The sequence below is a fragment of the Streptomyces sp. NPDC058758 genome, from assembly GCF_042746075.1.
GTDB lineage: Bacteria > Actinomycetota > Actinomycetes > Streptomycetales > Streptomycetaceae > Streptomyces.
In genome coordinates, this window is the sequence record NZ_JBHYPS010000005.1 from 1 (window position 1) to 54,961 (window position 54,961).

The window sequence follows — 54,961 nt, forward strand, 5'->3', positions numbered from 1 at the left end:
CCCTTCCGGCTTTCCTTTCTTTTTTTTTCCCGTGCGTGGGGGGCCGCCCCCGCGCGGGGGGGGTGGGGGGCCCCCCCCCACGTCCTGCGGAGGCGTGCCTCAGACGGTCAGCGCCTGCTTGACCTGGGCCAGGCTCGGGTTCGTCATGACCGACTCGGTGCCGGAGGGGGCGACGACCAGGACCGTCGGAACGGTCTGGTTCCCGCCGTTGGCCTGCTCGACGAAGGCGGCCGACGCGGGGTCCTGCTCGATGTTGATCTCGGTGTACGCGATGCCCTCGCGGTCCATCTGGCCCTTCAGCCGGCGGCAGTAGCCGCACCACTCGGTGCTGTACATCGTCACGGTGCCCTGCATGGCCAGGCGCTCCTCTGGGGTCGGGGGTCGGTACCGAAGGAAGAACGTACGCCACCGCCCCGGCCATTCCCGCCCGCCGGGTGACCTGCGCCGCGTCCGGGACCGCGCGGTGTGACGGTACGACGGTACGACCGTGCGACGGTAAGGCCACGGCCCCGGGCCTGTGGACGACGCGCCGCACCACCCCGCCCGACCTGGCAGCATGGCGGAGTGACAGCAGCAACGCACTCCCCTCTCTTCCCGCAGGTCCCGGAGACCGCCGACGCGGTGCTCGACGGGCTCGACCCGGAGCAGCGCGAGGTCGCCCTGGCCCTGCACGGCCCGGTGTGCGTCCTCGCCGGCGCGGGGACGGGCAAGACGCGGGCGATCACCCACCGGATCGCCTACGGGGTGCGGGCGGGCGTGCTGCCGCCCGCGAGCGTGCTCGCCGTCACCTTCACCAACCGCGCCGCGGGCGAGATGCGCGGCCGGCTGCGCCAGCTCGGCGCGGGCGGGGTGCAGGCCCGCACCTTCCACTCCGCCGCCCTCCGGCAGCTCCAGTTCTTCTGGCCGAAAGCGATCGGTGGCCCGCTGCCCCGGCTCGTCGAGCGCAAGGCCCAGCTCGTCGCCGAGGCCGCCGCCCGCTGCCGGCTCCGGCTCGACCGGAACGAGCTGCGGGACGTCACCGCGGAGATCGAATGGGCCAAGGTCACCCAGACCGTGCCCGCCGACTACCCGGCCGCCGCCGCCCGCTCCCGCCGCGACGTCCCCCGGGACCCGGCCGAGATCGGCCAGCTCTACGCGATGTACGAGCAGCTCAAGGGCGAGCGCTCGGTGATCGACTTCGAGGACGTGCTGCTCCTCACCGTCGGCATCCTCCAGGACCGGGAGGACATCGCCGAGCAGATCCGCCGCCAGTACCAGCACTTCGTCGTCGACGAGTACCAGGACGTCTCCCCGCTCCAGCAGCGGCTCCTGGAGCTGTGGCTGGGGGAGCGGGACAGCCTCTGCGTGGTCGGCGACGCCAGCCAGACGATCTACTCCTTCACCGGCGCCACCCCCGACCACCTGCTCGACTTCCGCACCCGCCACCCGCACGCGACCGTGGTCAAGCTGGTCCGCGACTACCGCTCCACCCCCCAGGTCGTCCACCTCGCCAACGGCCTGCTGAACCAGGCGTCCGGCCGGGCCGCCGACCACCGCCTGGAGCTGATCTCCCAGCGCGAGGCCGGCCCCGAGCCCGTCCACACCGAGTACGGCGACGAGCCCGCCGAGGCCGAGGGCACCGCACGCCGGGTCCGCGACCTGATCGCCGCCGGCGTCCCGGCCGGCGAGATCGCCGTCCTCTACCGGATCAACGCCCAGTCGGAGGTCTACGAGCAGGCCCTCGCCGACGCCGGCGTCCCCTACCAGCTGCGCGGCGCCGAGCGCTTCTTCGAGCGCCAGGAGGTGCGCGAGACGCTCGCGGCCCTGCGCGGCGCCGCCCGCTTCGGGGCGAACGACTCCCTCCTCGACGGCGCCGACGACCTCCCCGCCCAGGTGCGGGCGGTGCTTTCCGGCCAGGGCTGGTCCAGCGTGCCGCCGGCCGGTTCCGGCGCCGTCCGGGACCGCTGGGAGTCGCTGGCCGCGCTCGCCCGGCTCGCCGACGACTTCGCCGCCGCCCGCCCCGGCGTCACCCTCGCCGACCTCGTCGCCGAGCTGGACGAGCGGATGGCCGCCCAGCACGCCCCCACCGTCCAGGGCGTCACCCTCGCCTCCCTGCACGCCGCCAAGGGCCTGGAGTGGGACGCCGTCTTCCTGGTCGGCCTCACCGACGGCATGCTGCCGATCACCTACGCCAGGACGGACGAGCAGATCGAGGAGGAGCGCCGGCTGCTCTACGTGGGCGTCACCCGCGCCCGTGTCCACCTCACGCTCTCCTGGGCGCTCTCCCGCTCCCCGGGCGGCCGCGCCTCCCGCGTCCCCAGCCGCTTCCTCAAGGGCCTGCGCCCCGGCTCCGGCGGCCGGCCCGGCGGCCACGGCGCGGCCGGCGGCATCGAGCGGGGCGGCCCGGGCAGCCCGTCCGGCACGGGCCCCCGCCGCCGCCCGCGCGGTCCCGTCCGCTGCCGGGTCTGCGGCACCACCCTCACCGAGGCCGGCGCCATGAAGCTGCTCCGTTGCGAGGACTGTCCCTCCGAGATGGACGAGGGCCTGTACGAGCGGCTGCACGCCTGGCGCGAGGAGCGCGCCCGGGCGCTCGGCCAGCCCGCCTATTGCGTCTTCACCGAGAAGACGCTCATGGCCATCGCCGAACGGGTCCCCGCCACCGGCGGCGAGCTCGCCATGATCGCCGGGGTCGGCGCCCGGAAGCTGGACCGCTTCGGAGCCGATGTCCTGAGCATCTGCGCAGGTGAAGAGGGTGTGACGGGTGCAGGGGACGACTGATCGAAACTCGTGGGAAAAATAGTTTGCGCCCGCCCCGTCAAGCCCCATAGGTTCTTAACCACGCAACAGCGGCTTCTTGAGAAGCCCTGTCTCGTGCTGTACTTGTCCAAATGAACATCGAGAGCCCGGCTCACACCCGAGCTCTCCGAGACGCCGAGAGGAGGCGATTCCAGTGATCAGCAACATCAACACCAGCACCATCGTCAGCACCGCCAAAATGACCGATCGCTCGGTCGTCTCCGCCTGCTCGCTCGGCCTCTCCGCCTTTGCGTTCCTTGGCAGCGGTCTGCCCGTCACCGGTCTGTCCGGCCGCGGCATGTCCGTCATCGAGCGCGATGAGCGACCGACCAAGGCACGGGTGGCTGAAGAGACCAAGGCCGGAATCACGGCCTATGGCTTCGCGGCGGCCGGTGCCGGCAAGCAGCAGACGACGCAGCACCACACGATGTGGGCCTTCCGTGGGCTCGAACCCTGGAGTGATCCAGCCTGACCTGATCAGGCCGGCGCCTTCAGGGCCGCGGAACCCCACCCGGGATCCGCGGCCCTTCTGTTTGTCCCCGAACGGGGACGACGGAGCGAGGGGGCCTCGGGACAAGAAAACCCGGTACCAGCCGAAGACCCGGCCGACCGGCCGGAAACGACCAGACGAGGAAAGACACCCGTGCAACTCGAAGCGCACGCCCCGTCCGTACCGCCTTCCGAAACGATCCCCCCGTCCGGCCTCACGGAGGACCACGCCTTGACCCCCCTGACATCGCTCACCGCGCTCGACGACGCCATCGAGAACCTCGGCGTCCCGGTTCCCTGCCGGGCCTACGACCCGGAGGTCTTCTTCGCCGAGTCCCCGGCCGACGTCGAGTACGCCAAGTCCCTCTGCAAGACCTGCCCGCTGGTCGCGGCCTGTCTCGCCGGCGCCAAGGAGCGCCGTGAGCCCTGGGGTGTCTGGGGCGGCGAGCTCTTCGTCCAGGGCGTGGTCGTCGCCCGCAAGCGGCCCCGCGGCCGCCCGCGCAAGAACCCGGTCGCGGCATGACCGCCCTCACCTGGGAGGCACCCCACAAGGCCCCCAGGCGCACCGGAACGATCGACCACCCCCTCACGCACGATCCCCAGAAGCAGGCCCCGATGACCACGCCCGCCACCGAGCCCACCGGCTCCGCTACCCCCGTCTTCTCCACCGCCGGCGCCCCCGCGCCGCGTCAGAACAGGACCCGTGACATGCAACTCATCCCAGAAGCCCTGGCCCGTGCCCATATGCACGAGCGCCGGCGTGAGGCCGACGCGGAACGTCAGGCCGCGCGCCTGATCGCCGCCCGGCGCATGCAGCGCCGCGCCGAGCGCGTCTCGCTGCGCGCCCGCCGCGCCCTCGCCATGGCCGTCATGCACTGACGCCCCACCAGGCGTCCCCGCGGGGGCCGGTCCGAACGGACCGGCCCCCGCGGTGCGTTGCCCCGCCGCGGCCGCCCCGCCGGGCTATCGTCACGAGGATGAACGAGCCCCGCGCCGCGGAGGAGCCCGTGGCCTGCGCACGCTGCGGCAGGACCGCCGACACCCTCCCGATCACCTGGACCTGCTCCGTCGAGAACGGGCGCCGCGCGTACTTCTGCGAGGAGTGCGCCCGCGCCCACATCCGGGCCATCGAGGGCCGCCTCGACTCCTCCTGGTGGTGACGAGCCGGCCACCCGCTAGGGCGCCGGCTCGAACCCGGGCAGCCAGGACGACAGCTCGTCCCGCAGCCGGACCGTCGCGTTCAGCTGGCACAGCACGCCGATCGTGGACAGCGTCACCCGGTGGATCAGCAGATACGCCGGCGGCAGGTTCAGCTGCCGCCCCAGCTGGTGCGCCGGGGAGCGGGGGTCGGCGATCCGGGCCGCCTGCGTCCGCATCCAGCCCCGGGTGAAGACGAAGGACTCCGCCGCCGCCGGCTCGATGATCGGCAGCAGGTAGTCCAGCACCTCCTCCGGATCGAGGGCCACCGACTCCTTCACGAAGCCCTCCGACCGCAGCAGCGCGTACACCGGCTCCGCCTCACCGGCCAGCGCCATCCGCAGACAGGTCCCGATCATCTCCGGAAGGCCGCCCGGCAGCCGGTCCACCGTGCCGAAGTCCAGCACCCCGAGCCGCCACCCCGCCGGATCGTCCGCCCCGTCGCCGGACGGCAGCAGCCGGAAGTTCCCCGGATGCGGATCGGCGTGCAGCAGTCCCGTCCGCGCCGGACCCGAGAACAGGAACCGGGCCAGCAGCTGCCCCGCCCGGTCCCGCTGCTCCCGGTCGCCCTCCGCGATCACCTCGGAGAGCGGGATCCCGTCCATCCACTCCGTCACCAGGACCTGCTCCGCCTGGTGCACCACCCCCGGCACCACCACGTCCGGATCGTCCGCGAAGACCTCCGCGTGCTCCCGCTGGGCCCGCGCCTCCAGGGCGTAGTCCAGCTCCTCCGACACCCGCTCGCGCAGCTCCGCGACGAGCGGCTTCACCTCGATCCCCGGCAGCAGCGGCCCGAGGAGCCGGGCGAACCGGCCGAGCTGCGCCAGGTCCGCCAGCAGAGCCTCCCCGGCGCCCGGGTACTGCACCTTCACCGCGACCTCGCGCCCGTCGTGCCACACCGCCCGGTGCACCTGCCCGATCGACGCGGCCGCCGCCGGCTTGTCCTCGAACTCCAGGAACAGCTCCCGCCACCCCTCCCCGAGCCGCTCCTCCAGGACCCCGTGCACCGTCCGCACCGGCATCGGCGGCGCCGCCTCCTGAAGCTTCGTCAGGGCCGCCCGGTAGGGGCCGGCGACCTCCTCCGGCAGCGCCGACTCGAAGACCGACAGCGCCTGGCCGAACTTCATGGCCCCGCCCTTGAGTTCGCCGAGCACCTTGAACAGCTGCTCCGCCGTGCGCTCCTGGAGCTCGCGGGCCACGAACTCGGCCGACTTGCCCCCGATCCGCTTGCCCAGGCCCCACGTCGCGCGCCCCGCGAAGCCCAGCGGCAACGCGGCCAACTTGGCGGTCCGGGTGACCGCCTTCCGGGGAAGATCAGACATGCGCCCCTCCAATTCCCAGACTGCCCTGTCGTGCGGGGCGGCGCCCCGTCGTCGTGAACCGCGCCTCCTCGCCAGCCGAGACGCCCACCCCCACCCTGCCGCGCGCGGCCCCGCAGGGACAGGCCGGGTGCGGCACCAGCCGCTCGGACCGCCACCCCAGCGACGGCATCGCCGCCTCCCACCGGGTCCCCGTGCTCGCCGGCAACTCCCCGTCCAGAAAGGCCAGCGCGTGCGCGGCGGCGAGCCCCGCCACCGCCGTCGCCAGCGCCACGTCACAGGCCGGCAGCGGATGCGGGGCGCCCGAGCGCCACTGCGCGAGCAGCCGCGGCCACGCCGGGTCCCGGTCCGTCGCCTCCTCCTGGAGACACCGCGCGCACGCCGTCCCGCCCGGCAGCACCAGCGGCCCCACCACCCCCGTCGCCTCCAGCACCCCCGCGTACAGGTGGGGCACCCCTGCCGCCATCCACGGCTCCGCCACCACGGGATCCGGCACCCGCGCCCCCAGTCCGTCCCGGTCCGTCACCACCACGAGTGACACCGCCTCCCCGCCGCCCCCGTCACCCGGCGACGCCCGCCTGCCCGCCCGCCGCGCGGCCACCGGGCCGCGGGTCCAGCGCCCCACCAGCCGGCGCGCCGCCGCCACCCGCCGCTCGCCGACCGCCTCGGCGGGCAGCCCGCCCGGTGCCGTCTCCCAGGGCTCGACCCGCCCCCCGTCGACCACCTCCACGCCGCCCACGCCCCCCGCCGCGAGCAGCGCCGCCACCATCGCGCCCACCCGCCCGGCGCCCCGCACCCGCACCCGCCGCTCCCGCCGGGCCGCGAGGGCCGCCAGCGCCCGGTCCGGCTCCGCGCACACCACCGACAGCGCGGCCAGGTCCGCCCGCAGCGGATCCAGCGCCGCGTCCACCGCCCCCGCCTCGGGCCCCGCCCGGCCCGGCCGTCCGGCGGCGGCCTCCACGAGCAGCCCCGCCGCGCCGAGCCGTCCGAGCAGCGCGTCGAGTCGTCCCTCCGGCAGCCCCAGCGCCGCCGCCTCCCGCCGCAGCGAGGCCGTCCCTCGCGTCCCGTCCATCAGCCCGAGCAGCCGGCCCGTCGCCGCGTCCACCGGATCCAGCACCACCGCGTGCGCCGGCGTCACCCCGTACTGCGCGCAGGTCAGACTCCGCCACGCCCGGCGCAGTGCCGGCTTCACCATCGGATGCATCCCCGCCCCGCCTTCCTCGCCCGATTCCGCGGACCACGGGAACCAGACTGCCCACCGCCGTGGAACGGCGCCGAGAGTTGTCCACAGGCACGCCCGAAAGTCATATAGGTCATACGAAGGAGATTCCGTTGCGCCCGCCGGGTACCGTCGAAGGCGTGCCAGTCGAGATCCGCAGGAGCGCCCGCCGCACCCGTTCCGTCTCCGCCTACCGCGAGGGGGACCGCACGATCGTCCTCATCCCGGCCCGGATGTCGGAGGCCGAGGAGCGCCGCTGGGTCGGCGTGATGCTGGAGAAGCTCGACGCCAAGGACCGGGACAAGGAGCGCCGCGCCACCCGCGGCGACGCCGAGCTGGCCGAGCGGGCCGCCCGCCTCTCCGCCCAGTACCTCGACGGGAGGGCCCGGCCCGATTCTGTGCGCTGGGTCACCAATCAGAACAGCCGCTGGGGCTCCTGCACCCCCGCCGAGGGCACCGTCCGGCTCTCCCACCGCCTCCAGGGGATGCCCGAGTACGTCGTCGACTACGTCCTGCTGCACGAGCTCGCCCACCTCCTCGTCCCCGGCCACGGACCGGCCTTCTGGCGGCTCTTGGAGGCCTATCCGCGCACCGAGCGGGCCCGCGGGTACCTCGAAGGAGTGGTCGCCGCGGACCGCCTTCCGCACCCGCCGGGCGGAGACCCCGCGGCCTGACGTCCGATTTCCCGATTCCGTACCGGATCGGGCCTCCCCTGTCTCAATGTCGGCCCCAGCGGTTAGCCTGGCGCGAGTCATTCGCCATCGGGATGGGGGACGGTCGTTACGCATGGCCAGGGAATTCCAACGCGGCCACAAGGCCAAGATCAGTGATCTGACCGCGGGCACCGATCTGTACGTGGGCGTGCAGATCGCGGCTCCCGGGCTCACCTTCGACATCAGCTGCTTCGGGCTCGACGCCGACGAGCGCCTCTCGGACGACCGCTACTTCGTCTTCTTCAACCAGCCGAAGTCGCCCGAGGAGTCCATCCAGCTGCTCGGGGCGCAGTCCGGCGACACCGAGTCGTTCCGCGTCACCCTCGACCGGATCCCCCCGCAGATCCACAAGCTCTCCTTCACCGCCACCATCGACGGCGACGGCCAGATGTCGCAGGTCGGCCCCGGCTGGATCCGGATCGTCGCGGGCGGCGAGGAGGTCGCCCGCTACGCCTTCACCGGTGCGGAGTTCTCCACCGAGCGCGCGGTCATGCTCGGCGACTTCTACCTGAAGGACGTGTGGCGGTTCGCCGCCGTCGGCCAGGGCTTCGACGGAGGCCTGGAAGCGCTGCTGCGGAACTTCGGCGGCGAGGTCCTGGAGGAGGAGCCCGCAGCCCCCCAGCAGGCCGCCCCCCAGCAGGCCGCCCCCGCCTTCGGCGCCCCCGCCCAGGCCGCGGCCCCGCCGGCCTTCGCCGCCCCCGCCGCCCCGGCCCCCGCCCCCGGCTACGGCGCCCCGCAGCCCGGCTACGGCGCGCAGCCGCCCACGCCGCCGCCGGCCCCGCAGCCCGTGCACACCCAGCCCACGATGGTCGCGCCGCTCGCCCCCGCCCCGGTGCCGCCGCCGGCTCCGGCCCCCGCCGCCCCCGGCCCGTACGGCCAGCCGCCCCAGGCCCCCTACGGGCAGATCCCGGGCCAGACCCCGCCGCCGGGCACCCCCTACGGCCAGCCGCCGCAGGCCCCGTACGGCCAGCAGCCGGGCTACGGCCAGCCGGCCCCCTACGGGCAGCAGCCCGGGATGCCGCCGGGCATGCCCCCGCAGGGCGTCCCCCAGGGCGTGCCCGCGGCCGGCGCCGGACTCGCCGCCGCGCTCGCCCCGTACAAGGAGACCGCCAACGGCGCCCGCTGGACCCCGCAGAACCAGCAGCTCATGCGGGTCGACCTGGCCATGGGCGGCACCCCCGTCCTCGCCCGCCAGGGCTCCATGGTCATGTACCAGGGCAAGGTCGACTTCTCCTACAAGGGCGCCGGCTTCGCCGGCCGCATCGTGGGCAACGCCACCGGCCAGGAGATGCAGCTGATGCGCTGCACCGGCCGCGGCCAGGTCTTCCTCGCCGAGAACGGCGCCCACCTCCACCCGATCGAGCTCCAGGGCGACGCCATCTGCGTCTCCGCGGAGAACGTGCTCGCCTTCGACGAGTCCCTCCAGTACGAGGTCCGCCGCATCGAGGGCCACGGCATCCCCGGCGGCGCCCTGTTCACCATGCAGTTCCAGGGCACCGGCACCGTGATCGTCAAGACCCACGGCGTCCCCGTGGTCCTGCCCGTCACCCCGACGACCTTCGCCGACTGCAACGCGGTCGTCGCCTGGTCGGCCGCCTCCCAGGTGATCCTCTCCAGCCAGGTCCGGCTCCGGCGCAACGCCTACCCCGGCCACAGCGGGGAGACCGTGAACCTCCAGTTCCGGGGCGCCCCCGGCAACTTCATCGTCGTCCAGCCGTACGAGGTCTGAGGGAGCCCGACACCATGAACCAGCAGCTCGCGGGCTATGCCCCGACCCCCATCGCGGCCCGCATGGAGAACCACGGCCGCACCATGCTCAAGGTCGCCATGGCCACCGGCCAGGACCTCTACGCCCGGGCCGGCTCGATGGTCGCCTACGAGGGCTTCATCAGCTACGAGCCCAACCCGCCCGCCGTCCGCCAGGTCGCCAGGGAATGGGCCACCGGCGAGGGCGCGCCGATCATGAAGTGCACCGGCGACGGCCTGCTGTACCTCGCCGACTACGGCGCCGACGTCGTCGTGATCAACCTCCAGAACGACGCCATCTCGGTCAACGGCTCCAACCTCCTCGCCTTCGACGCCCACCTCCAGTGGGGCGTCGAGCGGGTCAAGGGCCTCGCCAAGTTCGCGGGTCAGGGCCTGTTCAACGTGGGGATCGCCGGCACCGGCTGGGTCGCGCTCACCTCGCGCGGCACCCCGATCGTCGTCGACTGCGGCCGCGGCGAGGACGAGACGTACGTCGACCCCGACGCGCTCGTCGCCTGGTCGCCGGCGCTCAAGGTCAAGGGCAAGCGCAGCTTCAAGGCGTCCTCCCTCATCGGGCGGGGCAGCGGCGAGGCATACCAGATGGCCTTCTCGGGCCAGGGCATCGTCGTCGTACAGCCGAGCGAGGACAGCAGCGACCGCCTGCGGGTCCGGGGCTGAGGGGGAGCGAGAACACATCATGCAGAGCCCGCTTTTCAACCACGCCGAGCAGCAGAGCCAGGAGCGGTACGTCATCCAGAACCCGCAGCTGCTGCGGGTGAGCCTCACCGGCCACGACGACGTCCTCGCCCGCAAGGGCGCCATGGTCGCCTACCAGGGCCTCGTCGACTTCGACGGCGAGTACCAGTCCAGCTCCCAGCGCCAGGCCCGCGCCCGCACCGGCGAGGGCCTCGACCTGATGCGCTGCTCCGGCCAGGGCACGGTCTACTTCGCCAACCTCGCCCAGTACATCCACGTCATCGAGGTCGAGCAGGAGGGCCTCACCGTGGACAGCTCCTACGTGCTGGCCCTCGACACGAGCCTGCACACCGAGGTCATCGCCGTCGACAGCCAGTACGGGGTCTCCGGCACCGGCAAGTACCAGCTGAACATCACCGGCCGCGGCAAGGTCGCCCTCATGACCTCCGGTCAGCCGCTGATGCTCCAGGTCACCCCCGACAAGTACGTGAGCGCCGACGCGGACGCGATCGTCGCCTGGTCCACCTCGCTGCGGGTCCAGATGCAGGCCCAGACGCACAACAGCAGCGTCCGCAGCCGCCGCGGCAACACCGGCGAGGGCTGGGAGCTCAGCTTCCTCGGCCAGGGCTTCGCCCTGGTCCAGCCCAGCGAGATCATGCCCCCGCAGAACGCGGTGATCGGCCAGGGCGCCGCCGCCCAGTTCGGCGTCGGCCAGCACGGCGCCCACGGCCAGAACCAGAACAACGCCTGGAACTGACCGGACGCCGACCGGCACGCACGCGAAGAGGCCCCCGGCAGACCGGGGGCCTCTTCGCGCGTCCGCTCACAGCCGGGCCAGCGTGCCCTCCAGCAGCCGCACCACCGAGGTGTCCGCGACCCCGGCCACCTCGTCGTACGCGTACCACCTCAGGTCCAGCGACTCCTCGCTGATCTGCGCGACCGCGTCCGCCGGGGCCAGCGCCGCGTACTGCACGTCGAGGTGCCAGTGGCAGGGCGCCGGGATCGGATGCCGGTCCAGCCGCACCGGGCCGCCGGGCAGCAGCGTCAGACCCGTGATCCCCGACTCCTCGGCGGCCTCGCGCAGCGCCGCCGCCTCGACCGTCGGATCGCCCTCCTCGCAGTGGCCGCCCATCTGGAGCCACATGCCGAGCTTCTTGTGGAGGGTGAGCAGCACCCGCCCGCGCGCGGGGTCGATCACCAGCGCGCTGCTGGTGAGGTGGCCCGCCCCGCACGGCTTGTACATGCCGTCCGGGTGGGCCGCCAGGTGCTCCAGGTAGACCTCGCGCAGTTCCGGCTGGCCCTCGTACCCCTTGAGGACGAGGACCGCGTCGTCGTACAGGCTCACTTCTCCGAGTCCCCGTCCCCGTCGCCGCCCTCGGGCTCGTCCCCGCGGCCGGGTCCGTCGCCCCGGGCCGCCTCGCCGAGCATCTTGTCCAGCTCGGAGAAGTCCAGGTGCTCGCGGTGCACGAAGCCGTCCGGGTCGTCCAGGTCGGTCGCCGTCGGCAGCATGTCGGGGTGCTCCCACAGGCCGTCGCGGCCGTCGACGCCCCGCGCGTCGGTGAGCGAGGCCCACAGCCGGGAGGCGTCCCGCAGCCGGCGCGGACGCAGCTCCAGACCGATCAGGGTGGCGAAGGTCTGCTCGGCCGGACCGCCGGTGGCCCGGCGCCGCCGCAGCGTCTCGCGGAGCGCGTCCGCCGAGGTCAGCCGGGTCTTGGCGGCCTCGTGGACCACCGCGTCCACCCAGCCCTCGACCAGCGCGAGCGCCGTCTCCAGGCGGGCCAGCGCCGCCTTCTGCTCGGGCGTGTCCTGCGGCTGGAACATGCCGGACTGGAGCGCTTCCTGGAGCTGCTCGGGGTGGGTCGGGTCGAGCTGGGAGACGGCCTCCTCCAGCTTCGAGGTGTCGACCTTGATCCCGCGCGCGTACGCCTCGACCGCGCCGAACAGGTGCGCCCGCAGCCACGGCACGTGCGCGAAGAGGCGCTGGTGGGCGGCCTCGCGCAGGGCCAGGTAGAGCCGCACCTCGTCGGAGGGAACGCTCAGGTCCTTGCCGAAGGACGCCACGTTCAGCGGGAGCAGCGCGGCCCGGGAGGCCGGGCCGAGCGGCAGGCCGACGTCGGTCGAGCCGACGACCTCGCCCGCGAGCGCACCGACGGCCTGCCCGATCTGCTGGCCGAACATGGCGCCGCCCATCGACCGCATCATGCCGATCAGCGGGCCCGCCATGGCCTGCATCTCCTGCGGCAGCACGTCGCCCATGGCCGTGCCGACCCGCTCGGCGACCGGGTCCACCAGCTCCTTCCACGCCGGGAGGGTCGCCTCGACCCACTCGGCGCGGCTCCACGCCACCGCGACGTTCGCCCCGGAGGGCAGCGAGGTGGCCTGGTCGAGCCAGAGGTCGGCGAGGCGGACCGCCTCCTCGACCGCGGACTTCTCGGCCGGGCCCACGCTGGCGTCCTTGACGCCGTCGGCGGTGCCCTGGGCGACCACCTGCCGGGCGATCTGCTTGGCCATGTCCCAGTTCACGGGACCGCCCTCGTAGCTGAGCATCTGGCCGAGCTGCTGGAAGGCCGCGCCCAGGTCCGTCGGGTTCATCGACCCGAACATCGCGGCGAACGGATTGTCCGCGCCGCCCTGGCCGCCGCCCAGGCCGGGGATGCCGCCGAATCCGAACGGGTTCGCCCCGAACGGATTGCCGCCGCCCTGACCGCCGGACCCCTGGCCACCTCCGGCGGGGTCCTTCTTCTTGCCTTCGTCGCCGTCCTCCGGCTCCTCCGGCGGAAGGCCGAATCCGAATGGGGTGTCACTCACAGGTTTCCTCGGCTCCTAGGGCCGCCGGCCTCTGCCGGCGGCGACTGCCCGCTGCACAACACCAGCGTAGACATCCGGGTCGGATATGGGCTCAAGTCTCCGCCGGGCCGTGCCCTGCGGCAGGATGGACGCCACCTGGTACGTACGCGTCATCCCCGTACGTACTGAAGACAACCACTGGAGTCGGTCGGTGAGTTCCCCAGATCCGCAGGTTCGCGGAGCGCGAAACACCTCAACCCGGTCCGCTGCGCGCGGCCCCGTCGTCGCGGTCACCGGCGCCGCCACGGGCGTCGGAGCCCTGCTGACCAGGCGTCTCGCCGATTCGGAGGAGGTCCGGCAGGTCATCGCCCTCGACGAGCGGCGGGGCGAGGTGCCGGAGGCGACCTGGCACGTCCTCGACGTACGGGATCCGGCCATCGCGGAGAAGCTGCGCGGCGCCGACGTCGTCGTGCACCTCGCCGTCGACCTGGACCTGGAGACCGACCCCGCCGCCCGGACGGCCTACAACGTGCGCGGCACCCAGACGGTCCTCACGGCCGCCGCCGCGGCCGGCGTCCACCGGGTGGTCCTGTGCACCTCGACGATGGTCTACGGCGCCCTGCCCGACAACGACATCCCGCTCTCCGAGGACGCCGAGCTGCGGGCCACCGCCGAGGCCACGGGCGTCGGCGACCTCCTGGAGATCGAGCGGCTCGGCCGCCGCGGCTCCCGCGCGCACCCCGGCCTCAACGTGACCGTGGTCCGCCCGGCCGTCCTCGTCGGCGGTACGGACACGGCGCTGACCCGCTACTTCGAGTCGCCCCGGCTGCTCGTCGTCGCCGGCTCCCGCCCCACCTGGCAGTTCTGCCACGTGGACGACCTGGTCAGCGCGCTGGAGTACGCGGCCCTGGAGAAGGTCGACGGAGAGTTCGCGGTCGGCTGCGAGGGCTGGCTGGAGCAGGAGGAGGTCGAGGAGCTGTCGGGTATCCGCCGGATGGAGCTGCCCTCCGCGGTCGCCCTCGGCGCCGCCGCGCGGCTGCACCGGATCGGCCTCACGCCCTCCCCGGCCGGGGACCTCGCCTACACCATGCACCCCTGGGTGGTGAGCGTGGGACGCCTCCACGACGCGGGCTGGCGCCCGAAGTGGACCAACGAGGAGGTCCTGGCGGCGCTCCTGGAGGAGGTCCAGGGCCGGCACACGGTCGCGGGCCGCCGGCTGGGCCGCAAGGACGCCACGGCGGCGGGCGCGGCGGGCGCCACGGTGGCCCTCCTGGGCACCGCGGCCCTGGTGCGGCAGATGCGGAAGCGGCGCGGCCTGTAGGACCCTCCTACGGAGGGTCCCGGTCCACCGGTCGAAAACGCTATTCCGGGATGTCGGAGGCGTGCGGCACCATGGACCGCATGACGACCACGCACGACCACCCCGGTGAGCAGGCCGCGGACGACCCGATCAAGCTGCTCGCGATCCGCGACACCCCGCTCTCGGTCGACGAGGTCTTCCGGGCCGTCGGCGACGACGCCGCGGGCGGCACGACCCTGTTCGTCGGCACCGTGCGCAACCACGACGGCGGCGCCGACGTCGACGCGCTGGGCTACTCCTGCCACCCCAGCGCCGAGGCCGAGCTGCGCCGGGTCGCCGAGAAGGTCGTCGCGAACTACCCGGTCCGCGCCCTGGCCGCCGTCCACCGTGTCGGCGACCTGTCGGTCGGCGACCTCGCGGTCGTCGTCGCCGTCTCCTGCCCCCACCGCGGCGAGGCCTTCGAGGCCTGCCGCAAGCTGATCGACGACCTCAAGCACGAGGTCCCCATCTGGAAGCACCAGACCTTCTCGGACGGCACCGAGGAGTGGGTGGGGGCCTGCTGAGCCCCCTTTCGGGTGGCAAGGCGACGCGCCGACGCGCCGTAGTCGAACGCCCGATTTGCGTAACCGGCCCCCAGGCCCGAGCGTTGGTGGCACAGATGAATAATCTGCTGATCAACTCACTGGGGATGGGAGGTCGGGATGGCAGCGCTGGCCTGGTTGCTGATTCCGCTTTTCGCAGTCGTCGGCGCGGCGATATGGGGAAGCTGGGTCCAGAGGAACAAGACCATAGGTGACGTGGCCGAGCTCGCCGGCTACGCCCGCTTCCGGGACGCCATGGAACGTTCCCACCCCACCGCGCCCGGTTCCGCTCCGTTCCACCCGGTCCACGAGGCCGCTCCCGCGGAGTCCTGACGGCCCGCAGGAGGCCGCCCCGGACGCGTCCCGTACGGACCCGCCCCGGGGGTGCGCGCACAGGCGAGTCCCGTACTGTCGTTCCATGCCACGCCGCACCGCGACGATGCTCGCCTCCACCCTGGTCCTGATCTGCCTGCTGATCGCCGGCGTCCTGATCCCGGTGCCGTACTCGGAGATGAGCCCCGGCCCCACGGTCAACACGCTCGGCGAGGCCCGCGGCGAGCCGGTGCTCCAGATCTCCGGCCGCAAGACCTACCCGACCGACGGCCACCTCAACATGACCACGGTCAGGGTCACCAGCGCGGACTACAAGATGAACGCCGTCGAGGCGGTCTTCGGCTGGCTGACCCACGACAACGTGGTGGTGCCGCACGACACCCTCTACCCGGACGGGAAGACCGAGGAGGAGTCGAGCCAGGAGAACGCGGAGGAGTTCAGCCAGTCGCAGGAGAGCGCCAAGGTGGCCGCCCTCGACGAGCTGGGCATCCCGTTCACCACCCGGGTCGTCGTCGCCTCCGTGGTGAAGGACTCCCCGGCGGAGGGCACCCTCCACGCCGGGGACGTGATCAAGGCCGTCGACGGGGTGGAGGTCGTCAAGCCGGCCGACGTCGCCGCGCAGGTGACCAAGCGGAAGCCGGGCCAGAAGGTCGAGTTCACCATCGTCCCGGCGAAGGAGGCGGCCGCCGCCGAGAAGGCGCACAAGGAGGCCACCACCACCCGGAAGGTGGTCCTCACCACCGCGAAGTCCGAGGAGGGCGACCGGGCGATCGTCGGCATCCAGGCCGGCACCGACCACGTCTTCCCGTTCACCATCGACATCAAGCTGGCCGACGTCGGCGGCCCCAGCGCCGGCCTGATGTTCGCACTCGGCATCGTCGACAAGCTGACCCCGGAGAGCCTCACCGGCGGCAAGTTCGTCGCGGGCACCGGCACCATCGACGACGACGGCAAGGTCGGCCCGATCGGCGGCATCCAGATGAAGCTGGTCGGCGCGCGGAACGCCGGCGCCGAGTACTTCCTCACCCCGGCGGAGAACTGCGCCACGGCGGCCGGCGACACCCCCGACGGGCTCACCCTCGTCAAGGTCGACACCATCGCCGACGCGACGGCGTCGCTGGAGAAGCTCCGCAAGGGCGACACCGCGGACCTGCCGAGCTGCTCGAAGGGCTGACCCCCCGCCGGTACGGGGCCCCGCGCGGGGCCCCGCACCCGTACCGCTCAGCCCTCGAAGGTCGCGGCCAGCGCCTCGGCGAGCCCCGGCACCAGGTCCGGGCCGGTCAGCACCTCGGTCGGCGAGTCCTTCTCGCGCAGCCGGATCGCCGCCTCCCGGGCGCCGGTCCGCAGCACGGCCACCGTCATCCGGACCTCCTGGCGGTCCGGGTGGCCGGCCACCCACTTGTTCAGCTTGGCGCCGCTCAGGTCCTTGGGGACCTGGGCCTCCGCCGACGGCGGCAGCATCAGCCGCTCCACCGTCAGGGCGCAGCCGGCGACCCCCTCCGGCCAGGCGATCGTGCCGAGGAACTCGTCGAGCGGCTTGCCCCTGGGGATCTCCTCCTGCTCGATCGGGGTGTAGGCGGTGGCGTCCTCGCCGAGCTTCAGCGAGGGGGCCTGGGCGCGCAGCCGGGCGGTGTCGACCAGGGCGAAGAGGCGGGCGGGCCGGTCCCAGCCGAGACCCGAGGCGTACTCGTCGATCTCGAGCACCGCACGGGTGAGGGGACTGGAGGCCATCGGCGGGCCCGAGGGGGAAACGTTGGACATGAGCAATATCCTGCCTCCTCTTCCCTCCGGGACGGGAACTAGGTAAAGCGTCGGTAAGTTGCATCTGTGGGCCCTACGATCGCGGGGCCCGCTTTCCGACGCATCAACACCGAGGGGCGCACGTTGGCTTTCCAGATGCCGGACCGTGGCGGAAGCCCGTCCGGGCCAAGGGTCAGAGTCGGCCGGCCGTCCCGGCGGGCCCGCACCCTGCTGATGACACTGGGCGTGCTCGCCGTCCTGGCCATGGCGTTCGTGATGTTCGCCGGGTTCTGGACGGACTGGCTCTGGTACCGCTCGGTCCACTACTCGTCCGTGTTCACCACCACCCTGTGGACCAAGATCGGCTTGTTCGCGGTCTTCGGCCTGCTCATGGCCCTGGCCGTCGGCCTCAACATCTGGCTGGCGTACCGCCTGCGGCCGCCGCTGAGCGCGATGTCGCTGGAGCAGCAGAGCCTCGACCGGTACCGGATGGGCGTCGCCCCCTTCAAGAAGTGGGTGCTGCTCGCGGTCACCGCCCTGGTGGGCCTGATCGCCGGCGCCTCCGCCTCCGGCCAGTGGCGCACCTGGCTCATGTGGGTCAACGGGGTGAAGTTCGGCGAGAAGGACGTCCAGTTCGGCAAGGACGTCTCCTTCTACGCCTTCGACCTGCCCTGGTACCGCTTCCTGCTCGCCTTCGGCTTCGCCGCCGTGGTCCTCTCCCTGATCGCCGCGGCGATCACCCACTACCTGTACGGCGGACTGCGCGTCACCAGCCCTGGTGCCCGCGCCACCGCGGCCGCCACCGGCCACCTCTCGGTGCTGCTCGGCGTCTTCGTGGCGCTGAAGGCCGTGGCGTACTGGCTCGACCGGTACGGCCTGGCGGTGAAGTCCAGCGACTTCAAGGCCACCGGCAACTGGACGGGCCTGCGGTACGTCGACGCCAACGCCTACCTGCCGGCCAAGACGATCCTCTTCTGCATCGCGGTCATCTGCGCCGTGCTGTTCTTCGCCACGCTGTGGCGCCGCACCTGGCAGCTGCCGGTCATCGGCTTCGGCCTGATGGTGCTCTCCGCCGTGCTGATCGGCGGCCTGTACCCGGCGATCGTGCAGAAGTTCCAGGTCCAGCCGAACGAGCAGGCCAAGGAAGCCCCGTACATCCAGAACAACATCGATGCGACCCGCAAGGCGTACGCGATCGACGAGACCAAGCTGGAGAACTACTCGGGCAAGTCGACGGTCAAGGCCAAGGACAAGCTGCGCGCGGACGCCGACACGGCGGCCGCCTACCGCGTCCTCGACCCGAACATCGTCTCGCCGACCTTCCAGCAGCTGGAGCAGAAGCGGAAGTACTACCAGTTCCCGACGACGCTCGACGTGGACCGCTACCAGGGCCAGGACGTCGTCATCGGTCTGCGCGAGCTGAACATCCGCGGCATCCCGAAGCGGAACTGGATCAACGACCACTTCACCTACACCCACGGCTACGGCGCCATCATGGCCCGCGGCACCCAGACCGACGCCAACGGCTCCCCGGTCTTCACCGAGTCGGGCCTGCCGACCACCGGTGAGCTCGGCAAGTACGAGCAGCGGATCTACTACGGCGAGAAGACCGACCAGTACTCGATCGTGGGCGGCCCCCAGAAGGAGCTGGACTACGAGGAGAACGGCGAGAAGACCACCAGCTACGCCGGCAAGAGCGGCGTCAGCCTGGAGAGCGCCTTCAACCGCGCGGCCTACGCGGTGGCCTTCAGCGAGCCGCAGATCCTCTACTCCGGGGCCATCGGCGACGGCTCGCGGATCCTCTACAACCGCACGCCCAAGCAGCGCGTCGAGGCCGTCGCCCCCTGGCTGACCATCGACGGCGACGCCTACCCGGCGGTCGTCGACGGCAGGATCCAGTGGATCGTCGACGCCTACACGACCAGCAACGGCTACCCGTACGCCTCGCGGACCACGCTCGGCGACACCACGGCCGACTCGCTGACCGTCGGCAACCAGCAGCGCGCGGTCGTCGCCCAGCAGAACCAGGTCAACTACATCCGCAACTCGGTCAAGGCCACCGTCGACGCCTACGACGGCACGGTCACCCTCTACCAGTGGGACACCGAGGACCCGGTCCTCAAGACCTGGATGAAGGCCTTCCCCGACACGGTGAAGCCCAAGTCCGAGGTGAAGGGCGACCTGCTGGAGCACCTGCGCTACCCGCAGGACATGTTCAAGGTCCAGCGCGAGCTGCTGACCCGCTACCACGTCACCGACCCGGCCCAGTTCTACAGCGGCTCGGACGCCTGGCAGGTGCCGGACGACCCGACCAACAAGGACAACGTGGCCGTGCCGCCGTACTACCTGAGCATGAAGATGCCCGGCGACGCGGAGCAGCGCTTCTCGCTGACCACGACCTTCACCCCGAACGGACGGCCCAACCTGGGCGGCTTCATGGCGGTCGACGCCGACGCCACCAGCAAGGAGTACGGCCGGCTGAGACTGCTCCGGGTCACCGAGGACGTGCCGGGCCCGGCGCAGGTGCAGAGCAAGCTCAACGGTCTGCCCGACGTGGCCACCTTCGTCCGCGACATGAAGGGCGCCGACTCGGACATCCAGTACGGCAACCTGCTCACCGTGCCGCTCGACGGCGGGTTCCTGTACGTCGAGCCGGTCTACGCCCAGGGGCGGAACGCGCTCTACCCGCTCCTGAAGAAGGTCGCGGTCTCCTACGTGGACGCCGACCAGCCGGACGGCGACACCACCAAGGACACCACGGTGTTCGAGAACAACCTCACGGACGCCCTCAACGCGGTCTTCGGGGTGGACGGCACGACCCCGCCGACCACGCCGCCGGGCACCGAGCAGCCGCCGACCACCCCGCAGCCGCCGGCCTCGGCGGACGCGGCGCTGAAGCAGGCCATCGCCGACGCCCAGAAGGCGTACGACGCGGGCGAGGCGGCCCTCGCCAAGGGCGACTGGGCGGCCTACGGCAAGGCCCAGGAGGACCTCCAGGCCGCGCTCCAGAAGGCGGCCGAGGCGGGCGCCAAGATCCAGCCGCAGGGGGGTTCCGGCAGCTGACCTGCGGGCTTCACCCCGCGTCGTGATAGTGTTACTTCACCGACGCGGGGTGGAGCAGCTCGGTAGCTCGCTGGGCTCATAACCCAGAGGTCGCAGGTTCAAATCCTGTCCCCGCTACTGACACGAGGGCTCGGATCCATAAGGATCCGGGCCCTCGTCGCGTGTCGTGGTGACGGGGGGCACCGAAGAGCGGTACGGAAGGGGCGAGTTGAGGCGTGACGTGTTTGACTTGTCTCTCTGTGGGCATGTCGACAAAACGCCTGAGGTGACCTCAAGGGCTGCGGTATACCGGGTGTGCGCGGGTTGCGGGTGGTGCGACGATGGTATTTATGGGGGACAGGGCAACTCTGTTGGAGACAGGGCGGTTTGTGCAGCGGCATGCCAGAAATGCCGCGGACGAGATCATCGAGGCCGTGCCGGCCGTCGATGCGGCCGTCGACACCACCGCCAGGACCGGGGCCGTCCCGGACGCGGGCCCGGACACCGAGACCGAGTCCGACGCCGAGACCGAGGGCCGGCACCGCAGGGCCGCCGAGCGCGGTGACACCGACGCCATGAGCGCCCTCGGGGCGCTCCTGCTCCGCCGCGGCGACCTCGACGGCGCCGAGCCCTTCCTGCGCGCCGCCACCGCCGAGGGCGACCGGGCCGCCGCCAACAACCTCGGCGTCCTCCTCCACCAGCGCGGCTACCCCGACGAGGCCGCCGGCTGGTGGCGGGTCGCCGCCGTCGCCGGCTCCGCCCCGGCCGCCCACGCCCTGGGCCGCCACCACCGCGAGCGCGGCGACGAGCCCGCCGCCGAGTACTGGCTGCGCCAGGCCGCCGAACAGGGTCACGCCCTGGGCGCCTACGCCCTCGCCGACCTCCTGGAGCACCGCAGCGACGTCGGCGCCGAGCGCTGGCTGCGCGCCGCCGCCGAGCAGGGCCACCGCGAGGCCGCCTACCGCCTCGCCCTCGCCCTGGAGCGGCGCGCCACCGAGACCCTCCGCGGCCCGCACGCCTACGGCCCCACCGCCGCCGCGGGCCGCGCGGGGCACGCGTACGACACGGCCGGCCGGCTCCGCGCCGCCGACCCGCTCCGCGCGGGCGAGCGGCCGCCCGCCGCCGCGCCGCGCCCCGAGGCCGCCCCGCCCCGGACCGGGGACGCCGCCGCCGGGCCGCTCGGCGAGGCCGAGCAGTGGTTCCGGCAGGCGGCCGCCCGGGGACACCGCCGGGCCGCGCTGCACCTCGGAGCCATCCTGGAACAGCGCGGCGAGCTGAAGGAGGCCGGCCGCTGGTACCTCAGCTCCGCCAAGGAGGGCGAGGCCAAGGCCGCCTGCGCCCTCGGCTTCCTGCTGCGCGACGCCGGGGACGAGGAGTCCGCCGCCGTCTGGTGGCTGCGCGCCGCCCAGGACGGCGACGGCAACGCCGCCAACGCGCTGGGCGCGCTGCACGCCGCCCGCGGCGAGCAGCAGACCGCCGAGCGCTGGTACCGCGCCGCCATGGACGCCGGGGACGTCAACGGCGCCTACAACCTCGGCCTGCTCTGCGCCGCCCAGGACCGCCTCCCGCAGGCCGAGCAGTGGTACCGCCGCGCCGCCTACGCGGGCCACCGCGAGGCCGCCAACGCGCTCGCCGTGCTGCTCCTCCAGGCCGGCGACGCGGACGGCGCCGAACCGTGGTTCTCCAAGGCCGCCGAGGCCGGCTCCGTGGACGCCGCCTTCAACCTGGGCATCATCCACGCGGGCCGCGACGAGGACCGCTCCGCGCTCGCCTGGTACGAGCGGGCCGCCGCCGCCGGGCACACCGAGGCCGCCCTCCAGGTCGGCATCGCCGCCCTGCGCGACGGCGACGAGCAGACCGCCGAGCGGCACCTGCGCTGCGCCGCGGGCGGCGGCAGCCCCGAGGCCGCCTTCCGGCTCGCCACGCTCCTCGACGCCCGCCGCCCCGACCCCGGCCCCGTGGTCCTCGGCGCGCCCGTGGACCAGAAGACCGAGTGCGAGGAGTGGTACGAGCGGGCCGCCCAGCAGGGGCACCGGCGCGCCCAGGTCCGGGTCGGCATGCTCGCCGCCGGCCGGGGCGACCTCGCCGGCGCCGCCCGCTGGTACCGCGAGGCCGCCGAGGCCGGCAGCCGCAACGGCGCCTTCAACCTCGGCCTGCTCCTCGCCCGCGAGGGCAGCGAGCGCGAGGCCGCCCTCTGGTGGACCCGGGCCGCCCGGGCCGGGCACGGCCGCGCCGCGCTCCGGCTCGCGCTGCTCGCTGCCCGCCGGGGCGAGCTGTCCGAGGGCCGCAAGTGGTGCGCCCGCGCCGTGGAGCTCGGCCCCGCCGAGGTCGCCGAGCGGGCGGCGCGGCTCAGCGAGGCGCTCCACCAGGAGCTCACGGCCTAGAAGCGATTTGCTCCTGTCCCACGGGTCCCGTAAGGTTGGGTTCACCGACGCGGGGTGGAGCAGCTCGGTAGCTCGCTGGGCTCATAACCCAGAGGTCGCAGGTTCAAATCCTGTCCCCGCTACTCAGTAGCCCGAAGGCCCGGATCCGGAAGCGGATCCGGGCCTTCGGCGTTCCCGGGCGTCGCGGTACGGGAAAGGGCGCCCCCGCGGGGGCGCCCTCGGTTCGGTCGGCTACGCCGCGGCCGCGCAGTTCGGGCAGAGGCCCCGGTAGGTGACCTCGACGTTCGAGATCGTGAAGCCGAAGCGCTCCCCGGCCGGCAGGTCCCGCAGCGGGTCGCCCGCCGGGTGGACGTCGCGGATCGCGCCGCAGCCCGCGCAGACCAGGTGCTGGTGCGGCCGGTGGGCGTTGGGGTCGTAGCGCTTGGCGCGGCCGTCGGTGGCGACCTCGATGACCTCGCCGAGCGTCACCATCTCGCCCAGCGTGTTGTAGACGGTCGCGCGGGAGATCTCGGGCAGGCGCTCGACGGCGCGGGCGTGCACCTCGTCGGCGGTGAGGTGCACGTGGTCGCCGTCGAGGACCTCGGCGACGACGCGGCGCTGCGCGGTCATCCGCCAGCCGCGTCCGCGCAGTCGTTCCAACAGGTCGCTCATGAGGGCCAGGGTAACAGCGGGCGCAAACGGGGCGGAGCGGGCTTCCGGCCCGTGGACCCGTCCGTGGGATCGCTCGTGGAGCCGTCCGTGGGGCCGCCCGGGGCCGTCCGCGCGGATCGACCGGAGGGGGCCCGGAGGGGGTCAGTCCGCCACGCTGTGGGCCGGGAGCCAGCAGCGGATGATGTCGCGGACCGAGACCATGCCGACCGGCCCGAGGCCGTCGAGGACGACCAGGTGGCGGAAGCCGCCGCGGGTCATCGCCCCGGCCGCCTCCTCCAGGGTCCAGCCGGGCGCGGCGAAGACCACCTCGTGGGTGGTGTGGGAGCCGGCCGTCTCGCGGTCGGGATCCTCGTCCCGCCCGAGGGAGTTCAGGATGTCGCGCTCGGTGAGGATCCCGATCCCGGTGTCGCCGTCGAGGACGACGGCCGCGCCGACCCGGCGGGCCGACATCAGCCGGGCGGCCTGCCGGAGGGTGTGGGCGGGTCCGACGGTGAGGACCACCGTGCTCATGGCGTCACGGACGAGCATGGATGGAGCCACCTCCTCGGCGAACCGCCCGCGCAGGGCGGTTCACAAATGCACAAGTGGGGGGCTCTCAGAGTCGCACCGGGGGAGGGGGCCGACAAGGGGGCGCGCGAGGCGCCCCCGGGGGCGGGCGGGGGCGCGTTCAGGCGCCCGGGGCCTCCTCGTACCCCAGGTGTCCCAGCAGCGCCTCGTGCAGCAGGCCGTTGGAGGCCGCCGCGTTCCCGCTGTGCGGGCCGGGCCGTCCGTCCAGGCCCGTGTACGAGCCGCCGGCCTCCTGCACCACGACCGCCACCGCCGCCATGTCCCACAGCGACAGCTCCGGCTCCGCGCACAGGTCCACCGAGCCCTCGGCGACCATCATGTAGGGCCAGAAGTCGCCGTACGCCCGGGTCCGCCAGCACGCGCGCGTGAGGTCCAGGAACGCGTCGAGCCGGCCGCGCTCCTCCCAGCCGCTCAGCGAGGAGTACGCGAACGAGGCGTCGGCCAGCGAGGCCACCCGGGACACCCCGATCCGGGTCCCCGACCCGAGGCCGGCCCCGGTGAAGGCGCCCAGCCCCTTCGCCGCCCACCAGCGGCGGCCGAGCGCGGGCGCCGACACCACGCCCACCACCGGCTGGAAGCCGGTCTCGTCCTCCTCCATCAGCGCGATCAGGGTCGCCCACACCGGGACGCCGCGCACGTAGTTCTTGGTGCCGTCGATCGGGTCGATCACCCAGCGGCGCGGGCCGGTGCCCTCGACGCCGTACTCCTCGCCCAGGATCGCGTCGGCGGGCCGCTCCTTCTGGAGCCCCGCCCGGATCAGCTCCTCGGCGGCCCGGTCCGCCTCGCTCACCGGGGTCATGTCCGGCTTCGTCTCGACCTTGAGGTCGAGCGCCCGGAAGCGGGCCATGGTGGCCGCGTCGGCGGCATCCGCGAGGGCATGGGCAAGACGCAGGTCATCGTGGTAATCGGCCATGCCCGGCACTCTAGCGCCGCCCGGAACCCGCCCGGTGAACCGTCTCACCCGCCCCCGGTGAACGTCTCGTGCGCCCCGGCGGAACGCGCGCCCCCGCGCTCTTGACAGCGCCCCCGCGCCTGCCGACGCTGGGGGGCCACCGTCCGGCCCCGGAGGCGCCCATGCCGACCGCCCGCGAGGCCCTCCTCGACGCCGCCCGCGCCGCCCTGGCCCGCCACCCCTGGTCCGCCGTCCGGATGGCCGACCTCGCCGCCGCCGCCCGGGTCTCCCGGCAGACCCTCTACAACGAGTTCGGCAGCAAGGAGGGACTGGCCCGCGCCCTCGTCCGCCAGGAGGCCGACGCCTACCTCGACGGCGTCCGCCGGCTGCTCGCCGCCCCCGAACCGTCCGCGCGCACCCTCGCGGCCGTCGCCGAGTGGACCGTCGCCCGGGCCGGCGACCGCCCGATACTGCGCGCGCTGCTCACCGGCGCCTGGACCGAGGGCCTGCCCCGGCCCCGGCCGGCCCGGCCCGGCGCCCCGCCCGCCCCCGTACCCGCGCAGCGCAGGGCCGACGGGGGACCGCCGGCACCGGGGGAGCTGCTTGCCACGACCGCGCTCTGCGCGGGGGAGCGGTGGGCGGCCGGCTGCGAGCTGGCCCTGCGGCTCGCCGTCAGCCACGTGGTGGCCCCGGCGCTGCCGCCGGAGGGTCAGTGGGCGGAGCCGGACAGCTGGAGGCCGATGACCCCGGCGATGACGAGGCTGATCGAGACGATCTTGAGCGTGGAGACCACGTCGCCGAGGAAGAGCATGCCGTAGATGGCGGTGCCGGCCGCGCCGATCCCCGTCCACACCGCGTACGCCGGCCCCACGTCCAGCTTCCGCAGGGCGAGCGTCAGCAGCCCGAAGCTGCCCAGGGCGAAGCAGGCGAAGGCGATCGTCGGCCAGAGCCGGGTGAACCCGTGGGAGAGCTTCAGGCAGACCGCGAAGCCCGTCTCCAGGATCCCCGCGACCACCACCAGCAGCCACGCCATCGTCCCGCCTCCCACCCGGTCGGATTCCTCGCACTTGTGCGGATATGTCCTTACCGGTCTGGAGGCGGGCGTAAACACCCCCGGGCGGCCGTCAGTCGCCCTCGCGGCGCTCCCGGGTGGCGAGCAGCCGCCGCAGCGAGAACAGCCGCGCCGGGTCCGCGTGCCCCTCCGCCACCCAGGCGTCCAGGGCGCACTCCGGCTCGTCGTGGCTGCACGCGCGCGGGCAGTTCTCGGTGCCCGGCTCCAGGTCGGGGAAGGCGTGGATGACCCGGGCGGGATCGACGTGGTGCAGGCCGAAGGAGCGCACGCCCGGGGTGTCGATGACCCAGCCCTCGGCCCCGTCCAGCGGCAGCGCGAGCGCCGAGGTGGTGGTGTGCCGGCCGCGGCCGGTCACCGCGTTCACATGGCCGGTGATCCGCCGCTTCTCCTCCGGCACCAGCGCGTTGACCAGCGTCGTCTTGCCGACGCCGGAGTGGCCGACGAAGGCGGTGACCCGCCCGGCCAGGTGCTCCCGCACCCGGTCCGCGGCCCCGCCGTCGTACAGCTCCTCGCGGTTCACCACGACGTGCGGGATGTCGAGGGCGCCGTAGAGCTCCAGGAGCTGCTCCGGGGGCGCCAGGTCCGACTTGGTCATCACCAGGAAGGGCTCCAGGCCGCCGTCGTACGCGGCCACCAGGCAGCGGTCGATCAGCCGGGGGCGCGGCTCCGGGTCGGCGAGCGCGGTGACAATGGCGAGCTGGTCGGCGTTGGCGACGACCACCCGCTCGTACGGGTCGTCGTCGTCGGCCGTGCGGCGCAGCAGCGACTCCCGCTCGCCGATCCGCACGATCCGGGCCAGCGTGTCCTTCTCGCCGGAGAGGTCGCCCACCAGGGAGACCCGGTCGCCGACGACGGCCGCCTTGCGGCCCAGCTCGCGGGCCTTCATCGCCATCACGGTCCGGTCCTCGACCAGGCAGGTCAGCCGGCCGCGGTCCACGGTGAGGACCATGCCCTCGACGGCGTCCTCGTGCTTGGGCCGGATCGAGGTCCGGGGCCGGGTGCCCTTGCGGTTGGGCCGCTGGCGGATGTCGTCCTCGTCGGTGTGCTTGCCGTAGCGCCGCATGGTTCAGGCTCCGAGCATTTCGGTCCACATCCCCGGGAAGTCCGGCAAGGTCTTGGCCGTCGTCGCCACGTCCTCGATCTCCACGCCCTCCACGGCGAGGCCGATGATCGCGCCCGCCGTCGCCATCCGGTGGTCGTGGTACGTGTGGAAGACGCCGCCGCGGAGCGGGCGCGGGCGGATGTGGAGGCCGTCCTCGGTCTCGGTGACGTCCCCGCCCAGGCCGTTGATCTCCCGGGTGAGCGCCGCGAGCCGGTCGGTCTCGTGGAGCCGCAGGTGGGCCACGCCGCGCAGGGTGGAGGGGGAGTCGGCGAGGGCGGCCACGGCCGCGATGCCGGGGGTCAGCTCGCCGACCTCACCCAGGTCCACGTCGATGCCGTGGATCCGGCCGGTGCCGGTGAAGGTGAGGCCGGCGTCGGTGAGCTCGCAGGCGCCGCCCATCTCGGTGAAGATCCGGCGCAGCTCGTCACCCGGCTGGGTGGTGCGGGCCGGCCAGTCCGGGACAGTCACCCGGCCGCCGGTGACCAGCGCGGCCGCCAGGAACGGCTGCGCGTTCGACAGGTCGGGCTCGACGACCAGGTCGCGGCCGCGCAGCGCCGACGGGGTCACCCGCCACACGTCCGGCTCGCCGCCGTGCTCCGGCTCGTCGACCTTCGCGCCCACCGCGCGGAGCATGTCGACCGTCATCCGGATGTGCGGCATCGACGGCAGCCGGCCGCCCACGTGCCGGACCTCGACGCCCTGGTTGAAGCGGGCGCCGGAGAGCAGCAGGGCGCTGACGAACTGGGAGGACGAGGAGGCGTCGATCTCGACCGTCCCGCCCTCCAGGCCGCCGGAGCCGTGCACGGTCATCGGGAGGGCGCCCCGGCCCTCGTCGTCGATCCGGGCGCCGAGCGCGCGCAGCGCGTCGATCACGCCGTGCAGCGGACGCTCGTGGGAGCGGGGGTCGCCGTCGAAGCGGACCGGGCCGTCGGCGAGGGCGGCGACCGGCGGCAGGAAGCGCATGACCGTGCCCGCGTTGCCGACGTCGACCGCGGCGTCGCCGCGCAGCGGGGCCGGGAGGACCCGCCACGCCTCGCCGGTGCCGTCCGGGCCCACGCCCTCCTCGATCCGCACCCCCAGGGTGCGCAGGCCCTCGGCCATCAGGAGGGTGTCGCGGGAGCGGAGCGGGCGCCGCACCCAGCCGGGCTCGGCGGCGAGCGCGGCGAGCACCAGGGCGCGGTTGGTGACCGACTTCGAGCCGGGCACGGTCACGGTCGCGTCCACGGGGCCGCTCGCGTACGGGGCGGGCCAGAGGTCCGGGCCGGCGGGGGCGGCGGAGTGCGACGGATCGGGGTGCGCGGGGGAAGCTGCGGTCATGCCCTCACTGTACGGGGGTGTCACAGCCCCAGAAGCCAGGTGGCGCCGCCGATCAGGCAGCAGAGGGACACCGTGTGGAAGAAGGCCAGCCACACCCCCGCGGGCACGTGGGTGAGCCGCGAGAGCTGGTCGGCGTCCGAGTCGGGGGCCCCGCCGTGCCGGCGCTTCGACTGGAGCTCGAAGACCGGCCGGACCCCGCCCAGGAGCAGGAACCACACCACCGCGTACGCGAAGACGGCCTGCACCTGAGGGGAGGTCAGCCAGGACACCAGGACGAAGAGCGTGCCGGTGAGGACGACGCTGAGGATCCCGTACGCGTTGCGGACCATCACCAGCATCGCGAGCAGCAGGGCGCTCGCCGCCCACAGCAGCACGGTGACCCGGCCCGCGCCGAGCAGTGCCGCCCCGCCGAGGCCGAGCAGCGGGGCCGCCGTGTAGCCGGCGGCCAGGGTGAGGACGACGCCGAGGCCGGTCGGGCGGCCCCGGGTGACGGTGACGCCGCTGGTGTCGGAGTGCAGCCGGATCGCCTGCAGGCGGCGGCGGGCGGCGAGCGCGACCAGGGCGTGGCCGCCCTCGTGGGCGATGGTGATCGCGTTCCGCGCGAGCAGCCAGAGGCGGCGGGGCACGGTGACGGCGAGCGCGGCGACGCCGGTGGCGATCACCAGCCACTCGGCCGGGGCGGCCTGCGGGGCGAAGAGGTCCATCCTTCGGTCCGCTCCTCTCGGGCTCGGGGATCGTGGCAGTGTGGCACGTATGTGCGGACGTTTTGCGGCCGGCCGGCGCCCCGAGGAACTCGTCGAGACCTTCGGGATCGAGAAGTGGGAGCCGACGGAGACCCTGGAGCAGGACTGGAACGTGGCCCCCACCAAGGAGGTCCACGTCGTTCTCGAACGCCCTCTGAAGGACGCGGAGAGCCGGCGGCCGGTTCGCCAGCTGCGCGCCCTGAGATGGGGACTGGTCCCGTCCTGGTCGAAGTCGCCGGAGGGTGCGGCCCGGATGATCAACGCCAGGGCCGAGACCCTGCACGAGAAGCCCTCCTTCCGGAGCGCCTTCCGGTCCCGCCGCTGCATCCTGCCCGCCGACGGCTATTACGAGTGGGTGACCGGCGCCGCCGAGCGCGACCTGGAGGTCGAGGGGAAGCGGAAGCGGGCCCGCAAGCAGCCCTACTTCGTGACCCCGGCCGACGGCTCGGTCATGGCCCTGGCGGGCCTGTACGAGTTCTGGCGCGACCCCGCTCTGCCGCCCGAGCACCCGGCCGCCTGGTGGGCCACCTGCTCGGTGGTCACCACGGAGGCGGAGACCGCCCCGCTCGGCGTCGCGCCCGCCGAGGGCCCCGGCACGCTCGCGGAGATCCACCCCCGGATGCCGCTGATGCTCACCGAGGACCGCTGGGACGCCTGGCTGGACCCGGCCACCACCGGCCCCGACGAGCTGCGGGCCCTGCTCGCCCCGCCGCCGGAGGGCCTGATGCGGGCCTTCCCGGTCGCCACCGCCGTCAGCAACGTCCGCAACAACGGCCCCGAGCTGCTCGCCGAGCTGGCCGGACCCGAGGTCGGCACGCTGTTCTGAAGGCCGTCCGCGCGGACCCGGGACGGCAGGATGGGGGCGTGACGAAGACCGAGACCGTGCCCACCGACGCCGGTGAGGCCCGCATCACCTGGCACCCCGCCCCGAAGGCCCGCCGCGTCCTCGCCCTCGGCCACGGGGCGGGCGGCGGCATCGAGGCCCGCGACCTGGCCGCCCTCGCCGCCGCCCTGCCCGCCCGCGGCGTCACCGTCGCCCTGGTCGAGCAGCCCTGGCGGGTCGCGGGCAGGAAGGTCGCGCCCGCGCCGAGGACCCTCGACACCGGGTGGCGCGGCCTGTGGCCCGCCCTCGCGGCGCCCGGGCTCCCGGTCGTCGCCGGCGGCCGCAGCGCCGGCGCCCGGGTCGCCTGCCGGACCGGCGCGGAGCTCGGCGCCGCCGCCGTCCTCGCGCTGAGCTTCCCGCTCCACCCGCCGGGCAGGCCGGAGAGCTCCCGCGCCGCCGAACTGCTCGGCACCGGACTGCCCACGCTCGTCGTCCAGGGCGGCAACGACCCCTTCGGCAAGCCGGCCGAGTTCCCGCCCGGAGGCGCGTACGCACTGGCGGAGATCCCGTACGGCGACCACGGCTTCGCCGTCCCCAAGCGGGCGCCGGTGGACCAGGAGGAGGCCGTCGGACGGATCGTCGGGAGCGTCGCCGACTGGCTCGCCGCCCTGCGCTGAACCCCACCGGGACCCCGGGAATGCCGGGGCGGGGGCCGCTGTTGTGGAGAGCGTCGGTGTGAGAAGCGAGAGAGGGAGTCCGTCGCATGGGTTCGACCATCTGCCCGGAGCGGGCCAGGTCCGCGGAGCTCGACTGGACCGTGCTGCCCGCCCCCAAGGCCGCCCCGGTTCGGGCGGCGGGCGGAGCCGTTCCTCGTCTATCCTCCGAGACGAGCGGGTCCGGCACCGGCCCCGTCACCGCGCTGGAGGAGGTGGGTCCGGTCACTGGGACCGACACAGGGACCGACGACGGCCCCGAGGAGACGACCGAGGAGCGCAACGCGCGCTTCGAGCGGGACGCCCTCGGCTTCCTCGACCAGATGTACTCGGCCGCGCTGCGGATGACGCGCAACCCGGCGGACGCCGAGGACCTGGTGCAGGAGACCTACGCGAAGGCGTACGGCTCCTTCCACCAGTTCCGCGAGGGCACCAACCTCAAGGCGTGGCTGTACCGCATCCTCACCAACACCTTCATCAACTCGTACCGCAAGAAGCAGCGCGAACCCCAGCGCAGCGCCGCCGAGGAGATCGAGGACTGGCAGCTCGCCCGCGCCGAGTCGCACATGTCGACCGGTCTGCGCTCCGCCGAGTCGCAGGCGCTCGACCACCTCCCCGACTCGGACGTGAAGGCCGCCCTCCAGGCGATCCCCGAGGAGTTCCGCATCGCGGTGTACCTCGCCGACGTCGAGGGCTTTGCCTACAAGGAGATCGCGGACATCATGGGGACCCCCATCGGTACGGTGATGTCCCGCCTGCACCGGGGCCGCCGCCAGCTCCGCGGCATGCTCGAGGACTATGCCCGCGAGCGAGGCCTCGTCCCCGCCGGCGCCGGAGAGTCGTCCAAGGATCTGAAAGGCGCGGACTCATGAGCTGCGGAGACCCGCACGAGACGGATTGCTCGGAAGTCCTGGACCATCTCTACGAGTTCCTCGACCGGGAGATGCCCGACGGTGAGTGCACCAAGTTCGAGGTGCACTTCGAGGAGTGCTCCCCGTGCCTGGAGAAGTACGGCCTGGAGCAGGCGGTGAAGAAGCTCGTCAAGCGCTGCTGCGGCAGCGACGACGTCCCCACCGACCTGCGCGCCAAGGTGATGGGCCGGATCGACCTGATCCGCGCCGGGCACCTGGTGCCCGAGCAGGACGTGGTCGCCCCGCAGGCCCCGGAGGCGTCGGCCGCCCAGGCGGGCCCGGCCGGTCCCGCCGCTCCGGCCTCGCAGACCCCGGCCACCCAGGAGTGATCGCACGGGTGTGCGGGACATCGCCCGCGCATCCGTCAGCTTGTATCACCCGATGGTAGGAATCGACGGCGGCCCGCCGTGAGCGGCCGCCGTCCTCGCTAGCGTGACCGCGTGACGGTCGTGAAGCCCCTCCCGCGAACGGCCCGCGCGTACATCGTCTGCGCCGCCCTCGGCGCCGGAGCGTGCGCCCTGCCCGCGCTCCTCCCCCCGTCGCCCACCCCCTGGGCGACGGCCGGACTCCTCGCCACCCTGTACGCGCTCTGCGAGCTGCCCGGCCGCTGCCGCCTCCTCGGCCGCGCCCTCGGCGGCTCCGTCCCCCCGGGCACCGGCTCCTTCTACCCGGTCCTCCTCACCGCCGCCCTGCTGCTGCCCCCGGCCGCCGCCGCGCTCACCGCCCTGCCCGGCGGCCTCCTCGCCCGCGTCGAGGAACCCCCCGCCGGCTGGCGCCGCACCTGGCGCGCCGCCGCCCCCGCCCTCGCCACTTGGGCCGCCGCCCGCACCGCCGCCGCCCTCGACGGCCGCGCCGCCCTCGCCGCCCCGGACTTCCCCGCCGCGCTCCTGCCCGCCCTCGCCGCCGCCCTCGCCTTCTGCCTGGTCCTCACCGCCCTCGACGGCGGCGTCCGCGCCACCGCCGACGGCCTCCCGCTCCGCGCCGCCTGGCGCGGACTCCTCGGCCGCGCCCTCGCCCCCCACCTCGTCCACGGCCTCGCCGGACTCATGATGGGCGTCCTCTGGCGCAGCCCCCACGGCCCCGCCGCCGCCCTCCTCGTGCTGCTCCCCATGTACCTCTCCTGCTGGGTCTTCGCCCAGTACCACCACGAGCGCGCCGCCCACCAGGCCACCATCCGCGCCCTCGTCCAGGCCGTCGACATCAAGGACAGCTACACCCGCGGCCACAGCGAACGCGTCGGCCGCGCCTCCGTCCTGATCGCCCGTGAACTCGGCATGGCCGGCGACCGGCTCGACGTCGTCCGCTTCGCCGGCATCCTCCACGACGTCGGCAAGCTCGGCGTCCCCACCCGAGTCCTGCGCAAGGACGGCCCGCTCACCCCCGAGGAGCGCCGGATCATCGAACTCCACCCCGAGTACGGCCACGAGATGATCCGCGGCATCGGCTTCCTCGGCGAGGCCCGCGACGCCGTCCTCCACCACCACGAGCGCATCGACGGCAGCGGCTACCCCTACGGGCTGCGCGGCGAGGAGATCCCCGAGTGCGCCCGGGTCGTCGCCGTCGCCGACGCCTTCGACGCCATGACCTCCACCCGCTCCTACAGCCGCGCCCGTCCCGTCCCCACCGCCCTCGCCGAACTGGAGCGGTGCGCGGGCAGCCAGTTCGACCCCCGGATGGTCGCCGCGCTCGTCCGCGCCCTCGCCCGCCACGGCTGGCAGACCGCCGTCACCGCCGACGAACCCGGTCCGCAGGTCCCCGCGCCCCGCGCCCCCGGCCCGCTCGCCGCCAGAACCGGGGAGCCCGCATGAGACCGGGTGCCGTCACCACCGGCGCGGTCCGCGCCGCCGCCCTCCTCCTCGGCGGGGCCGCTCTCGCCGCCACCCTCTGGCACGGGCTCGCCGAACCCGGCAACGCCCTCGCCTTCGGCACCCTCATCGCGCTCGGCGAGCTGGCCCGCCGGGGCGCCCACCCCGGCGAACGGGAGCCCGCCCCGCTCGCCGCCGCCGGAGCCCTCGCCTACGCCCTGCTCGGCCACGACGCCGGAACCGCCACCACCCACGGCGTCCTCCAGACCGTCGCCGTCGTCTGCGCCGGCGGGCTCGCCGGGATCGTCCCCCACACGGCCCGCGGCCGGGGCCCCGACCCCGACCACCTCGCCCGCCGGGTCCTCACCGTCGGCTTCGCCGCCCTCTGCTTCCAGCCGCTCTACAACGCCGGCGCCGTCACCGGCCACCTCGGCGCCGGCGCCCCCTACGTCCTCTTCCTGCTCCTCGTCCTCGTCCTCACCGGCCTCTGCGACGCCGTCCTCGCCGCCCTGCTGCTCCGCGCCCGCACCGCGTACCCGTACGGCCCCCTCCTCCGCGACGAACTGCGCGCCCTCCTCGGCATCGGCTCCGCCGTCTGCGCCACCGGCGTCGTCATGGCCCTCGGCGTCTCCGCCGCCGGACTCTGGGCGCTGCCCGTCCTCGCCGTGCCCCTGCTGCTCACCCAGGTGTCGTACCGGCGCTACGCGGCCGTCCGCACCGTCAACCGGCAGACCATCGCCTCCCTCGCCCGGGCGACCGAGATCGCCGGCTGCACCCCGCCCGGCCACGCCCGCAGGGTCGCCGCCCTCTCCACCGCCGTCGGCCGCGAGCTGGGCCTCGGCGGCGCCGAGCTGACCGTCCTGGAGTACGCGGCGCTCATGCACGACATCGGACAGCTCTCCCTCGTCGACCCCGTCGCCGGCGGCGCCACCGCGCTCCTGCCCGCCGAGGAGCAGCGCCGGATCGCCCTCCTCGGCGGCGAGGTGGTCCGGCTGACGGGCGTTCCCGCGGCCGTCGCCCACGTCGTCGAGCGGCAGTCCGACCCGTACCGCGAGCAGCCCACGGCGGCCCGGATCGTCCGCGCCGTGAACGCCTACGACGACCTGGCGGGGGAGGGCGCGGGCGCCGCCCTGGAGGCCCTGGAGACCCTCCGGCTCGGCACCGCCCGGGACTACCACCCGGAGGTCGTCGCCTGTCTGGCCCGAGTCCTGGCCCGCGGCACGGTCCCGGGGGTGACCTCGGTCCCCACGGGGTAACCCATGGGTAATGAGCGCGCGTCCGACCCGGCATGGTTGGATGCGAACAAGAGGGTGAAGCGACCGGCAGGCGGGAATCGTGAGGATCTTCGGGAAGGTACGGCATCGGCCCTCCGCCTCGTGGCGGCAGGCCACCGACCGGGCGTTCACGCTGATCGGCGACGGACGGTACGAGGACGCGGGCGCGCTGCTCACCCGGGCGGCCGATCTGGAGCCCTGGCTCTCCGAGTCCTGGTTCAACCTGGCGCTGCTGCACAAGTTCCGGCACGACTGGGAGCAGGCCCGCGCCGCCGGACTGCGCGCCGTGGCCCTGCTCGACAAGGAGACCGGCGCCCCCGACTGGTGGAACGTCGGCATCGCCGCCACCGCGCTCCAGGACTGGCCGCTGGCCCGCCGCGCCTGGCAGGCCTACGGCCTGAAGGTCCCCGGCGCCTCCTCCGCCACCGGTGAGCCGGCCGGCATGGAGCTGGGCAGCGCCGCCGTGCGGCTCTCGCCGGAGGGCGAGGCCGAGGTGGTGTGGGGCCGCAGGCTCGACCCGGCCCGCATCGAGGTCCTCTCCATCCCCCTGCCGTCCTCCGGACGGCGCTGGGGCGAGGTCGTCCTCCACGACGGCGTGCCGAACGGCGAGCGCACCACCAGCGCCGGCCCCTCCTACCCGGTCTTCGACGAGATCGAGCTGTGGGCGCCGTCGCCCGTCCCCACCTGGGTGGTCCTCCTGGAGGCCGCCACCGAGGACGACCGGGACGCCCTGGAGCAGCTCGCCGCCGAGGCGGGCTTCGCCGCCGAGGACTGGTCCTCGTCGGTACGGCTCCTGTGCCGGGCCTGCTCCGAGTCGACCATGCCCAGCGCCGAGGGCGAGGGCGACCACGTCGACCCGCACGACCACAGCGAGCCCGGCCACCCCGGACCGCTCGGCCACCGCTCGCCCGGCGAGCTGTGGGTCCCCGAGCGCGAGTGCGGCATCGCCGCCCCGGCGGACCTGGTGCGCGGGCTCCTCGACGGCTGGGTCGCGGACAGCCCGGACAGCCGCGAATGGCGCGATCTCGAAGAGGTCTGCTGAGCCTTCCGCCCCGGCCCCGTAGGCTGTCCCCGACGGAATCGGGTTTTCAGGAAGGCGCGGCGGCACATGGCGCAGCAGGAGTCGGGCGAGCGGATCTTCACGGGCTACGCCCTGGACGACGACGGCTACATCGTGGACACGGAGCAGTGCGAGGAGCGTGAGCTCGCGCACCGCGAGCGGGGCACCTCCCGGCCCATCACGGTCGTCGGCAACCCGGTGCTGCACCACGAGTGCGAGGACGTCACCGAGTTCGGCCCCGAACTGGCCGCCCTGGTCGACGACATGTTCGCCAGCCAGAAGACCGCCGAGGGCGTCGGCCTCGCCGCCAACCAGATCGGCGTCGGCCTCAAGGTCTTCGTCTACGACTGCCCCGACGACGAGGGCGTCCGCCACACCGGCCACGTGGTCAACCCGGTGCTCCAGGAGCTGCCGGCCGACCGCCGCCACCTCGACGACTCCAACGAGGGCTGCCTCTCGGTCCCCACCGCCTACGCGGAGCTGGCCCGCCCGGACTTCGCCGAGGTCCACGGCCAGGACCTCCTCGGCAACCCCATCAAGGTCCGCGGCACCGGCTACTTCGCCCGCTGCCTCCAGCACGAGACGGACCACCTCTACGGCTTCCTCTACATCGACAAGCTCTCCAAGCGCGACCGCAAGGACGCCCTGCGCCAGATGGAAGAGGGCACCCCGCGCTACCCGGTCGTCCCCAACGACTGACGCGCCCCGCACGCACGCCGAAGGGCCCCGCGCTCCACGAGCGCGGGGCCCTCTCGCGTGTCCGGACGGACTAGAAGTCCTCGTCCAGGTCGACCGTGCCCTCGACCGCCACCTGGTAGGCGGACGGGCGGCGCTCGAAGAAGTTGGTCAGTTCCTGGACGCCCTGGAGCTCCATGAAGCCGAAGGGGTTCTCGGAGCCGTAGACCGGCGGGAAGCCGAGGCGGACCAGGCGCTGGTCGGCGACGCACTGGAGGTACGCGCGCATCGACTCGGTGTTCATGCCCGGCAGACCGTCGCCGCACAGGTCGCGGCCGAACTGGAGCTCCGCCTCGACGGCCTCCTTCAGCATGTCCGTGACCTGCTGCCGGAGGGCGTCGTCGAAGAGCTCCGGCTCCTCCTTGCGGACCGTGTCCACGACCTCGAAGGCGAAGTTCATGTGCATGGTCTCGTCGCGGAACACCCAGTTGGTGCCGGTCGCCAGGCCGTGCAGCAGGCCGCGGGAGCGGAACCAGTAGACGTACGCGAAGGCGCCGTAGAAGAAGAGGCCCTCGATGCAGGCGGCGAAGCAGATCAGGTTGAGCAGGAAGCGACGGCGGTCCGCCTGCGTCTCCAGGCGGTCGATCTTCTCCACCGAGTCCATCCACGTGAAGCAGAACTGCGCCTTCTCGCGGATGGAGGGGATGTTCTCGACGGCGGCGAACGCGGCCGCCCGGTCGTCCGGGTCGGGGAGGTAGGTGTCCAGGAGGGTCAGGTAGAACTGGACGTGGACGGCCTCCTCGAAGAGCTGGCGGCTCAGGTAGAGCCGCGCCTCCGGGGAGTTGATGTGCTTGTAGAGCGTCAGCACCAGGTTGTTGGCCACGATCGAGTCGCCCGTCGCGAAGAACGCGACCAGCCGGCCGATCATGTGCTGCTCGCCGGGGGTGAGCCTGGCGAGGTCGGCGACGTCCGAGTGGAGGTCGACCTCCTCGACGGTCCAGGTGTTCTTGATGGCGTCCCGGTAGCGCTCGTAGAAGTCCGGGTAGCGCATCGGGCGGAGGGTGAGCTCGAAGCCCGGGTCGAGGAGGTTCTTGTTCTCGGTGGAGCTCATTACTGGCAGGCCTCGCAGGACTCGGGGTTTTCCAGGGAGCAGGCGATCGCGTCGGCGTCGGTGGCCGCCTGCTGGACGGGGAGGGGGGCGGCGGCCGTCGTCGACGCCCGGGCCGCGCGGGCGATCCGGGTCGCCGGGCGGGAGCGCAGGTAGTACGTCGTCTTCAGGCCCTGCTTCCAGGCGTACGCGTACATCGACGACAGCTTGCCGATCGTCGGCGTCTCCATGAACAGGTTCAGCGACTGCGACTGGTCCAGGAAGGGGGTGCGGGCGGCCGCCATGTCGATGAGGCCGCGCTGCGGGATCTCCCAGGCCGTGCGGTACAGCTCGCGCACCTCGGCGGGGACCCAGCCGAAGCCGGCCACCGAGCCGTTGGCGTCGCGCAGCGCCTCGCGGGTCTGCGCGTCCCACACGCCGAGCCGCTTCAGCTCGTCGACCAGGTACGAGTTGACCTGGAGGAACTCGCCGGAGAGCGTCTCGCGCTTGAAGAGGTTGGAGACCTGCGGCTCGATGCACTCGTAGACGCCGGCGATCGAGGCGATCGTCGCGGTCGGCGCGATGGCGAGGAGGAGGCTGTTGCGCATGCCGGTCGACGCGATCCGCTCGCGCAGCGCCGCCCAGCGCTCCGGCCAGTTCAGCTCGACGCCGTAGTGGTCGGGGTGCAGCACGCCCCGGGCGGTACGGGTCTGCTCCCAGGCCGGCAGCGGGCCGCTGCGCTCGGCGAGGTCGGCGGACGCCTCGTACGCGGCGAGCATGATCCGCTCGGCGATCCGGGTGGAGAGCGCCCGCGCCTCAGCCGAGTCGAAGGGCAGCCGCAGCTTGAAGAAGACGTCCTGGAGGCCCATCGCGCCCAGGCCCACCGGCCGCCACTTCGCGTTGGAGCGGCCGGCCTGCTCGGTCGGGTAGAAGTTGATGTCGACGACCCGGTCGAGGAAGGTGACGGCGGTGCGGACGGTCGCGTCGAGCCGCTCCCAGTCGATGTCGCCGTCGGCCACGAACGCGCCGAGGTTGACCGAGCCGAGGTTGCAGACGGCGGTCTCGCCGTCGTTCGTGACCTCGATGATCTCGGTGCACAGGTTGGAGGAGTGGACGACCGTGCCGGGCTCGGCGGTCTGGTTGGCCGTGCGGTTCGAGGCGTCCTTGAAGGTCATCCAGCCGTTGCCGGTCTGCGCCAGCGTCCGCATCATCCGGCCGTACAGGTCGCGGGCCGGCATGGTCCGGCGGGCCAGGCCCTTCGCCTCGGCGGCGCGGTAGGCCGCGTCGAACTCCTCGCCCCACAGGTCGACCAGCTCGGGCACGTCGGCGGGGGAGAAGAGCGACCACTCGGCGTCGGCGTCGACCCGGCGCATGAACTCGTCCGGGATCCAGTGGGCGAGGTTCAGGTTGTGGGTGCGGCGGGCGTCCTCGCCGGTGTTGTCGCGGAGCTCCAGGAACTCCTCGATGTCCGCGTGCCAGGTCTCCAGGTAGACGGCGGCGGCGCCCTTGCGGCGGCCGCCCTGGTTCACGGCGGCGACCGAGGCGTCCAGCGTCTTGAGGAATGGCACGATGCCGTTGGAGTGCCCGTTGGTGCCGCGGATCAGCGAACCGCGCGAGCGGATCCGGGAGTACGACAGGCCGATGCCGCCCGCGTGCTTCGACAGCCGCGCCACCTGGTGGTAGCGGTCGTAGATCGAGTCCAGCTCGTCCTGCGGGGAGTCCAGCAGGTAGCAGGAGGACATCTGCGGGTGGCGGGTGCCGGAGTTGAAGAGCGTGGGGGAGGAGGGCAGGTAGTCGAGCCGGCTCATCAGCCCGTACAGCGCCGCGACCTCGTCGAGCGCGCGCGTCGAGTCGTCCTCGGCGAGGCCGGCGGCGACGCGGAGCATGAAGTGCTGCGGGGTCTCGATCACCTTGCGGGTGATCGGGTGGCGCAGCAGGTAGCGGGAGTAGAGCGTCCGCAGGCCGAAGTAGCCGAAGCGGTCGTCGGCGGCCGGGTCGACCAGCGCGTCGAGCCGGTCCGCGTGCAGGGCCGTGAAGGCCGCGGTGCGGTCGGCGATCAGGCCCTCGCGGTGGCCGGTGGCGACGGAGGCGGAGAAGGAGACCGCGCCCTGCGAGACCGCCTCGTCGGCGATGGTCAGGGTCAGGAGGCGGGCGGCGAGCCGGGAGTAGGCGGGGTCCTCGGAGATGAGCCCGGCCGCGGCCTCGGTGGCCAGTTCGCGCAGCTCCGCCTCGTCCGAACCGGCGTGCCGGCCGCGCAGCGCGGCGGCGGCGACCCGTCCGGGGTCGGTGTCGGTGAGGTCGGCGGTGAGGTCGGTCAGGGTCCGCAGCAGTACGGTCCCGGGGCCGTCGCTCTCGCTCGCGGCGGCCTCGGCGGCTGACGGACCCGCAGGCGCGATGGTCACGTGGGGGCTCTCCCTCGCTCGGCCCGGGGCCACGGCGGGGGAGGGGGCGGACGGACAGCCGCACGCGCGGATGCGTCCGCGTCCACCGGCCCATTCCGCGAGGCCCGGACGTCTTCGGCACCCGGAACGGACGGACCGGGCGCACCGTCGGCAGGTCCTCGGACTCCCTTCGTGGCGAAAGCGCACGAAGTACACCGTTGCGGGACAGTTCCGGATTCGCACCGGATTCCCCTGCGGCGACAGCGAGCACGAGCATACATGTGGGGGGCGCCGATCACGGCACCCCCCATATGTTGTGTCCCTCGCGGGTGTGAGACGGACAGGAGACGGGGGCGGGGGCTCAGAGTTCCAGGGTGAAGGCGAGCAGCGGGGACAGGCCCGGCACCGGGCTCCAGTCCCGCTCGGGCAGCCGCGCGAAGCCCAGCCGCCCGTAGATCCGGTGGGCGGTCGTCATCCGGTCCTGGGTGGAGAGCACCAGCCGCGCGCACCCGTCGAGGGCCCGGGCCCGGTCCACGCAGGCCCGTACCAGCGCCTCGCCGACGCCCCGGCCGCGCGCCGCGTGCGCCACGGCGAGCAGCCGGAACTCGGCCTCGCCCGGGACGGCGATGTCCGCCCACGCGCCGCCGCCCGCCGTGAAGGTGACCGCGCCGAGCAGCGCCCCGTCCTGGTCCGAGGCGACCAGCACCTCCGCCTCGGCGGCCCGCCGGGCGACGTCCTTCATCACCGGCAGGTAGTCGTCGTCCTCGCCGAAGGTGAGGTGCCCGTCGTCGAGGTAGGCACGGGCGGTCAGCTCGCCCACCTCCTCGTACTCCTCCGGCCGTACGGCCCTGATCGTGAAGTCCATGCCCGGCAGTCTGCCCGGCGGACACGGCGAGGGCCCGGGGTTTTCCGCCGCCCCGGGCCCTCGTCCGCGTGCCTGCCGGCGGCTCAGTGGGAGCCGGCGCCGACCTTCGGCAGTTCGGTGCGGACACCGGCGTCGCCGGCGTCGGCCGTGTAGTCCGACGGGGAGGTCTCGTCGACGCCCTCGGGGGCCTTGACGGCCTTGAGGACGAAGGTGAGGACCACCGTCACCGCGACGTTGAGCAGGAAGGCGGTGAGGCCGATGTAGCCGATCTCGCCGATGCCGGGGATCTCGGCGGACGAGCCGGCGAAGTGGGCCTGCTTCGGCGTCGACACGTTGTACGCGGCGATCGTGCCGTACAGCATGCCGACCGCCCAGCCGGCGAGCAGCGCCCAGCGGTGGAACCAGCGGGTGAAGAGGCCGCCGACCAGGGCCGGGAAGGTCTGGAGGATCCAGATGCCGCCGAGGAGCTGGAAGTTGATGGCGACGGTCTTGTCCATGGTGAGGACGAAGACGAGGGCGCCGACCTTCACCAGGAGGGAGACCAGCTTGGAGACCTTGGTCTCCTGCTCGGGGGTCGCCCCGGGCTTGATGAAGTCCTTGTAGATGTTCCGCGTGAAGAGGTTGGCGGCGGCGATCGACATGATCGCGGCCGGGACGAGCGCGCCGATGCCGATGGCGGCGAAGGCCACGCCCGCGAACCAGGCGGGGAACATGTCCTCGAAGAGCTGCGGGATGGCGAGCTGGCCGTTCTGGACCTTGATCCCGGCGGCGATCGCCATGAAGCCGAGCAGCGCGAGCAGGCCCAGCATCAGCGAGTAGAGCGGCAGGATCGTGGTGTTGCGGCGGATGACCTCGCGGCTCTTCGACGACAGGGTCGCCGTGATGGAGTGCGGGTACATGAAGAGCGCGAGCGCGGAGCCGAGCGCCAGCGTCGCGTACGTCCACTGCCCGGCCTCGGCCGGCACGAGCCCGCCCGCCTTGTTGGTGGTGAACTTCTCGTTCGCCGCGTCGAAGATGGCGTCGAAGCCGCCCAGCTTGATCGGGATGTAGATGATCGCCACCGCGATGACGAGGTAGATCAGGGTGTCCTTGACGAAGGCGATGAGCGCGGGGGCGCGCAGGCCCGAGGAGTAGGTGTACGCGGCGAGCACGCCGAAGGCGATGAGCAGCGGCAGGTCCTTGACGAACCAGTGGGTGTTCTCGCCGCCGCCGACGCCCATCACGTCCAGGACGGCCTGGATGCCGACGAGCTGGAGCGCGATGTACGGCATCGTGGCGAGGATGCCGGTGACCGCCACCGCGAGCGACAGGCCCTTGGAGCCGAAGCGGCCGCGGACGAAGTCGGAGGTGGTGACGTAGCCGTGCTTGTGCGAGACCGACCACAGGCGCGGCAGGAAGGTGAAGATGAGCGGGTAGACCAGGATGGTGTACGGGACGGCGAAGAAGCCGGCCGCGCCCGCCGCGTAGATGGCCGCCGGGACGGCGACGAAGGTGTACGCGGTGTAGAGGTCGCCGCCGAGCAGGAACCAGGTGACCCAGGTGCCGAACGAGCGGCCGCCGAGGCCCCATTCGTCGAGGCTGTTCTCGTTCTCCGCCCTGCGCCACTTCGCGGCGAGGAAGCCCATGACCGTGACGGCCAGGAAGAAGAACACGAACACGCAGAGCGCGACGACGTTGACGTCCTTCATCGCTCCTCACCACCCTCACGGACGCGGCGGGCGCGCTGGTCGCGCTGCCAGAGCTTGTACGCGACGACGGTGAGCAGGGTGGAGACCAGCACCCACAGCATCTGGTACCAGTAGAAGAAGGGGATGCCGGCGAGCAGCGGGTCGACCTTCGCGTAGGAGCCCACCCAGAGCATGGCCACGAACGGCGCGATCAGACAGAGCGCGATGACGGCCCTGAGCGGTGTGACGACCGGTTGTTTCCCGGTGGTGCTTTCTGGCATGGCGAAGAAGTCCCCTCACTGATCACCGGCTGGTGCCGACGAAATTTAGGGGACCGTCCACTCCCTGGGAAGCCATGTCCGAATAACGGACTTGTATCGGGCAGGTCTCGACGCCTGCCGGCACCCCGGAGAAAAGACGTGCCCCGACACATCACACGGATGCGCCGGGGCACGGGTTCAGATCGACGGCAGGGCGATTTTCAGCCGTTGGGCCGCTGGAGCCTCGCGACGAACTTGTAGCGGTCGCCGCGGTAGACCGAGCGCACCCACTCGACGGGTTCGCCCTGGGCGTCCAGGGAGTGCCGGGAGAGCATCAGCATCGGCAGGCCGACGTCGGTGCCGAGCAGTCCGGCCTCGCGCGGGGTCGCGAGCGAGGTCTCGATGGTCTCCTCGGCCTCGGCGAGGTGGACGTCGTAGACCTCGGCCAGCGCGGTGTACAGGGAGGTGTACTTGACCAGCGAACGGCGCAGCGCCGGGAAGCGCTTGGCCGAGAGGTGGGTGGTCTCGATCGCCATCGGCTCGCCGTTCGCCAGGCGGAGGCGCTCGATGCGGAGCACCCGGCCGCCGGCGGAGATGTCGAGCAGGCCGGCGAGGGTGTCGTCGGCCGTCACGTACCCGATGTCGAGGAGCTGCGAGGTCGGTTCGAGCCCCTGGGCGCGCATGTCCTCGGTGTACGAGGTGAGTTGCAGGGACTGGGAGACCTTCGGCTTCGCCACGAAGGTGCCCTTGCCCTGGATGCGCTCCAGCCGGCCCTCGACGACCAGTTCCTGGAGGGCCTGGCGCACGGTGGTGCGCGAGGTGTCGAACTCGGCCGCGAGCGTCCGCTCGGGCGGCACCGGGGTGCCGGGCGGAAGGGTCTCCGTCATGTCGAGGAGGTGCCTTTTCAGCCGGTAGTACTTGGGCACGCGCGCGGTGCGGGTCGCCGGCCCGCCCTCTGTCTCCGTGCTGCCCGCCTCCGTCGCCATGGCCTGCCTTCCCGACTGTGCTGCTGCCGTCACCGGCTCCTCCGTCTGTCGCGGCTCACATGGTGGCACGGACCGGTCACGGGTCGTCGGCCTCCCTCAGGTGTCGGTCCGATAACGGACGCGACTGCCCTTCTTATACACCCTTGACACCCCCAAAGGTCTAGGCCAAGCTCCGGGTACTGGTCTAAACCATTAAAGACCAGGTCCCAGCCCCACGAGCACTACCTGACGTATGTCTTCGCGCGGTGGGCAGGGGTTGCAGGCATCCCTGAGGAGGGTGGCGTGAAGCGCAAGCTCATCGCGGCGATCGGCGTCGCGGGCATGATGGTCTCTATCGCTGCGTGTGGCGGTTCCGACAGCGGTGACAAGAAGGACAAGGCCGAGGGCGGCAACAAGTCGCTCACCGTCTGGGTCATGGACGGTTCCGCTCCCAAGGAGTGGATCGACGGCGTCAACAAGGAGTTCGAGGCCGCCCACCCCGGCACCAAGGTCAACGTCGAGGTCCAGCAGTGGACCGACATCCAGACCAAGGTCACCACGGCGCTCTCCGAGGACACCCCGCCGGACGTCCTGGAGCTCGGCAACACCCAGACCACGGGTTACGCCGTCACCGGCGGTCTCGCCGACCTCACGGGCGACAAGGACAAGCTCGGTTACAACAACTGGAGCAAGGGCATGCTGCCCTCGGCCGAGCTGGACGGCAAGCTCTACGCCGCTCCGTGGTGGGCCGCCAGCCGCGTCGTGATCTACGACAAGGCCGCCTTCAAGAAGGCCGGCGTCACCCCGCCGAAGACCCGCACCGAGTGGATCGACGGCCTGAAGAAGCTCAAGGCCGCCGACGCCAAGTCGCAGCCCATCTACCTCCCGGGCCAGAGCTGGTACGTCCTCGCCGGCTTCCTGTGGGACGAGGGCGGCGAGCTCGCGGTCAAGGACGGCGACAAGTGGAAGGGCGGCCTGGCCACCCCGCAGGCCGCCGCCGCCATGAACTTCTACAAGGAGCTGCAGTCGTACTCGACCGCTCCGAAGGACAAGGACGAGGCCACCCCGCAGCAGTCCGTCGACATCGTCCCCAAGGGCGGCGTCGCGTCCTGGATCGGCCTCGGCTGGGAGGCCGGCGGCGCGATCGCGGCCATCGAGAAGGCCGGCGGCAAGTCCGACTTCGGCTACTTCCCGATCCCGGGCAAGACGGCCGACAAGCCGGGCTCCGTCTTCTTCGGCGGCTCCAACCTCGCCGTCGCCGAGCGCTCCAAGAACCAGGAGCTCGCGAAGGAGTGGCTGGCCTTCGTCACCAACAAGAAGCAGCTCCAGTCGTACGGCACCGCCAACAAGGGCGGCATCATCCCCGTCGACACGTCCGCGCAGGTCACCCCCGAGGCCGGCTCCTTCGCCGAGGCCATGGTCAAGGTCGCCGAGGTCGGTCGCATCACCCCGATCACGGGTGGCTGGGCCAACGTCGAGACCGAGCCCAACCCGATCAAGGGCTACATGACCAAGGTCCTGAAGGGCGAGGACCCGCAGAAGGCCGGCGAAGAGGCCGACAAGGTCATCGCCGAGCGCATCAACCAGCAGTAATCCCACCCCGGTGGGCGCGGGAGCCCCAGAACCGCGAGGAAGAAGACCATGACCGTGGACTCCCAGGGGACGGCGACCGCCGGTTCCCAGGACGCGCCCGGGAGGGCGGCAGGGAAGTCGCAGACTCCGCCACCCCCTTCCGGCGCGAAGGAAGCCCTTCAGCCCTCGCGCGGCAGACGTTCGCTGCCTGGTGGGCTACTGCCGTACCTGCTCGTCACGCCCGCCCTGCTGTCCATGGCGGTGCTGCTGCTCTACCCCCTGATCAGCAACCTGATCCTCTCCTTCCAGTCGGTCAACCGGCGTGAACTGATCCGCCGCGAGACCCCCTGGGTCGGCTTCGACAACTACACGGAGCTGCTCGGCAACTCCGAGTTCTGGACCGTCGTCCTCCGCTCGGTCGCCTTCACCGCCGCCAACGTGGCGCTGATCATGGCGATCGGCACCGGCATCGGCCTGCTCCTCAACCGCCTCGGCAAGAAGATGCGGCTCGTGCTCTCCCTGGCACTCGCCTTCGCCTGGGCCATGCCGATCGTCGCCTCCGTCACGGTCTTCCAGTGGCTCTTCGACGAGCAGTTCGGCGTCGCCAACTGGCTGATGCGCACGCTCGGCTTCGCCGGCTACGAGCAGCACAACTGGTTCGAGACCGGCTTCTCCACCTTCGTGATCATCACGGCCCTGGTGGTCTGGGGCTCCGTCCCCTTCGTCGCCCTCAACATGTACGCCGGCCTCACCACCGTGGGCTCCGAGCTGTACGAGGCGGCCCGCATGGACGGCGCGAACGGCTGGCGGACCTTCTGGTCGGTGGTCTTCCCCAACCTCAAGCCCTTCTTCATGATCACCACCTTCCTGGAGATCATCTGGGTCTTCAAGGCGTTCACCCAGGTCTACGCCATGAACCAGGGCGGCCCCGACCGCGCCACCGAGACCCTTCCCGTCTTCGCGTACATCGAAGGCATGAGCCAGCAGCACTACGGCGTCGCGGCGGCCATCTCGATCCTCACCATCGTGATGCTCCTCGTGGCCATGTCCTTCTACTTCCGCCTGATCCTGAAGCAGGAGGACGAGCAGTGAGCACCACCGCACAGACCCCCAAGGTCCCGGCCCCGGCCCCGCAGAAGCTGCGCCGCAAGCCGCTGACCGTCGGCACCGTGGCGAAGAACGCCGCCGCGCTCGTCCTGGCCGTGATCTTCGTCTTCCCGGTCTACTGGATGTTCTCGTCCTCGCTGAAGCCGCAGAGCGAGATCCTCTCCAAGGACCCGGTCTTCTTCTTCACGCCGACCTTCGAGAACTACTCGACGGCCACCGGTGTCGACCTCTTCTGGACGTACGTCACCAACAGCCTGATCGTCACGGTCGGCGCCGTCCTCCTGGCCCTGCTCGTCGCCCTCGCCGCGAGCTTCGCGATCGCCCGCATGAAGTTCAAGGGCCGCAAGGGCATCGTCCTCATCGTGATGATGGCCCAGATGGCCCCCTGGGAGGTCATGGTCATCGCGATGTACATGATCGCCCGCGACAACGACATGCTGAACAGCATCCCGCTGCTCACCGCGATCTACTTCGTGATGGTCCTGCCCTTCACCATCTGGACCCTGCGCGGCTTCATCGCCGCCGTCCCGGTGGAGCTGGAGGAGGCCGCCCAGATCGACGGCTGCACCCGCGGCCAAGCCTTCCGCAAGGTCATCTTCCCGCTGCTCGCCCCGGGCCTGATGTCCACCTCGCTCTTCGGCTTCATCACGGCCTGGAACGAGTTCGCCATGGTCCTCGTGCTCAACAAGGAAAAGACGGACCAGACCCTGACGCTCTGGCTCACCCAGTTCCAGACCGCGTTCGGCGACGACTGGGGCGCCACCATGGCCGCCTCGACGCTCTTCGCCCTCCCGGTGCTCATCGTCTTCCTCTTCCTCCAGCGCAAGGCCGTCGGCGGCATGACCGCCGGCGCGGTGAAGGGATAACGGCGCCATGACCACACTCGTACACGGCTCGGACACCCTGACCCGTGACGCCCTCACGGTGCTCCAGCCCGGCTTCGTCGGCACCACCGCCCCCGACTGGCTGCTCCGCCGGATCGGCGAGGGCCTGTCGTCCGTCGGCCTCTTCGGCCGGAACGTCGCGAGCCCCGAACAGCTCGCCCGCCTCACCGCCCAGCTCCGCGCCGAGCGGGAGGACGTCCTCGTCGCCATCGACGAAGAGGGCGGCGACGTCACCCGCCTGGAGGTCAACGAGGGCTCGTCCTTCCCGGGCAACTACGCCCTGGGCCGGGTCGACGACGTCGAGCTGACCCGGGCCGTCGCCCGCGAGCTCGGCCGCCGGCTCGTCGCCTGCGGCATCGACCTCAACTGGGCCCCCTCGGCCGACGTGAACTCCAACGCCGAGAACCCGGTCATCGGGGTCCGCTCCTTCGGACCCGACCCGGACCTGGTCGCCCGGCACACCGTGGCGTACGTCGACGGCCTCCAGGCCGTCGGGGTCGCGGCCTGCACCAAGCACTTCCCCGGACACGGCGACACCAACGTCGACTCCCACGACGCGCTGCCCCGGATCGATGTGGACCTCGCCACACTGCACGCCCGTGAGCTGGTGCCTTTCCGCGCGGCCGTCGCCGCGGGTACCAAAGCGGTCATGAGCGCGCATATCCTGCTCTCCGCGCTCGACACCGAACGTCCGGCCACCCTGAGCCCGCAGATCCTCACCGGTCTGCTCCGCCAGGAGCTGGGCTTCGAGGGGCTGATCGTCACGGACGGCATGGAGATGCAGGCCGTCGCGGCGACGTACGGCATCGAGCGCGGATCCGTCCTCGCCATCGCCGCGGGCGCCGACGCCATCTGCGTCGGCGGCGGGCTGTGCGACGAGGACACCGTACTGCGGCTGCGCGACGCGCTCGTCGGCGCGGTACGGACCGGTGAACTGCCCGAGGAGCGGCTGGCCGACGCCGCGGCGCGCGTGCGCGCCCTGGCGGCCTGGACCCAGGCGCACCGGGCGAGGGGGGCTGGTTCGGCGCCGGGCGCGGCAGTGCAGGAGGGGACCGCGCCCGGCGCCGACATCGGACTCGTGGCGGCCCGCAGGGCCCTGCGGATCACCAAGGGGTCGGGGCTCTACACCCCGGTGTCGAGCGCTCCGTTCGTGGCGTCCTTCACCCCGGTCGCCAACTTCGCCGTCGGCGACGAGACCCCGTGGGGCGTCGCCGCCGAGCTGGACCGGCTGCTGCCGGGCACCGCTTCGGGTTCCTTCGACGCCGGTGCCACGGTCGAGTCCGTGCTCGCGGCGGCGGGGGAGCGGCGGATCGTCGCGGTCGTCCGCGACCTCCACCGGCACCCGTGGATGACCGCGGCCCTGGACGGCCTGGTGGCCGTCCGCCCGGACACCGTGGTCGTCGAGATGGGGCTCAACGAGGCGGAGCCCCGGGGCGCCCTGCACATCGCGACCCACGGCGCCGCCCGGGTCTGCGGCCGCGCCGCGGCCGAGGCCGTGGCAGGCACCGGCGCCTGACGAGGCGCGCGCGAAGGGGCCCGGCACCTGATCCAGGTGCCGGGCCCCTTCCGTGTGCCGCGCGGGCCGGTGGGCGGTCCGGGGATCAGATGCCCTGCCAGGAGGGCTTGCTCGCGTAGGTCTGGCGGAAGTAGTCGGCGAGCTTCAGCTTGGAGGCGGCGGCCTCGTCCACGACCACGGTGGCGTGCGGGTGGAGCTGGAGCGCGGAGGCCGGCACGAGCGCCGCGACGGGGCCCTCGACGGTCTGCGCGACGGCCTCGGCCTTGCCCTCGCCGGTGGCGAGCAGCACCAGGTGGCGGGCCTCCAGGATGGTGCCGATGCCCTGGGTGATGACGTGGTGCGGGACCTGCTCGATGTCGTCGTCGAAGAAGCGGGCGTTGTCCACCCGAGTCTGCTCGGTGAGCGTCTTGATCCGGGTGCGGGAGGCGAGCGAGGAGCACGGCTCGTTGAAGCCGATGTGCCCGTCGGTGCCGATGCCGAGGATCTGGAGGTCCACGCCGCCGGCGTCGACGAGCGCCTTGTCGTACGCCTCGCAGGCCGCCTGGACGTCCTCCGCCGAGCCGTCGGGGCCCATGAAGTGGTCCGCGGGCAGCCCGAGGGGCTCCACGACCTGGCGCAGGACGGTCGAGCGGTACGACTCCGGGTGCCCGGCGGGCAGGCCCACGTACTCGTCCAGCTGGGCGATGCGCGCCCGCGAGGGGTCCACGGAGCCGGCCCGGACCTTGGCGATCAGGGCGTCGTAGATCGGGATCGGGGTCGAGCCCGTGGCCACGCCGAGCAGCGCGTCGGGCTTGCGGCGCAGGAGGTCGGCGATGCCGTCCGCGATGAGCTCTCCGCCCGCCTTGGCGTCCTTGACGATGACAACTTCCACGCTGTGCCTGCCGATCTGGTGAGGGGCTGGGGAGGGGCCATGTGGTATAGACCAATCAAAGCCAAATCTAGCAGAGTGAGGCCCGTCTCCTCATGCCGTTCCGCACCCCGGACGGCCCGCGCCTCCCGGCCCCTCTCCATGGTCGGCCGCCCCCGCCCCACCAGCCACTTGGGCGGCCGGCCCTCCCTCCGCTCAGGTCAGCGATCCTCCCGTGGCGTCGATCCAGGCCCCCGTCACCCAGCGCGCGTCGTCCGAGACGAGGAAGGCCACCACGTCGGCTATGTCGGCCGTGCTCCCGATCCCGCCCAGGGCCGAGTACCCCGCGGCCCGCGCGCGGGCCTCCTCGTCTCCCTCCAGCCAGGCCGTGTTGTCCGTGGCCACGACCCCGGGCGCCACCGCGTTGACCGTGATCCCGCGCGGTCCCAGCAGCTTCGACAGGTCCCGGGTGAAGACGTCCAGGGCCCCCTTCGTCATCGAGTAGGCGATCAGCTCCGGCATCAGCGCGCTCCGGCTCAGCCCCGTCGACACGTTGACGATCCGGCCCCCGTCCCGCAGCCGCTCGGCCCCCCGGCGCGCCAGGAAGAACGGCGCCTTCGTGTTCACGGCGAAGACCCGGTCGAACTCCTCCTCGGTGATCGCCGCGAAGGGGGCGGACGCGCCGATCCCCGCGTTGTTCACCAGGATGTCCAGGCCGTCCGCCCGCGCGTCGAAGGCCGCCCACAGCGCCTCCGCGTCCCCCGGCACCCCCAGCTCCTGCCCGATCGCGAAGGCCTCTCCGCCGGCCGCCTCGATCGCCGCGACCGTCTCCTTCGCCGCCGCCTCGTTCGTCCCGTAGTGCACGGCGACCCGCGCCCCGTCCCGCCCCAGCCGCTCGGCGATACCCCGCCCGATGCCCCGGCTCGCGCCGGTGACCAGTGCCGTCTTCCCCGTGAGCACGCCCATGGCGACGCCCCTCTCATTCGATAGCGGTCGTTACAGAAAGACCGTACACGACGATCCGTAACGCGCGCTATAGAATTCGGTGCATGGCGACGAAACAGCGCGGCCGCCCCCGCTCCTTCGACCGGCCCACGGCCCTGGAGCAGGCGACGATGGCCTTCTGGGAGCGCGGCTACGAGACGACCTCGGTCTCCGACCTCACCCACGCGATGGGGATCAGCGCCCCGAGCCTCTACGCGGCCTTCGGCGACAAGCGGACCCTCTTCGAGGAGGTCGTGGCGGAGTACGTGCTCTCGCACGGGGCCTTCGGCGCCCGGGCCTTCGCGGAGGAGCCGACGGCCCGCGCCGGCGTCGCGCGGATGCTCCGCGAGGCCGCCCTCCACTACACGGAGCCCGGTCACCCCCGCGGCTGCCTGGTGATCTCGGCGGCGGTCAACTGCTCCACCCCCGAGGTGGAGGAGTCCCTGCGCGACCGGCGGAACGCCAACCTGGCCGCCATCGAGGACCGGATCCGCCGGGACGTGGACTCCGGCGCGCTGCCCGCCGGCACCGACCCCCGCGTCCTGGCGCGCCTCGGCGGGGCCGTCCTCCAGGGCATGTCCCAGCAGGCCCGCGACGGGGCGACGGCGGAGGAGCTCACGGCGGTGGCGGAGGCGGCGATGCTCGCCTGGCCCCCGGCCTGACGACCCGGGCCCGCCGTACGGCCCGGAAAAGACCGCGGGCCGCGGCGCCTGGCGGGACCCTCAACCCGCCCGGCACCGCAGCCCGGGTGTGCCCGGCCGGGGGTGTGCGGACCCTCGGCCGTGTGGGGAGGTCTCGGCGCAGTCAGGGCAGAGAGCGCCGGGTACCTCGTCCATCCTCCTGTGCGGGGAGGATGGAGGCTGTGTGGAGTTCGATGCGCTCATTGTGGACTAGACCATTCTTGTCTGTCCATCCACCTGAACGCGGTGTTTACGGGGCCATCCTCCAACACGGAGCCCGGAAGGGCCAGGTTCACCAGCCGTTAATTCCGCGGGTACGCTCGCACCGTGCCCTCCATGAACGACCTCGTCCGCCAGCACACCGCCCTGAGCGACTCCGACCTGGAGTGGCTGCACCTGCTGGTGTCGGAGTGGCAGCTGCTCTCCGACCTCTCCTTCGCCGACCTCGTCCTGTGGGTCCCCACCCTCGACGGCACCCGCTACGTCTCCGTCGCCCAGATGCGGCCCAACACCGGCCCCACCTCGTACCAGGACGACATGGTCGGCCACCTGGTCCCGCGGGGCCGCAGGCCGCTCCTGGACGCCGCCCTCGACGAGGGCCGGATCGTCCGCGAGGGCGACCCCGAGTGGCGCGAGGAGGTCCCGGTCCGGGTCGAGTCCATCCCCGTGCGCCGCGAGGGCCGGGTCCTCGGCGTGATCGCCAGGAACACCAACCTGCTGACCGTCCGCACCCCCTCCCGGCTGGAGCTCACCTACCTCCAGTCGGCCTCCGACCTCGCCCAGATGATCGCGGCCGGCACCTTCCCCTATCCCGGCGAGCAGTCCGACATGGACTCGCTGCCGCGGGCCGGTGACGGGCTGGTCCGGCTGGACGCCGAGGGCATGGTCCAGTACGCCTCGCCCAACGCCCTCTCCGCGTACCACCGGCTCGGCCTCGCCGCCGACCTGGTCGGCCAGCACCTCGGCCAGATCACCGCCGAACTGGCCCCCTCCCGCGGCCCGGTCGACGAGGCGCTGGTCAAACTCGCCTCCGGCTACGCCCCCCGGAACTTCGAGGTGGAGGGCAGTGGCGGGGTCATCCAGCTGCGGTCCATCCCGCTCAAGCCCAAGGGCAGCCGGATCGGTTCCCTGGTCCTGCTCCGGGACGTCACCGAACTGCGCCGCCGCGAGCGCGAGTTGATCACCAAGGACGCCACCATCCGGGAGATCCACCACCGGGTGAAGAACAACCTCCAGACGGTGGCTGCCCTGTTGCGCCTCCAGGCCCGCCGGATGGACTCCGACCGCGGCCGCGAGGCGCTCAACGAGGCGGTCCGGCGCGTCGGTTCGATCGCCATCGTCCACGAGACGCTGTCCCAGAACCTGGACGAGCGGGTCGAGTTCGACGAGATCGCCGACCGGGTCATCGCGATGGTCGCCGAGATCTCCCCGGGCAAGGTGACCTGCCGGCGCAACGGTCGCTTCGGCATCCTGGACGCGGAGGTCGCCACCCCGCTCTCCATGGTCCTCACCGAGATCCTGCAGAACGCCCTGGAGCACGCCTTCGCCCCCGGCGAGCACGGCACGGTCGAGGTCAGCGCGGTCCGCGGCGAGCCCCGCCCCGACACCCGGCTCCTCATCACCGTCCGGGACGACGGCCGGGGCCTGCCCGAGGGCTTCGACCCGCAGACGGCCGGCAACCTCGGGCTCCAGATCGTACGGACCCTGGTGGAGGGGGAGTTGGGCGGCACCTTCGACATGCGGCCCGGCAGCGAGGGCGGCACCAAGGTCGTCCTCGACATCCCGGTGCGCCCGCAGAAGTGACCTCGTGCCACCCCTCCGGGGTGGTGACGCACAGCAGCGAGCCCCGGACCGAAGTGAATCGGTCCGGGGCTCGAATGCTGTGGGTACTGCGTAATGCTTACTGCTGCGCGCTGCGGCTCGGGGGCGGTGAATGCGTACACGGTGTACGCGCCGCGTGCCTCAGGCTGTGCAGGTGGCTCAGGCGCTGGCGTTGCGCGCCCGGTTGCGGGCGGCGCGGCGCTTCATCGCGCGGCGCTCGTCCTCGCTGAGGCCACCCCAGACGCCGGAGTCCTGGCCGGACTCGAGCGCCCACTGCAGGCACTGCTCCATGACGGGGCAGCGGCGGCAGACGGCCTTGGCTTCCTCGATCTGCAGCAGCGCAGGACCGGTGTTGCCGATGGGGAAGAACAGCTCGGGGTCTTCCTCACGACAAACGGCGTTGTGACGCCAGTCCATGGCTGCTACCTCTCTTGGTTATTACGTGCAAGTTGCTTGTGAATGTGAACGCTTTCACGAATCCCTCAACAAGTGAAGGGCCGACTGCCGGATGAACCGGTGTGGTCCTTGGTTTGAGGAGGGGTTCTGACTCTCAGTGGAGGCCGGTCTTGCGGGCCGTCCCGATCGCCAAGAAGAGACTCGCAAACCTCGGCAGCGGATACAACCCCTTCCGGAAAGTTTTTTTTGATTCCTCGGTGTCGGCTAGGTCACAGCCGTACTTCTAAGGGGTGGAGGCGCGCCTAAACGTTCGAGTGCAAGGACTTTAGGCCCTTCCACTCACACAATCACACGCAGTGCACGGCGTACGCCTGTGAACGTCACGCTCGTACGCAGTCCCAGGTGGTCTCCGTCCATCTGGAGCGGGAGCGGCACCTTCGAATGCAAGGTGAAGTCGGTCAGGTCGTGCAGGGTCGTCGCGTGCTTGCCGCGAGGCCCCTTCTCGGGGCTGGAAGTGAGCAGCTGGGTGGCGTACCGGGCCACCGCCGGGGTCGACAGCCGGCTCAGTCCGAGCACGTCGAGCGCGGTCTCGAAGGACGCCTCCGGGGACGCGTACACCGGGCGATTGCCCAGGTAGGTCCAGGGGGAGGTGTTGCAGATTATGGAGAGGACCAGGTCCTCCACCGGCTCGGCGCCGGGCCGCTCCAGGGTGATCGTCCCGTGCCGGCGGTGCGGGTCCTCCAGGAACTGGCGGAGCACCTGGCGCAGATAGAGCGCGTGCGTGGACCGCTTGCCCCGCTCGCGCTGCTGTTCGACCCGGCCGACCACGCCGGCGTCGAAGCCGAGACCGGCGCAGAAGGTGAACCAGCGGGCCGGCACCTCCTCGTCCGGAGTCCCCGGCGTCCCCGAGGCGAGCCCCAGGCTCACCGTCCGCGCGCTCCGCTCCCGCAGCGCGTCCAGCAGGGCGCCGGTCGCCTCCACGGCGTCGTTCGGCAGTCCCAGCGCGCGGGCGAAGACGTTGGTCGAACCGCCCGGCACGACCGCGAGGCCCGGCAGCCGGTCCGGGTCGGGCCCGCCGTGCAGCAGCCCGTTCACGACCTCGTTCACCGTGCCGTCGCCGCCGAGGGCCACGACCAGGTCGATCTCCCCCGACTCGGCGGCCCGCCGGCCGAGGTCCCGCGCGTGCCCCCGGTACTCGGTGCTGACGGCCTCCAGCTTCATCTCGCTCGCCAGCGCGTGGATCAGCACGTCACGGGTGCGGGCACTGGTGGTGGTGGCTGCCGGGTTGACCACGAGAAGTGCGCGCATGACCGCCAGCGTACCTACCCGGCGGTACCGATCCCAGTCCCGCCCGAACGCCGGACACCCCGACCGGACACCCCGACCGGACACCCCGACCGATCGCCCCGCCGTCGGCCTGGCCCCGGCCCGGCGTCCGAGGGGCGGCCCGGGTCCCGGCCCCGGCGCTCCGGCCGTCCCCGTTACGCTGCCCTCCATGAGCAGTACGGAGCAGACCCCCCGCCCCACCCGCCTGGCCGCCGCCGCGGGCGTGGCCCTCGTCGAGGCCCTCGGGCTCCTCGCCGGCGGCGTCTACATGCTGGTGCGGACGCTGGCCGACGGCGGGGACCTCACCGGCGGGACGACCGGCGGTGTGACCCTGCTCGCACTCGGCCTGATCCCGCTCGCCGCCGCCCGCGGCCTGTGGCGGATGCGCTCCTGGAGCCGCGGCCCGGCCGTCATCACCCAGATCCTCGCCCTGCCGGTCGCCTGGCAGATGCTCCGGTCCGAGGGCGTGATCCCGTACGGCATCGTGCTCGCCGCGCTCGCCGTGACCGGGCTCGTCCTCCTGGTGAACCCGGCCACGACCGAGGCGCTCGGCATCCGGCGCCCCGGCCAGGACGCCTCCTGAGCCTCACTCCTCCACGAGGAGCTTCTCCCGCAGCTGCGCCAGGGTCCTGGCGAGCAGCCGGGAGACGTGCATCTGCGAGATGCCGACCTCCTGC

55 protein-coding genes, 2 tRNA genes and 1 riboswitch (1 of these 58 cut by a window edge) are annotated in these 54,961 nt (G+C 72.7%); of the genes, 33 read left to right on the plus strand and 24 right to left on the minus strand.

Features of this window, described 5'->3' with window-relative positions; genetic code table 11:
- Positions 1–99: 99 nt before the first annotated feature.
- Positions 100–354 (minus strand): mycoredoxin, encoded by a 255-nt coding sequence (locus ACFW6A_RS08245; RefSeq protein WP_386480123.1) that lies wholly within the window; start codon positions 352–354, stop codon positions 100–102.
- Positions 355–564: 210 nt separating this feature from the next.
- On the opposite strand from ACFW6A_RS08245, the gene ACFW6A_RS08250 reads away from it, so the two are divergent.
- The 5 genes from ACFW6A_RS08250 (at position 565) to ACFW6A_RS08270 (ending at position 4,424) form a co-directional block, all read left to right on the plus strand.
- Positions 565–2,757, plus strand: a complete 2,193-nt coding sequence (locus tag ACFW6A_RS08250; RefSeq protein WP_351851329.1) for an ATP-dependent DNA helicase UvrD2 — start codon at positions 565–567, stop codon at positions 2,755–2,757.
- Between the two features lie 175 nt (positions 2,758–2,932).
- Positions 2,933–3,247 carry a hypothetical protein gene (locus ACFW6A_RS08255; RefSeq protein ID WP_351851419.1) on the plus strand — a complete coding sequence of 105 codons (315 nt, stop codon included), beginning with the start codon at positions 2,933–2,935 and terminating at the stop codon, positions 3,245–3,247.
- A gap of 171 nt (positions 3,248–3,418) precedes the next feature.
- A complete protein-coding gene (locus ACFW6A_RS08260; RefSeq protein ID WP_031013886.1) occupies positions 3,419–3,787 on the plus strand; it encodes a WhiB family transcriptional regulator in 369 nt (122 codons plus the stop codon).
- The gene (locus ACFW6A_RS08265; RefSeq protein WP_351851332.1) at positions 3,784–4,143 is read left to right on the plus strand and encodes a hypothetical protein; all 360 of its coding nucleotides are present in this window, start codon (positions 3,784–3,786) and stop codon (positions 4,141–4,143) included. The genes ACFW6A_RS08260 and ACFW6A_RS08265 overlap by 4 nt, the downstream gene beginning before the upstream one ends.
- Before the next feature lie 98 nt (positions 4,144–4,241).
- Positions 4,242–4,424, plus strand: a complete 183-nt coding sequence (locus tag ACFW6A_RS08270) for a hypothetical protein (RefSeq protein ID WP_351851335.1) — start codon at positions 4,242–4,244, stop codon at positions 4,422–4,424.
- 15 nt (positions 4,425–4,439) lie between these two features.
- Here the strand turns inward: ACFW6A_RS08270 and ACFW6A_RS08275 are convergent, their stop codons facing one another.
- Entirely contained in the window at positions 4,440–5,783 is a 1,344-nt protein-coding gene (locus ACFW6A_RS08275; RefSeq protein WP_351851338.1) for an AarF/ABC1/UbiB kinase family protein, read from the minus strand.
- Entirely contained in the window at positions 5,776–6,984 is a 1,209-nt protein-coding gene (locus tag ACFW6A_RS08280; RefSeq protein WP_386639449.1) for a TOMM precursor leader peptide-binding protein, read from the minus strand. The genes ACFW6A_RS08275 and ACFW6A_RS08280 overlap by 8 nt, the downstream gene beginning before the upstream one ends.
- Positions 6,985–7,088: 104 nt before the next feature.
- Here ACFW6A_RS08280 and ACFW6A_RS08285 point away from each other — a divergent pair, with 104 nt between their 5' ends.
- The 4 genes from ACFW6A_RS08285 (at position 7,089) to ACFW6A_RS08300 (ending at position 10,911) form a co-directional block, all read left to right on the plus strand.
- A complete protein-coding gene (locus ACFW6A_RS08285; RefSeq protein WP_386483589.1) occupies positions 7,089–7,673 on the plus strand; it encodes a M48 family metallopeptidase in 585 nt (194 codons plus the stop codon).
- Between the two features lie 112 nt (positions 7,674–7,785).
- Positions 7,786–9,441, plus strand: coding sequence for a TerD family protein (locus tag ACFW6A_RS08290; protein WP_386639452.1), 1,656 nt, complete (start codon positions 7,786–7,788; stop codon positions 9,439–9,441).
- Positions 9,442–9,455: 14 nt separating this feature from the next.
- A complete protein-coding gene (locus tag ACFW6A_RS08295) occupies positions 9,456–10,136 on the plus strand; it encodes an AIM24 family protein (protein WP_351851348.1) in 681 nt (226 codons plus the stop codon).
- Between the two features lie 19 nt (positions 10,137–10,155).
- Positions 10,156–10,911 carry an AIM24 family protein gene (locus ACFW6A_RS08300; protein ID WP_043225036.1) on the plus strand — a complete coding sequence of 252 codons (756 nt, stop codon included), beginning with the start codon at positions 10,156–10,158 and terminating at the stop codon, positions 10,909–10,911.
- A gap of 66 nt (positions 10,912–10,977) precedes the next feature.
- Here the strand turns inward: ACFW6A_RS08300 and ACFW6A_RS08305 are convergent, their stop codons facing one another.
- Positions 10,978–11,499, minus strand: coding sequence for an NUDIX domain-containing protein (locus tag ACFW6A_RS08305; protein WP_351851351.1), 522 nt, complete (start codon positions 11,497–11,499; stop codon positions 10,978–10,980).
- Positions 11,496–12,962 (minus strand): zinc-dependent metalloprotease, encoded by a 1,467-nt coding sequence (locus ACFW6A_RS08310; RefSeq protein WP_386639456.1) that lies wholly within the window; start codon positions 12,960–12,962, stop codon positions 11,496–11,498. The genes ACFW6A_RS08305 and ACFW6A_RS08310 overlap by 4 nt, the downstream gene beginning before the upstream one ends.
- 190 nt (positions 12,963–13,152) lie before the next feature.
- On the opposite strand from ACFW6A_RS08310, the gene ACFW6A_RS08315 reads away from it, so the two are divergent.
- The 4 genes from ACFW6A_RS08315 (at position 13,153) to ACFW6A_RS08330 (ending at position 16,329) form a co-directional block, all read left to right on the plus strand.
- Positions 13,153–14,262 (plus strand): SDR family oxidoreductase, encoded by a 1,110-nt coding sequence (locus tag ACFW6A_RS08315; RefSeq protein WP_351851356.1) that lies wholly within the window; start codon positions 13,153–13,155, stop codon positions 14,260–14,262.
- An 80-nt stretch (positions 14,263–14,342) separates the two neighbouring features.
- Positions 14,343–14,804 (plus strand): molybdenum cofactor biosynthesis protein MoaE, encoded by a 462-nt coding sequence (locus tag ACFW6A_RS08320; RefSeq protein WP_351851358.1) that lies wholly within the window; start codon positions 14,343–14,345, stop codon positions 14,802–14,804.
- Between the two features lie 138 nt (positions 14,805–14,942).
- Positions 14,943–15,155, plus strand: a complete 213-nt coding sequence (locus tag ACFW6A_RS08325; RefSeq protein WP_351851361.1) for a hypothetical protein — start codon at positions 14,943–14,945, stop codon at positions 15,153–15,155.
- 85 nt (positions 15,156–15,240) lie between these two features.
- Positions 15,241–16,329 carry a PDZ domain-containing protein gene (locus ACFW6A_RS08330; protein WP_351851363.1) on the plus strand — a complete coding sequence of 363 codons (1,089 nt, stop codon included), beginning with the start codon at positions 15,241–15,243 and terminating at the stop codon, positions 16,327–16,329.
- A gap of 47 nt (positions 16,330–16,376) precedes the next feature.
- Here ACFW6A_RS08330 and ACFW6A_RS08335 read toward each other — a convergent pair whose 3' ends face one another.
- Positions 16,377–16,916, minus strand: coding sequence for a PPA1309 family protein (locus ACFW6A_RS08335; protein WP_351851366.1), 540 nt, complete (start codon positions 16,914–16,916; stop codon positions 16,377–16,379).
- A 135-nt stretch (positions 16,917–17,051) separates the two neighbouring features.
- Between ACFW6A_RS08335 and ACFW6A_RS08340 the strand changes: the two genes are divergently transcribed.
- The 4 genes from ACFW6A_RS08340 (at position 17,052) to ACFW6A_RS08355 (ending at position 22,443) form a co-directional block, all read left to right on the plus strand.
- On the plus strand, positions 17,052–19,958 hold the full coding sequence (locus ACFW6A_RS08340) for a UPF0182 family protein (protein WP_351851369.1): 2,907 nt from the start codon (positions 17,052–17,054) through the stop codon (positions 19,956–19,958).
- A gap of 43 nt (positions 19,959–20,001) precedes the next feature.
- A tRNA-Met gene (locus tag ACFW6A_RS08345) sits at positions 20,002–20,075 on the plus strand.
- A 203-nt stretch (positions 20,076–20,278) separates the two neighbouring features.
- On the plus strand, positions 20,279–22,321 hold the full coding sequence (locus tag ACFW6A_RS08350; RefSeq protein ID WP_386639459.1) for a tetratricopeptide repeat protein: 2,043 nt from the start codon (positions 20,279–20,281) through the stop codon (positions 22,319–22,321).
- A 48-nt stretch (positions 22,322–22,369) separates the two neighbouring features.
- Positions 22,370–22,443 (plus strand) — tRNA-Met (locus ACFW6A_RS08355).
- A 109-nt stretch (positions 22,444–22,552) separates the two neighbouring features.
- On the opposite strand, the gene ACFW6A_RS08360 is transcribed toward ACFW6A_RS08355, so the two are convergent.
- The 3 genes from ACFW6A_RS08360 to hisN form a co-directional block, all read right to left on the minus strand.
- On the minus strand, positions 22,553–22,972 hold the full coding sequence (locus tag ACFW6A_RS08360) for a Fur family transcriptional regulator (RefSeq protein WP_351851374.1): 420 nt from the start codon (positions 22,970–22,972) through the stop codon (positions 22,553–22,555).
- A gap of 141 nt (positions 22,973–23,113) precedes the next feature.
- Positions 23,114–23,500 carry a cyclic nucleotide-binding/CBS domain-containing protein gene (locus ACFW6A_RS08365; protein ID WP_043225018.1) on the minus strand — a complete coding sequence of 129 codons (387 nt, stop codon included), beginning with the start codon at positions 23,498–23,500 and terminating at the stop codon, positions 23,114–23,116.
- A gap of 139 nt (positions 23,501–23,639) precedes the next feature.
- Positions 23,640–24,452 (minus strand): histidinol-phosphatase, encoded by an 813-nt coding sequence (gene hisN / locus ACFW6A_RS08370; protein ID WP_351851377.1) that lies wholly within the window; start codon positions 24,450–24,452, stop codon positions 23,640–23,642.
- A 161-nt stretch (positions 24,453–24,613) separates the two neighbouring features.
- On the opposite strand from hisN, the gene ACFW6A_RS08375 reads away from it, so the two are divergent.
- Positions 24,614–25,249, plus strand: coding sequence for a TetR/AcrR family transcriptional regulator (locus tag ACFW6A_RS08375; protein WP_386639464.1), 636 nt, complete (start codon positions 24,614–24,616; stop codon positions 25,247–25,249).
- Here ACFW6A_RS08375 and ACFW6A_RS08380 read toward each other — a convergent pair.
- The 4 genes from ACFW6A_RS08380 to ACFW6A_RS08395 form a co-directional block, all read right to left on the minus strand.
- Positions 25,141–25,464 carry a multidrug efflux SMR transporter gene (locus tag ACFW6A_RS08380; protein WP_351111513.1) on the minus strand — a complete coding sequence of 108 codons (324 nt, stop codon included), beginning with the start codon at positions 25,462–25,464 and terminating at the stop codon, positions 25,141–25,143. The genes ACFW6A_RS08375 and ACFW6A_RS08380 overlap by 109 nt on opposite strands.
- Before the next feature lie 91 nt (positions 25,465–25,555).
- Complete coding sequence (gene rsgA / locus ACFW6A_RS08385) at positions 25,556–26,566, minus strand: ribosome small subunit-dependent GTPase A (RefSeq protein ID WP_351851383.1); 1,011 nt, start codon at positions 26,564–26,566, stop codon at positions 25,556–25,558.
- 3 nt (positions 26,567–26,569) lie between these two features.
- Entirely contained in the window at positions 26,570–27,922 is a 1,353-nt protein-coding gene (gene aroA, locus ACFW6A_RS08390; protein WP_351851386.1) for a 3-phosphoshikimate 1-carboxyvinyltransferase, read from the minus strand.
- A 20-nt stretch (positions 27,923–27,942) separates the two neighbouring features.
- Complete coding sequence (locus tag ACFW6A_RS08395) at positions 27,943–28,626, minus strand: M50 family metallopeptidase (RefSeq protein WP_351851388.1); 684 nt, start codon at positions 28,624–28,626, stop codon at positions 27,943–27,945.
- Positions 28,627–28,675: 49 nt separating this feature from the next.
- Between ACFW6A_RS08395 and ACFW6A_RS08400 the strand changes: the two genes are divergently transcribed.
- The 8 genes from ACFW6A_RS08400 (at position 28,676) to def (ending at position 35,950) form a co-directional block, all read left to right on the plus strand.
- A complete protein-coding gene (locus tag ACFW6A_RS08400; RefSeq protein ID WP_351851391.1) occupies positions 28,676–29,491 on the plus strand; it encodes an SOS response-associated peptidase in 816 nt (271 codons plus the stop codon).
- Between the two features lie 38 nt (positions 29,492–29,529).
- Entirely contained in the window at positions 29,530–30,165 is a 636-nt protein-coding gene (locus ACFW6A_RS08405) for an alpha/beta family hydrolase (RefSeq protein WP_386639468.1), read from the plus strand.
- 251 nt (positions 30,166–30,416) lie between these two features.
- Positions 30,417–31,073 carry a sigma-70 family RNA polymerase sigma factor gene (locus tag ACFW6A_RS08410; RefSeq protein ID WP_030758313.1) on the plus strand — a complete coding sequence of 219 codons (657 nt, stop codon included), beginning with the start codon at positions 30,417–30,419 and terminating at the stop codon, positions 31,071–31,073.
- Complete coding sequence (rsrA, locus tag ACFW6A_RS08415; protein ID WP_386639471.1) at positions 31,070–31,441, plus strand: mycothiol system anti-sigma-R factor; 372 nt, start codon at positions 31,070–31,072, stop codon at positions 31,439–31,441. Before ACFW6A_RS08410 ends, rsrA begins: the two co-directional genes overlap by 4 nt.
- A gap of 120 nt (positions 31,442–31,561) precedes the next feature.
- Entirely contained in the window at positions 31,562–32,920 is a 1,359-nt protein-coding gene (locus ACFW6A_RS08420) for an HD-GYP domain-containing protein (RefSeq protein ID WP_386639673.1), read from the plus strand.
- Positions 32,917–34,173: an HD-GYP domain-containing protein gene (locus ACFW6A_RS08425; RefSeq protein ID WP_386639474.1), complete on the plus strand. Its 1,257-nt coding sequence runs from the start codon at positions 32,917–32,919 to the stop codon at positions 34,171–34,173. The genes ACFW6A_RS08420 and ACFW6A_RS08425 overlap by 4 nt, the downstream gene beginning before the upstream one ends.
- Positions 34,174–34,252: 79 nt before the next feature.
- On the plus strand, positions 34,253–35,233 hold the full coding sequence (locus ACFW6A_RS08430; RefSeq protein ID WP_030492720.1) for a hypothetical protein: 981 nt from the start codon (positions 34,253–34,255) through the stop codon (positions 35,231–35,233).
- 66 nt (positions 35,234–35,299) lie between these two features.
- On the plus strand, positions 35,300–35,950 hold the full coding sequence (def, locus tag ACFW6A_RS08435; RefSeq protein WP_351851402.1) for a peptide deformylase: 651 nt from the start codon (positions 35,300–35,302) through the stop codon (positions 35,948–35,950).
- A 70-nt stretch (positions 35,951–36,020) separates the two neighbouring features.
- Here def and ACFW6A_RS08440 read toward each other — a convergent pair whose 3' ends face one another.
- From ACFW6A_RS08440 to ACFW6A_RS08465, 6 genes are all read right to left on the minus strand, one after another.
- Positions 36,021–37,037 (minus strand): ribonucleotide-diphosphate reductase subunit beta, encoded by a 1,017-nt coding sequence (locus tag ACFW6A_RS08440; RefSeq protein ID WP_351851404.1) that lies wholly within the window; start codon positions 37,035–37,037, stop codon positions 36,021–36,023.
- Positions 37,037–39,415 carry a ribonucleoside-diphosphate reductase subunit alpha gene (locus ACFW6A_RS08445; RefSeq protein WP_351851407.1) on the minus strand — a complete coding sequence of 793 codons (2,379 nt, stop codon included), beginning with the start codon at positions 39,413–39,415 and terminating at the stop codon, positions 37,037–37,039. The genes ACFW6A_RS08440 and ACFW6A_RS08445 overlap by 1 nt, the downstream gene beginning before the upstream one ends.
- Positions 39,416–39,546: 131 nt before the next feature.
- Positions 39,547–39,705, minus strand: a riboswitch (cobalamin riboswitch).
- 50 nt (positions 39,706–39,755) lie between these two features.
- Complete coding sequence (locus tag ACFW6A_RS08450; RefSeq protein ID WP_386639478.1) at positions 39,756–40,259, minus strand: GNAT family N-acetyltransferase; 504 nt, start codon at positions 40,257–40,259, stop codon at positions 39,756–39,758.
- An 83-nt stretch (positions 40,260–40,342) separates the two neighbouring features.
- Entirely contained in the window at positions 40,343–41,947 is a 1,605-nt protein-coding gene (mctP, locus tag ACFW6A_RS08455; RefSeq protein ID WP_351851412.1) for a monocarboxylate uptake permease MctP, read from the minus strand.
- Positions 41,944–42,207, minus strand: coding sequence for a DUF3311 domain-containing protein (locus ACFW6A_RS08460; RefSeq protein ID WP_351851414.1), 264 nt, complete (start codon positions 42,205–42,207; stop codon positions 41,944–41,946). Before ACFW6A_RS08460 ends, mctP begins: the two co-directional genes overlap by 4 nt.
- Before the next feature lie 200 nt (positions 42,208–42,407).
- The gene (locus ACFW6A_RS08465) at positions 42,408–43,172 is read right to left on the minus strand and encodes a GntR family transcriptional regulator (RefSeq protein ID WP_351106017.1); all 765 of its coding nucleotides are present in this window, start codon (positions 43,170–43,172) and stop codon (positions 42,408–42,410) included.
- Between the two features lie 282 nt (positions 43,173–43,454).
- On the opposite strand from ACFW6A_RS08465, the gene ACFW6A_RS08470 reads away from it, so the two are divergent.
- Genes ACFW6A_RS08470 through ACFW6A_RS08485 form a run of 4 tightly spaced genes read left to right on the plus strand, consistent with a single transcriptional unit; the run spans position 43,455 to position 48,230 of the window.
- Positions 43,455–44,744 (plus strand): extracellular solute-binding protein, encoded by a 1,290-nt coding sequence (locus ACFW6A_RS08470; RefSeq protein ID WP_351851416.1) that lies wholly within the window; start codon positions 43,455–43,457, stop codon positions 44,742–44,744.
- Positions 44,745–44,792: 48 nt separating this feature from the next.
- Positions 44,793–45,815 carry a sugar ABC transporter permease gene (locus ACFW6A_RS08475; protein WP_351848759.1) on the plus strand — a complete coding sequence of 341 codons (1,023 nt, stop codon included), beginning with the start codon at positions 44,793–44,795 and terminating at the stop codon, positions 45,813–45,815.
- A gap of 47 nt (positions 45,816–45,862) precedes the next feature.
- Positions 45,863–46,696: a carbohydrate ABC transporter permease gene (locus ACFW6A_RS08480; protein WP_351848904.1), complete on the plus strand. Its 834-nt coding sequence runs from the start codon at positions 45,863–45,865 to the stop codon at positions 46,694–46,696.
- A gap of 7 nt (positions 46,697–46,703) precedes the next feature.
- A complete protein-coding gene (locus tag ACFW6A_RS08485) occupies positions 46,704–48,230 on the plus strand; it encodes a glycoside hydrolase family 3 N-terminal domain-containing protein (protein WP_351848762.1) in 1,527 nt (508 codons plus the stop codon).
- A gap of 85 nt (positions 48,231–48,315) precedes the next feature.
- Here the strand turns inward: ACFW6A_RS08485 and nagB are convergent, their stop codons facing one another.
- Positions 48,316–49,101 carry a glucosamine-6-phosphate deaminase gene (gene nagB, locus ACFW6A_RS08490; RefSeq protein WP_351848764.1) on the minus strand — a complete coding sequence of 262 codons (786 nt, stop codon included), beginning with the start codon at positions 49,099–49,101 and terminating at the stop codon, positions 48,316–48,318.
- Between the two features lie 192 nt (positions 49,102–49,293).
- Positions 49,294–50,043 (minus strand): SDR family oxidoreductase, encoded by a 750-nt coding sequence (locus ACFW6A_RS08495; protein WP_351848768.1) that lies wholly within the window; start codon positions 50,041–50,043, stop codon positions 49,294–49,296.
- A gap of 83 nt (positions 50,044–50,126) precedes the next feature.
- Here ACFW6A_RS08495 and ACFW6A_RS08500 point away from each other — a divergent pair, with 83 nt between their 5' ends.
- On the plus strand, positions 50,127–50,723 hold the full coding sequence (locus tag ACFW6A_RS08500) for a TetR/AcrR family transcriptional regulator (RefSeq protein WP_351848771.1): 597 nt from the start codon (positions 50,127–50,129) through the stop codon (positions 50,721–50,723).
- Between the two features lie 354 nt (positions 50,724–51,077).
- Positions 51,078–52,544 (plus strand): histidine kinase N-terminal domain-containing protein, encoded by a 1,467-nt coding sequence (locus ACFW6A_RS08505; protein ID WP_351848906.1) that lies wholly within the window; start codon positions 51,078–51,080, stop codon positions 52,542–52,544.
- Between the two features lie 177 nt (positions 52,545–52,721).
- Here the strand turns inward: ACFW6A_RS08505 and ACFW6A_RS08510 are convergent, their stop codons facing one another.
- Both ACFW6A_RS08510 and ACFW6A_RS08515 read right to left on the minus strand, forming a co-directional pair.
- Complete coding sequence (locus ACFW6A_RS08510; protein WP_003953983.1) at positions 52,722–52,979, minus strand: WhiB family transcriptional regulator; 258 nt, start codon at positions 52,977–52,979, stop codon at positions 52,722–52,724.
- Between the two features lie 318 nt (positions 52,980–53,297).
- Positions 53,298–54,266: a diacylglycerol kinase family protein gene (locus ACFW6A_RS08515; protein ID WP_351848773.1), complete on the minus strand. Its 969-nt coding sequence runs from the start codon at positions 54,264–54,266 to the stop codon at positions 53,298–53,300.
- 187 nt (positions 54,267–54,453) lie between these two features.
- On the opposite strand from ACFW6A_RS08515, the gene ACFW6A_RS08520 reads away from it, so the two are divergent.
- A complete protein-coding gene (locus tag ACFW6A_RS08520) occupies positions 54,454–54,867 on the plus strand; it encodes a hypothetical protein (RefSeq protein WP_351848777.1) in 414 nt (137 codons plus the stop codon).
- A gap of 3 nt (positions 54,868–54,870) precedes the next feature.
- Here the strand turns inward: ACFW6A_RS08520 and ACFW6A_RS08525 are convergent, their stop codons facing one another.
- Positions 54,871–54,961: the final stretch of a SigB/SigF/SigG family RNA polymerase sigma factor gene (locus ACFW6A_RS08525; protein ID WP_386639483.1), read on the minus strand. It continues 959 nt past the right edge of the window; only the last 91 of its 1,050 coding nucleotides appear in the window; its start codon lies beyond the right edge, outside the window; the stop codon is at positions 54,871–54,873.

Coding starts and splice junctions, on each gene's coding strand:
- ACFW6A_RS08380 (WP_351111513.1), bottom strand. CDS start 25,464: ATGGCGTGGCTGCTGGTGGTGGTCGCGGGGATCCTGGAGACGGGCTTC.
- hisN (WP_351851377.1), bottom strand. CDS start 24,452: ATGGCCGATTACCACGATGACCTGCGTCTTGCCCATGCCCTCGCGGAT.
- ACFW6A_RS08485 (WP_351848762.1), top strand. CDS start 46,704: ATGACCACACTCGTACACGGCTCGGACACCCTGACCCGTGACGCCCTC.
- ACFW6A_RS08265 (WP_351851332.1), top strand. CDS start 3,784: ATGACCGCCCTCACCTGGGAGGCACCCCACAAGGCCCCCAGGCGCACC.
- ACFW6A_RS08375 (WP_386639464.1), top strand. CDS start 24,614: ATGCCGACCGCCCGCGAGGCCCTCCTCGACGCCGCCCGCGCCGCCCTG.
- ACFW6A_RS08360 (WP_351851374.1), bottom strand. CDS start 22,972: ATGAGCGACCTGTTGGAACGACTGCGCGGACGCGGCTGGCGGATGACC.
- ACFW6A_RS08325 (WP_351851361.1), top strand. CDS start 14,943: ATGGCAGCGCTGGCCTGGTTGCTGATTCCGCTTTTCGCAGTCGTCGGC.
- def (WP_351851402.1), top strand. CDS start 35,300: ATGGCGCAGCAGGAGTCGGGCGAGCGGATCTTCACGGGCTACGCCCTG.
- ACFW6A_RS08300 (WP_043225036.1), top strand. CDS start 10,156: ATGCAGAGCCCGCTTTTCAACCACGCCGAGCAGCAGAGCCAGGAGCGG.
- mctP (WP_351851412.1), bottom strand. CDS start 41,947: ATGAAGGACGTCAACGTCGTCGCGCTCTGCGTGTTCGTGTTCTTCTTC.
- ACFW6A_RS08280 (WP_386639449.1), bottom strand. CDS start 6,984: ATGCATCCGATGGTGAAGCCGGCACTGCGCCGGGCGTGGCGGAGTCTG.
- ACFW6A_RS08500 (WP_351848771.1), top strand. CDS start 50,127: ATGGCGACGAAACAGCGCGGCCGCCCCCGCTCCTTCGACCGGCCCACG.
- ACFW6A_RS08450 (WP_386639478.1), bottom strand. CDS start 40,259: ATGGACTTCACGATCAGGGCCGTACGGCCGGAGGAGTACGAGGAGGTG.
- ACFW6A_RS08340 (WP_351851369.1), top strand. CDS start 17,052: ATGCCGGACCGTGGCGGAAGCCCGTCCGGGCCAAGGGTCAGAGTCGGC.
- ACFW6A_RS08395 (WP_351851388.1), bottom strand. CDS start 28,626: ATGGACCTCTTCGCCCCGCAGGCCGCCCCGGCCGAGTGGCTGGTGATC.
- ACFW6A_RS08290 (WP_386639452.1), top strand. CDS start 7,786: ATGGCCAGGGAATTCCAACGCGGCCACAAGGCCAAGATCAGTGATCTG.
- ACFW6A_RS08270 (WP_351851335.1), top strand. CDS start 4,242: ATGAACGAGCCCCGCGCCGCGGAGGAGCCCGTGGCCTGCGCACGCTGC.
- ACFW6A_RS08475 (WP_351848759.1), top strand. CDS start 44,793: ATGACCGTGGACTCCCAGGGGACGGCGACCGCCGGTTCCCAGGACGCG.
- ACFW6A_RS08350 (WP_386639459.1), top strand. CDS start 20,279: ATGGTATTTATGGGGGACAGGGCAACTCTGTTGGAGACAGGGCGGTTT.
- ACFW6A_RS08295 (WP_351851348.1), top strand. CDS start 9,456: ATGAACCAGCAGCTCGCGGGCTATGCCCCGACCCCCATCGCGGCCCGC.
- aroA (WP_351851386.1), bottom strand. CDS start 27,922: ATGACCGCAGCTTCCCCCGCGCACCCCGATCCGTCGCACTCCGCCGCC.
- rsrA (WP_386639471.1), top strand. CDS start 31,070: ATGAGCTGCGGAGACCCGCACGAGACGGATTGCTCGGAAGTCCTGGAC.
- ACFW6A_RS08425 (WP_386639474.1), top strand. CDS start 32,917: ATGAGACCGGGTGCCGTCACCACCGGCGCGGTCCGCGCCGCCGCCCTC.
- ACFW6A_RS08335 (WP_351851366.1), bottom strand. CDS start 16,916: ATGTCCAACGTTTCCCCCTCGGGCCCGCCGATGGCCTCCAGTCCCCTC.
- ACFW6A_RS08330 (WP_351851363.1), top strand. CDS start 15,241: ATGCCACGCCGCACCGCGACGATGCTCGCCTCCACCCTGGTCCTGATC.
- ACFW6A_RS08275 (WP_351851338.1), bottom strand. CDS start 5,783: ATGTCTGATCTTCCCCGGAAGGCGGTCACCCGGACCGCCAAGTTGGCC.
- ACFW6A_RS08510 (WP_003953983.1), bottom strand. CDS start 52,979: ATGGACTGGCGTCACAACGCCGTTTGTCGTGAGGAAGACCCCGAGCTG.
- ACFW6A_RS08245 (WP_386480123.1), bottom strand. CDS start 354: ATGCAGGGCACCGTGACGATGTACAGCACCGAGTGGTGCGGCTACTGC.
- ACFW6A_RS08520 (WP_351848777.1), top strand. CDS start 54,454: ATGAGCAGTACGGAGCAGACCCCCCGCCCCACCCGCCTGGCCGCCGCC.
- ACFW6A_RS08320 (WP_351851358.1), top strand. CDS start 14,343: ATGACGACCACGCACGACCACCCCGGTGAGCAGGCCGCGGACGACCCG.
- rsgA (WP_351851383.1), bottom strand. CDS start 26,566: ATGCGGCGCTACGGCAAGCACACCGACGAGGACGACATCCGCCAGCGG.
- ACFW6A_RS08465 (WP_351106017.1), bottom strand. CDS start 43,172: ATGGCGACGGAGGCGGGCAGCACGGAGACAGAGGGCGGGCCGGCGACC.
- ACFW6A_RS08515 (WP_351848773.1), bottom strand. CDS start 54,266: ATGCGCGCACTTCTCGTGGTCAACCCGGCAGCCACCACCACCAGTGCC.
- ACFW6A_RS08440 (WP_351851404.1), bottom strand. CDS start 37,037: ATGAGCTCCACCGAGAACAAGAACCTCCTCGACCCGGGCTTCGAGCTC.
- ACFW6A_RS08365 (WP_043225018.1), bottom strand. CDS start 23,500: ATGCTCGTCCGTGACGCCATGAGCACGGTGGTCCTCACCGTCGGACCC.
- ACFW6A_RS08495 (WP_351848768.1), bottom strand. CDS start 50,043: ATGGGCGTGCTCACGGGGAAGACGGCACTGGTCACCGGCGCGAGCCGG.
- ACFW6A_RS08400 (WP_351851391.1), top strand. CDS start 28,676: ATGTGCGGACGTTTTGCGGCCGGCCGGCGCCCCGAGGAACTCGTCGAG.
- ACFW6A_RS08460 (WP_351851414.1), bottom strand. CDS start 42,207: ATGCCAGAAAGCACCACCGGGAAACAACCGGTCGTCACACCGCTCAGG.
- ACFW6A_RS08505 (WP_351848906.1), top strand. CDS start 51,078: ATGAACGACCTCGTCCGCCAGCACACCGCCCTGAGCGACTCCGACCTG.